The sequence below is a fragment of the Streptomyces sp. NPDC046977 genome (assembly GCF_040644455.1).
In the GTDB taxonomy this organism is placed as follows: Bacteria; Actinomycetota; Actinomycetes; order Streptomycetales; family Streptomycetaceae; genus Actinacidiphila.
Map to the genome: position 1 here is coordinate 111,935 of NZ_JBEYWO010000013.1, position 57,671 is coordinate 169,605.

General features: G+C 71.1%; 40 protein-coding genes and 1 pseudogene (2 of these 41 running past the window's edge). 20 read left to right on the forward strand and 21 right to left on the reverse strand.

Going from position 1 to position 57,671, the window contains the following annotated elements; all coding sequences use genetic code 11:
• Together ABZ883_RS21000 and ABZ883_RS21005 are read right to left on the reverse strand one after the other, a co-directional pair.
• On the reverse strand, positions 1 to 419 hold the 5' portion of the coding sequence (locus ABZ883_RS21000) for a nucleotidyl transferase AbiEii/AbiGii toxin family protein (RefSeq protein ID WP_360908077.1). Its footprint begins 586 nt before the window's first position; 419 of the gene's 1,005 nt are visible here — the first part of the coding sequence; it begins with the start codon at positions 417 to 419; its stop codon lies beyond the left edge, outside the window.
• Positions 416 to 1,075 (reverse strand): hypothetical protein, encoded by a 660-nt coding sequence (locus tag ABZ883_RS21005; RefSeq protein ID WP_360908251.1) that lies wholly within the window; start codon positions 1,073 to 1,075, stop codon positions 416 to 418. Before ABZ883_RS21005 ends, ABZ883_RS21000 begins: the two co-directional genes overlap by 4 nt.
• A gap of 94 nt (positions 1,076 to 1,169) precedes the next feature.
• Between ABZ883_RS21005 and ABZ883_RS21010 the strand changes: the two genes are divergently transcribed.
• Positions 1,170 to 4,028 carry a TIGR03767 family metallophosphoesterase gene (locus ABZ883_RS21010; RefSeq protein ID WP_360908080.1) on the forward strand — a complete coding sequence of 953 codons (2,859 nt, stop codon included), beginning with the start codon at positions 1,170 to 1,172 and terminating at the stop codon, positions 4,026 to 4,028.
• Positions 4,029 to 4,230: 202 nt separating this feature from the next.
• On the opposite strand, the gene ABZ883_RS21015 is transcribed toward ABZ883_RS21010, so the two are convergent.
• From ABZ883_RS21015 to ABZ883_RS21025, 3 genes and pseudogenes are all read right to left on the reverse strand, one after another.
• On the reverse strand, positions 4,231 to 6,480 hold the full coding sequence (locus tag ABZ883_RS21015; RefSeq protein WP_360908082.1) for a hypothetical protein: 2,250 nt from the start codon (positions 6,478 to 6,480) through the stop codon (positions 4,231 to 4,233).
• A 202-nt stretch (positions 6,481 to 6,682) separates the two neighbouring features.
• Positions 6,683 to 6,859: pseudogene (locus ABZ883_RS21020) on the reverse strand (glycerol-3-phosphate acyltransferase); the annotation flags it as partial.
• A 188-nt stretch (positions 6,860 to 7,047) separates the two neighbouring features.
• Positions 7,048 to 9,000, reverse strand: a complete 1,953-nt coding sequence (locus tag ABZ883_RS21025; protein ID WP_360908084.1) for a hypothetical protein — start codon at positions 8,998 to 9,000, stop codon at positions 7,048 to 7,050.
• Positions 9,001 to 9,305: 305 nt separating this feature from the next.
• Between ABZ883_RS21025 and ABZ883_RS21030 the strand changes: the two genes are divergently transcribed.
• The 7 genes from ABZ883_RS21030 (at position 9,306) to ABZ883_RS21060 (ending at position 20,565) form a co-directional block, all read left to right on the forward strand.
• Entirely contained in the window at positions 9,306 to 11,870 is a 2,565-nt protein-coding gene (locus ABZ883_RS21030) for an FG-GAP-like repeat-containing protein (RefSeq protein ID WP_360908086.1), read from the forward strand.
• A gap of 559 nt (positions 11,871 to 12,429) precedes the next feature.
• Complete coding sequence (locus ABZ883_RS21035) at positions 12,430 to 13,959, forward strand: 4-hydroxyphenylacetate 3-hydroxylase N-terminal domain-containing protein (RefSeq protein WP_360908088.1); 1,530 nt, start codon at positions 12,430 to 12,432, stop codon at positions 13,957 to 13,959.
• A 155-nt stretch (positions 13,960 to 14,114) separates the two neighbouring features.
• Positions 14,115 to 14,975, forward strand: a complete 861-nt coding sequence (locus ABZ883_RS21040) for a cupin domain-containing protein (protein ID WP_360908090.1) — start codon at positions 14,115 to 14,117, stop codon at positions 14,973 to 14,975.
• Positions 14,976 to 15,141: 166 nt separating this feature from the next.
• Positions 15,142 to 18,198, forward strand: coding sequence for a BTAD domain-containing putative transcriptional regulator (locus tag ABZ883_RS21045; protein WP_360908092.1), 3,057 nt, complete (start codon positions 15,142 to 15,144; stop codon positions 18,196 to 18,198).
• A gap of 102 nt (positions 18,199 to 18,300) precedes the next feature.
• Positions 18,301 to 18,840 carry a flavin reductase family protein gene (locus tag ABZ883_RS21050; RefSeq protein WP_360908094.1) on the forward strand — a complete coding sequence of 180 codons (540 nt, stop codon included), beginning with the start codon at positions 18,301 to 18,303 and terminating at the stop codon, positions 18,838 to 18,840.
• Between the two features lie 50 nt (positions 18,841 to 18,890).
• Positions 18,891 to 19,778, forward strand: a complete 888-nt coding sequence (locus ABZ883_RS21055) for an NAD(P)-dependent oxidoreductase (protein ID WP_360908096.1) — start codon at positions 18,891 to 18,893, stop codon at positions 19,776 to 19,778.
• A gap of 322 nt (positions 19,779 to 20,100) precedes the next feature.
• Positions 20,101 to 20,565: a hypothetical protein gene (locus tag ABZ883_RS21060; RefSeq protein WP_360908098.1), complete on the forward strand. Its 465-nt coding sequence runs from the start codon at positions 20,101 to 20,103 to the stop codon at positions 20,563 to 20,565.
• A 91-nt stretch (positions 20,566 to 20,656) separates the two neighbouring features.
• Here ABZ883_RS21060 and ABZ883_RS21065 read toward each other — a convergent pair whose 3' ends face one another.
• Positions 20,657 to 21,919 carry an FAD-dependent monooxygenase gene (locus ABZ883_RS21065; protein ID WP_360908100.1) on the reverse strand — a complete coding sequence of 421 codons (1,263 nt, stop codon included), beginning with the start codon at positions 21,917 to 21,919 and terminating at the stop codon, positions 20,657 to 20,659.
• Positions 21,920 to 22,056: 137 nt separating this feature from the next.
• On the opposite strand from ABZ883_RS21065, the gene ABZ883_RS21070 reads away from it, so the two are divergent.
• Entirely contained in the window at positions 22,057 to 22,341 is a 285-nt protein-coding gene (locus tag ABZ883_RS21070; protein WP_360908102.1) for a hypothetical protein, read from the forward strand.
• A 153-nt stretch (positions 22,342 to 22,494) separates the two neighbouring features.
• Here ABZ883_RS21070 and ABZ883_RS21075 read toward each other — a convergent pair whose 3' ends face one another.
• The 4 genes from ABZ883_RS21075 to ABZ883_RS21090 form a co-directional block, all read right to left on the reverse strand.
• On the reverse strand, positions 22,495 to 26,136 hold the full coding sequence (locus tag ABZ883_RS21075) for a S8 family serine peptidase (protein ID WP_360908104.1): 3,642 nt from the start codon (positions 26,134 to 26,136) through the stop codon (positions 22,495 to 22,497).
• 488 nt (positions 26,137 to 26,624) lie between these two features.
• Positions 26,625 to 27,209, reverse strand: a complete 585-nt coding sequence (locus ABZ883_RS21080) for a carboxymuconolactone decarboxylase family protein (RefSeq protein WP_360908106.1) — start codon at positions 27,207 to 27,209, stop codon at positions 26,625 to 26,627.
• 5 nt (positions 27,210 to 27,214) lie between these two features.
• The gene (locus ABZ883_RS21085) at positions 27,215 to 27,562 is read right to left on the reverse strand and encodes a hypothetical protein (RefSeq protein WP_360908108.1); all 348 of its coding nucleotides are present in this window, start codon (positions 27,560 to 27,562) and stop codon (positions 27,215 to 27,217) included.
• A 39-nt stretch (positions 27,563 to 27,601) separates the two neighbouring features.
• Positions 27,602 to 29,002 (reverse strand): Xaa-Pro peptidase family protein, encoded by a 1,401-nt coding sequence (locus tag ABZ883_RS21090; RefSeq protein ID WP_360908110.1) that lies wholly within the window; start codon positions 29,000 to 29,002, stop codon positions 27,602 to 27,604.
• 222 nt (positions 29,003 to 29,224) lie between these two features.
• On the opposite strand from ABZ883_RS21090, the gene ABZ883_RS21095 reads away from it, so the two are divergent.
• From ABZ883_RS21095 to ABZ883_RS21115, 5 genes are all read left to right on the forward strand, one after another.
• The gene (locus ABZ883_RS21095; protein ID WP_360908112.1) at positions 29,225 to 30,034 is read left to right on the forward strand and encodes an SDR family oxidoreductase; all 810 of its coding nucleotides are present in this window, start codon (positions 29,225 to 29,227) and stop codon (positions 30,032 to 30,034) included.
• A 159-nt stretch (positions 30,035 to 30,193) separates the two neighbouring features.
• On the forward strand, positions 30,194 to 31,753 hold the full coding sequence (locus tag ABZ883_RS21100; RefSeq protein WP_360908114.1) for a Re/Si-specific NAD(P)(+) transhydrogenase subunit alpha: 1,560 nt from the start codon (positions 30,194 to 30,196) through the stop codon (positions 31,751 to 31,753).
• A 23-nt stretch (positions 31,754 to 31,776) separates the two neighbouring features.
• A complete protein-coding gene (gene pntB / locus ABZ883_RS21105) occupies positions 31,777 to 33,204 on the forward strand; it encodes a Re/Si-specific NAD(P)(+) transhydrogenase subunit beta (protein WP_360908253.1) in 1,428 nt (475 codons plus the stop codon).
• A gap of 67 nt (positions 33,205 to 33,271) precedes the next feature.
• Positions 33,272 to 33,958, forward strand: coding sequence for an enoyl-CoA hydratase/isomerase family protein (locus tag ABZ883_RS21110; RefSeq protein WP_360908116.1), 687 nt, complete (start codon positions 33,272 to 33,274; stop codon positions 33,956 to 33,958).
• 68 nt (positions 33,959 to 34,026) lie between these two features.
• Positions 34,027 to 35,088, forward strand: a complete 1,062-nt coding sequence (locus tag ABZ883_RS21115; RefSeq protein ID WP_360908118.1) for a hypothetical protein — start codon at positions 34,027 to 34,029, stop codon at positions 35,086 to 35,088.
• A gap of 81 nt (positions 35,089 to 35,169) precedes the next feature.
• On the opposite strand, the gene ABZ883_RS21120 is transcribed toward ABZ883_RS21115, so the two are convergent.
• From ABZ883_RS21120 to ABZ883_RS21130, 3 genes are all read right to left on the reverse strand, one after another.
• Entirely contained in the window at positions 35,170 to 36,546 is a 1,377-nt protein-coding gene (locus ABZ883_RS21120) for an NADP-dependent succinic semialdehyde dehydrogenase (protein ID WP_360908120.1), read from the reverse strand.
• A 215-nt stretch (positions 36,547 to 36,761) separates the two neighbouring features.
• Positions 36,762 to 37,445, reverse strand: a complete 684-nt coding sequence (locus ABZ883_RS21125; RefSeq protein ID WP_360908122.1) for a GntR family transcriptional regulator — start codon at positions 37,443 to 37,445, stop codon at positions 36,762 to 36,764.
• Positions 37,442 to 37,954, reverse strand: a complete 513-nt coding sequence (locus ABZ883_RS21130) for a VOC family protein (RefSeq protein ID WP_360908124.1) — start codon at positions 37,952 to 37,954, stop codon at positions 37,442 to 37,444. Before ABZ883_RS21130 ends, ABZ883_RS21125 begins: the two co-directional genes overlap by 4 nt.
• 141 nt (positions 37,955 to 38,095) lie before the next feature.
• On the opposite strand from ABZ883_RS21130, the gene ABZ883_RS21135 reads away from it, so the two are divergent.
• Genes ABZ883_RS21135 through lpdA form a run of 3 tightly spaced genes read left to right on the forward strand, consistent with a single transcriptional unit; the run spans position 38,096 to position 42,924 of the window.
• On the forward strand, positions 38,096 to 40,285 hold the full coding sequence (locus ABZ883_RS21135) for a thiamine pyrophosphate-dependent enzyme (protein ID WP_360908127.1): 2,190 nt from the start codon (positions 38,096 to 38,098) through the stop codon (positions 40,283 to 40,285).
• Complete coding sequence (locus tag ABZ883_RS21140; protein ID WP_360908129.1) at positions 40,278 to 41,507, forward strand: dihydrolipoamide acetyltransferase family protein; 1,230 nt, start codon at positions 40,278 to 40,280, stop codon at positions 41,505 to 41,507. The genes ABZ883_RS21135 and ABZ883_RS21140 overlap by 8 nt, the downstream gene beginning before the upstream one ends.
• A 37-nt stretch (positions 41,508 to 41,544) precedes the next feature.
• On the forward strand, positions 41,545 to 42,924 hold the full coding sequence (lpdA, locus tag ABZ883_RS21145) for a dihydrolipoyl dehydrogenase (RefSeq protein WP_360908131.1): 1,380 nt from the start codon (positions 41,545 to 41,547) through the stop codon (positions 42,922 to 42,924).
• A 59-nt stretch (positions 42,925 to 42,983) separates the two neighbouring features.
• Here the strand turns inward: lpdA and ABZ883_RS21150 are convergent, their stop codons facing one another.
• Positions 42,984 to 44,162, reverse strand: coding sequence for an alpha/beta fold hydrolase (locus ABZ883_RS21150; RefSeq protein ID WP_360908133.1), 1,179 nt, complete (start codon positions 44,160 to 44,162; stop codon positions 42,984 to 42,986).
• Positions 44,163 to 44,224: 62 nt separating this feature from the next.
• On the reverse strand, positions 44,225 to 44,755 hold the full coding sequence (locus ABZ883_RS21155) for a carbonic anhydrase (protein WP_360908135.1): 531 nt from the start codon (positions 44,753 to 44,755) through the stop codon (positions 44,225 to 44,227).
• A 377-nt stretch (positions 44,756 to 45,132) separates the two neighbouring features.
• Between ABZ883_RS21155 and ABZ883_RS21160 the strand changes: the two genes are divergently transcribed.
• Positions 45,133 to 46,350, forward strand: coding sequence for a serine hydrolase domain-containing protein (locus ABZ883_RS21160; RefSeq protein ID WP_360908138.1), 1,218 nt, complete (start codon positions 45,133 to 45,135; stop codon positions 46,348 to 46,350).
• Between the two features lie 105 nt (positions 46,351 to 46,455).
• On the opposite strand, the gene ABZ883_RS21165 is transcribed toward ABZ883_RS21160, so the two are convergent.
• The 5 genes from ABZ883_RS21165 to ABZ883_RS21185 all read right to left on the reverse strand — a co-directional run bounded on the left by ABZ883_RS21165 (position 46,456) and on the right by ABZ883_RS21185 (position 54,516).
• A complete protein-coding gene (locus tag ABZ883_RS21165; protein WP_360908140.1) occupies positions 46,456 to 49,224 on the reverse strand; it encodes a bifunctional YncE family protein/alkaline phosphatase family protein in 2,769 nt (922 codons plus the stop codon).
• Positions 49,225 to 49,230: 6 nt separating this feature from the next.
• Entirely contained in the window at positions 49,231 to 50,595 is a 1,365-nt protein-coding gene (locus ABZ883_RS21170) for an ABC transporter permease (RefSeq protein WP_360908142.1), read from the reverse strand.
• Positions 50,592 to 51,533: an ABC transporter ATP-binding protein gene (locus ABZ883_RS21175; protein ID WP_360908144.1), complete on the reverse strand. Its 942-nt coding sequence runs from the start codon at positions 51,531 to 51,533 to the stop codon at positions 50,592 to 50,594. The genes ABZ883_RS21170 and ABZ883_RS21175 overlap by 4 nt, the downstream gene beginning before the upstream one ends.
• A gap of 263 nt (positions 51,534 to 51,796) precedes the next feature.
• Entirely contained in the window at positions 51,797 to 53,878 is a 2,082-nt protein-coding gene (locus ABZ883_RS21180; protein ID WP_360908146.1) for an NPCBM/NEW2 domain-containing protein, read from the reverse strand.
• A gap of 437 nt (positions 53,879 to 54,315) precedes the next feature.
• Complete coding sequence (locus tag ABZ883_RS21185; RefSeq protein WP_360908148.1) at positions 54,316 to 54,516, reverse strand: hypothetical protein; 201 nt, start codon at positions 54,514 to 54,516, stop codon at positions 54,316 to 54,318.
• Positions 54,517 to 54,822: 306 nt separating this feature from the next.
• Between ABZ883_RS21185 and ABZ883_RS21190 the strand changes: the two genes are divergently transcribed.
• Together ABZ883_RS21190 and ABZ883_RS21195 are read left to right on the forward strand one after the other, a co-directional pair.
• The gene (locus ABZ883_RS21190; RefSeq protein WP_360908150.1) at positions 54,823 to 55,716 is read left to right on the forward strand and encodes a LysR family transcriptional regulator; all 894 of its coding nucleotides are present in this window, start codon (positions 54,823 to 54,825) and stop codon (positions 55,714 to 55,716) included.
• Positions 55,717 to 55,784: 68 nt separating this feature from the next.
• Positions 55,785 to 56,270 carry a hypothetical protein gene (locus tag ABZ883_RS21195; RefSeq protein WP_360908152.1) on the forward strand — a complete coding sequence of 162 codons (486 nt, stop codon included), beginning with the start codon at positions 55,785 to 55,787 and terminating at the stop codon, positions 56,268 to 56,270.
• Positions 56,271 to 56,348: 78 nt separating this feature from the next.
• On the opposite strand, the gene ABZ883_RS21200 is transcribed toward ABZ883_RS21195, so the two are convergent.
• On the reverse strand, positions 56,349 to 57,671 hold the 3' portion of the coding sequence (locus tag ABZ883_RS21200; protein ID WP_360908154.1) for a methyltransferase. Its footprint extends 381 nt past the window's final position; the window shows 1,323 of its 1,704 coding nt (coding positions 382–1,704); its start codon lies beyond the right edge, outside the window — the gene reads right to left on this strand; the stop codon is at positions 56,349 to 56,351.

Consider the following 57,671-nt stretch of genomic DNA (forward strand, 5'->3'; position numbering starts at 1 on the left):
CGGTCCGTGCGGCCGTCGTCGATCCGCCAGGTGTGGGGGACGACGACGAAGTCCAGGTCACCTGGCTCGCGGGCGGCGTCCGGGAACCACACCGACATCAGCACGCTGCCGCGCAGCACCAGCGCGTCCACCCACGGCGAGTCGGCGATGGCCTCCAGCACCAGGTGCAGGGCCCGTCGTCGGGCTGTCCGCCACGCGTCACCGCGGGCCGGATCACCGAAGCGCGGGTCGGTCGCGCGGTAGGCGTTCCGGTGGTGCTTCAGCGACGGGTCGAAGACCGGCCGCTGCACCACGTCGGCACCCGGTACCCACACAAGCGTTCTCGGCAGGTCCTCGGACCGGCGTGTGGCGTCGTCCAGTGGTTCCCGGGGCGGCTCGGTGCCGTGCCGGCCGAACCTGTCCCACGCCGTCCCGCTCATGTCCGCACCCCCACGGGCTCCTCGATCCAGCCGTCGTCCACGGACACGTCGCTGTCGTGGAGCACGAACTCCCGCTCCACGCCCAGCACCACCGCCCCGTCCAGCTCCGTCAGCAGCCGCTCCAGGGCCTGCTCCGCCCCGTCGGCGCCCACGCCGCGGCACCGCTGTGTCACGAACCGCTCGTGCCGTGCGCCGGCCCGCACCCGCAGGGCGTTCCACGACAGGTGGGCGCCGTGCGGCACCACCCGGGCCGCGAGTGCGGCCAGGTCCGTGTCCGAGTCGAGCAGCAGCTTCACGTGGTGCTCAAAGTACCGTTCGTCGTCCCCGCCGAGCAGCGACGGCACCTCCGCGGCCCATGGCGCGGACTCGGTCTTCACCCGCACCGGCGTGAAGCCGTCCGCCCGAAGCGCCGCCACGACGTCCCGTGCGTGCGCGCCTTGTTCGGCGTACGACGAGGAACCGGACAGGGTGAGCATGGGCTGCTCGCGCATCCGGCCGCGTGCCAGCACGATGTGCGTCAGCTTCAGGCCGCGCGAGGCCGCCCACCACCGAAGCCGCCCCCATTCGTCGGGGCCGGAGCAGCGCACTGTCACATGGGATTCGTACAAGGAGGCGGACACCCGCGGATCATGCCAGACCACCGGCGCCCGCGGCATCCGCGGCACCCGTCTCTCCACCGTGGAACGCGGCGGAACGCAATGGAACGCCGCAGGGGGAGAGACGAGTTCGACCTTTCCTGGGAGACACGGCGTGGGTATCTCGCGAAGAAGGCTACTGACGACGACCGGAGTGGGCGTGGTGGCGGCGGCCATCGACGCCGGCGGCTTCCGTGCCGCCGCCGAGGCCGCCACCTCGGTACGCGGCGGTAAGACGGCGAGGGCCGCCGCCACCGCATCGGACGCGCGGGCGGTCACCACCTGGGACCGGACGGTGCAGCGGGCGAGCTACGCGCCGGGCACGGGCTACCAGCGGCTGGTCGCCGGCCCCGGGGAGCCGCACACCATCCGCACCGACCTCTGGTACCGCTTCGGCCCCCCGACCATGGCACTGGCCGCGTTCGCCCAGCTGACCGACCTGCACATCGTGGACGACCAGTCGCCGGCCCGCCTGGAGTTCATGGACCGCTACGCCGACGCCGGCGCCCCGCACTACGCCTCGTACCCCACCGACTCGGCCTACCGGGGCCACGAGTTCCTGTCGACACAGGTCGTAGACGCGATGTGCCAGGCCGTCGCCGCCGTCGGCAAGGGCCCGCGGAGCGGGAAGTCGCTGCAGTTCACCATCGTCACCGGCGACGCGATCGACAACTGCCAGCACAACGAGAACCGCTGGTACATCGATCTGCTCGACGGCGGCCAGACCATCGTGCCGGACTCCGGCCAGACCGGCCTGGACCAGAGCTTCTCCAGCGGCGCCCTGACCGGCGGCGGCACCGCGGACAACCACTACTACTACCCGTCCGTACCGCCGCAGCAGGTCCCGGGCAACCAGTACACCGGGACCTCCGGCCTCGGATTCCCCTACGTCCCCGGGCTGCTCGACGCGAGCGGGGTGGTCGGCGCGGCCCGCCGGCCGTTCGTCTCCCACGGCCTCGGCATGCCCTGGTACGCGGCATACGGCAACCACGACGGCCTGTGGCAGGGCAACGAGCCCATCGACAACAACCTCGTCGACGTGCGCGGCATGACGGTCGGCTCGTCCAAGACCACCGGCACCTCCGCGGACCTGCCGGACGACTACGACGACCTCGGCACCTTCGGCAAGCTGATGGTCGCCTGGGACCTGGAGGGGACCCGGGTCGTCCCGGACCCCAACCGGCGCCTTCTGAGCCGCAAGGCCTTCATCCAGGACCACTTCAACACCGCCGGCCTGCCCGTCGGCCACGGGTTCCAGGGCGTCGGCATCGACAAGGCCTACTACGCGATCCCGTCCGCCTCCGGCGACCTGATCCGCTACATCACCCTCGACTCCACCAACACCAATACCGACGGCTTCGGCTCCGGCGCCGCGGGCGGCTCGATCGACACCGACCAGCTCAACTGGCTGGAGCAGCAGCTGCGGGCCAACAGCTCGCGGTACATCGACACCAGGAACCGCATCGTCACGCAGAGCGGTGTGCAGGACAAGATGTACGTCCTGTTCTGCCACCACACGCTGAACACCATGGACAACCTCGACGACGGTATCTTCGGCGGCATCTTCGGGGACCGGCACACCGGTGACGAGCTGAAGGCCCTGCTGCTGCGCTACCCGAACGTCATCGCCCTGGTCAACGGGCACACCCACGCGAACAAGATCGTCCCGCATCCCACGCCCGCGGGCAGCCCGATCTCCGGCGGCTTCTGGGAGATCTCCACGGCCTCCCACATCGACTGGCCGATCCAGAGCCGCATCATCGAGATCATGGCCAGCCCCGACGCCCAGAACGCGGGGGAGTTCGGCTCGGCCGCCGGGCCCGCCACCGTCTCGATCTTCACCACCATGGTCGACCCCGCGGCGCCCCTGTCCTTCGGTGGCGACACCAGCACTCCCGCACAACTGGCCTCCCTGGCAAGGGAGCTGGCCACCAACGACCCGCAGGAGGTGAGCCACGGCATCACGCGGCGTATGGGCGTCAACCAGGACCGCAACACGCAACTGCTCCTGCCGGCCCCCTTCCCGCTGCACGCCCCGCACCCGCTGGGCTCCCCGATCGCCGCGGCGCGCAACAAGGACGGGCGCCTGGAACTGTTCGGCACGGACGCCCAGGGCAACCTCTGGAACACGAGCCAGGCGACCGCCGCCGGCGACCTGCAGCCGTGGACGAAGCTCGCGAGCGGACCGGGGTGGCAGTCCGTCACCGCCTCCGGTCACCAGGACGGCCGGGTCGAAGTGTTCGCCATCGACCAGAACGGCTCCGTCAGCCGTCGCGCGCAGACCAGCGCGGGCAGCGGCACCTACACCGCCCCCCAGCAGTTCGACGCCGCGTTCACCTCGGCGACCGCCGTCCAGGACCAGTGGGGCGGCATGCAGGTCTACGCGACCCGCGGCGACAACACCATCCGCCACCGCTGGCAGGACTTCCTCAACGACGACACCCCCTCCAACGGCTGGTTCACCCCGTGGACCCAGCTCGGCGGCACCGCCATCCAGCTCGCCGTCGAGACCGGCGCCGACGGCCGCGCGGTGCTGATCGCCATCAAGGAGGACGGCCTGCTCATCCAGCGCAAGATGAACATCGCCAACGCCCAGACGGAGAGCGAGTGGGGCGGGGTCTTCCCGCTCGACGGCATCCTCGACTCCGTCGACCTGGCCCGCAACCTCGACGGACGCCTGGTGATCGTGGGCACCAACCCCGACGGGCAGCTCTGGCACCGCTTCGAGACGGCGCCCGGCAGCGGGGCGTGGCAGCCCTGGGCCCTGGTCCCGACGCAGCTCGGCACCACCACGCTGCGCATGCGGCACGTCTGCGCCGAACGCAGTGGACCGGGGCGGATCGAGATGTTCGCCGTCGACGACACGGGCATGGTGTACCGCAGCAGGCAGAGCGACCCCAACAGCACGACCTGGGCGCCCTGGGAGTCCTGCCAGTTCACGCTGCGCCCCACCCACACCCTCACCGGCCTGTGACGGGCCCGTCCCGCCCCACCGCCTGAGCCCGGGCGCCGGCCCCCGCCCAGCGGCGGGGGCCGGCGTCAGGACGGTGCGTCACCCGGGGCGGGGCCGGCGATGCGTGCGACGCGCGGCCGGGCGAGCCGGGCCGCGCCCGCCCGGTCGTCGCGAGGCGGGTCCGGACGTCCCCGCCGAACTCCGGCCCGGGCCGCCGCGTCCCTCAGCTCACCGTGGTCGTGCCGGTCAGCGTCAGGTCCGGACCTTGGCCGTCCCGGGGCTTGGCGGTGAGCTTCCAGGTGTACGTGCCGCGGAGCCGGGTGCCGTCGTCCCGGTTGCCGTCCCAGGAGGCGCGGACGGCGGCGGCCGTGGAGGTGCCTGTGAGGGTGCGGACGACGCTGCCGGTCGTGGTGGCCAGTGTCAGGGTCCAGGTCGAGGGTTTGGTGAGCTGCCAGACCGGCTTCCAGGGGTTGGAGATGAACGGACCGCTCACGACCGGGTCGGTCTGGGCCTCCATCTGCGCCAGCGGTGACGTGGGCACGCCCGCCGTGACGATCGCGATCTCGCCCCGGTCGGTCAGGTAGGCGATGTTGCCGCCGAACCGGTCCACGGCCCATCGCCCGTTGCTCCCGCCGGTGTTCTGGTCCGCCGTGGGCAACACAGCAACGGTGCGCGTGCTCGCCGTGCCGGTGTGGACGTCGGTGAGCAGCAGCTCGTGCGTGGTGCGGTTCTCGCGCAGCAGGTAGCCGTCGGCGAGGAGGGCCTGGCCCGCCGGGACGGAGATGGCGCGGCCGGCGGCGTGATCGTAGACACCGGCGGGTCCCGAGGCGCCGCAGGACCAGTAGAGCCAGGTGTTGACCGCCTGGATGTCGCTGGGGGTGCAGGGAGCGCCGGTGTTGACGGTGGCGACGTTCTTCTTGGCCTTGAGGTCGTAGGCCACTATGCTGCCCTGGGCGGTGCCCGAGGTCCACAGGCGCTGGCCCCAGAGCGCCGCCGCGGTTCGGGTTCGGCTCAGCGAGGTGACGCCGGCGGCACCGCGCGGGAAATCCACGACCCGCTGCACGCCGGCCGTGCTGCCGTTGTACAGCACGAAGCGGCCGGTGCCCCCGGCGATGCGGCCGCCGGAGTCGCCGGTGCTCACGGTGCGGATGGTGGTCGTATCCTCACCTACGACGTTGACGTGCTCCGTGTGTGCGGAGTCGGTCCACAGGTAGGCGACCCGTCCGTCGCCGAGCGCCTCCATCTGGGGGCAGGCGGCGTCGCCCGTCAGGCACGGCGAGGCGTCACTCAGCCCGGGGCCGCGGCGGGTCTGGAGACCGGTCGGCCGACCCGTGGCGTCCAGCGGGATGGAGTGGAAGCCGTACGCGCCGCCGGTGTGCGTCGTGTTGCCGTACATGAGCAGTTCGCCGCCGGCCATCGCGATACCGTCCGCACGGGCCTTCCAGGCCGGGATGTCCTGTGCCTTCTTGGCGGCAACCGTGCCGTCCGCGCCGACAGTGACCCGGTAGACGTGCCAGTCGACGCTGGAGGGGCCGGCCGTCGCGAGGAACCCGCCGTCCGGGGTGACTCGGAAGTAGCTCTTGGCGTCAGGCAGGAGCGTGCGTGTGGTGTTCTCGGTGAGCGAAACGGCCCACAGCGCGGGGCTGACCCCACCGGGCAAGAAGACGGGGTCCCCGTCCGCGCCGATACCGGTGAGCAGTTGGTCCCCGACGACGGCCTGCGCAGTGCCGTAGTACGACGCCGTGATGGTGGTGGGCTCGGTGCCGGGGGCGGAGTCCACCCGGATCGCCTTCTTGCCGGTGGTCACCCAGCGGTCGTTGAACAGGACCTTCGGTGTGCCGGCCAGATTGCTCAGGTACGCACGGAAGGAGCCGTCCGCGAGGTCGATGAGTCCTGCGTAGGTGGCCCCGTCCAGGGTGTAGACGACGGCAAGGCGGCGCACCGAGCCACCGGTGACGTAGCCGGTGGGCCGGGCGCCGGCCGGGAGACCGGTGACCGGCAGGTCGGTGGTGGTGCCGTCGGGGGCGGCGCGCAGGACGTGCGGGAGACCGGTGGCGTCCTCGGTGACCACGCTCCAGCCCGAGGCGGCTTTGTAGGACTGCCCGGCGGGCACGGTGACCGTGGCCGTCACACCGGTGGAGCGGTGCTTCTGCGTGACCGTGCTGCCGATCGGGCCGACGATGACATCGTCGCCGGAGGACAGGTTGTCGGGCCCGGCATGCACCGGGGGCGTGTAGTCCGGGTAGTCGACGGACGTGGCCGCGGGCAGGCCGCTCTCGGGCAGCCGGTACTGGAAACCGGACGCCCCGGCCCACGTGTACTGCACCTGGGTCAGCACGGTCATGCTCAACTGCACGGTTGCCACGGGTGTGTCGGCGCTCGGTACGGCCTGCGCCTGCGTGGTGAACACCACGCAGGCCAGGGCGACGCCCCCCACAAGCGCCGCTTCGGCAAGTTTTCGTGAACTGGCCATATTTCCTCCCCCGGTTTCAGCAACAGCCGGCGCCACGCGCGGCGCAGGCAATATTCAACTGCCGTTTAACAAGCAGCAGTTGCTTGGAAGGGTAAACTCCGAGTGGCGAGACGGTGTACGACAGCGGGGCGGTACAAGCACCCGCCAGGTACCACGCACGCCGCGGTGCGGACGTCCTGAACGGCGAAGAACGTGGCCCGCCCGCGGGCAGTTCGATGTCCGGGAAGTAGCCGGGGTTGCGGTGGGTTCCGTTGATCGCGTCGGCGATCTCGTCCCGGCGGGCGTGCACGACGCTGCTGCCGGCGTCGGCCGAAATCTTGGCCACGGCGGTACCCCAGGAGCCGGCCGAGAACACCGCGGCACGGGCGTGCTGGCTCACTGCGGGGTCCTCTCGTCGGTGCAACGGCCAGGCCCGGCCGGCGTATCGGCCGCACCGGACCTGCCCGGGGAGGCCGAGGGTGAGCGCGCCTCATGCCGGTGCTCGTGGACCCCAGCAGATCCGGGCTCCACTCGGGCCGCTGCACCCGGCCAACCGGAACAGCAGGTCTCCCCGCGGCCCGCGGGCCGTCAGTCCGGCCAGTACGAGCAGCGGACGCCGGTGTGGACGGCGTGCCGCAGGTGCTCACCGATCACGGGGTCGGCCGCCGCGATCCTGTCCAGGGCCCGGCGGACGGCCTTGCTCACCGCGACCCGGGAGCGTTCCTTGCCCTCGGGGAAGCGGCGGGCGCGGCCGTTCAGGCCGGTGGCGCCGGCGAGTTGGCCCTTGAGCCAGTCGTGCTCGGCCTGGGCGGCAGCCGCTCGGTCGTCGTCGCCGGCCGTCCTGAATTCGTCCAGCTCCGCGCGCAGCCGGGCCAGGCGGTCCCGGTACTCCTGCGTCGCCACCCGGTCCAGCACCGGCTGCCCGGACAGGGCCGGACGCTCGGGGGCCTCGCTGAGCGCGGTGAGCCCCGCCACCAGGTCGACGGCCCGGATCTCCTGGCGCGGATTGGCGATCAGCACCACCAGGTGCAGCATCCCCACACTGTGCTCCACCAGCACGCTGCGCCCGCCGAGCCCGATCTGCCACTTGCGGCCCAGCCGGGTGCAGGTGCAGACCGCCGTCGGCGACCGGTCGCTTCCGCGGTCGTCCACCGGTGCCGCCGTGGTCTCCTCCGCGACCGCGGTCTCCTCCTGCCGGACGGCGTCGGCCTCCGCAGGCCGCCCGGCCCGTACGAGCGCCGTCGCCAGCCGCTCCCGGGACGCCGTGACCGCGGGCCAGTGCGCGAGGGCGAGGTTCTGCCGTACCGCGTCCCGCAGATGGGCGACGGCACGGTCGACGTCCCCCGTGGTCAGTGCCGCGACCCCCAGGGCGTGCTGGGCCGAACCGAAGCAGGCGACGGCGAGACTGCCCACCATGGGCAAGTGCCCGTACGGGCTCAGCAGTTCGTAGACCCGCGCCGCCGTGGCGGTGTCGTCGAGGAGGTAGGCGGCCTCGGCGACACCGTGCATCGTCACCATCCAGCTGCTCGACCGGGGCAGGTCGCCGAGGTCGCGACCGCACAGGGTGGCCAGTGCGCTGACCGCCTTGCGCCGGTCCCCGGCCGTCACCGCCGCCACGGCGAGCGCGGCCAGGGCGTGGTCGTCCACGGCGCTCAGCGTGGGGGAGTTGACCACTTCGCTGAGCAGCGGCACCAGTTCCACCACCCGGCCCTGGTACCAGCGGATGGTCACCAGCTGAGCGGCCTGCCACACCGTGGCGTTGACGTCCCCCGCGGCGGTACCGCGCTCGGTGCAGGCGCGGGCCAGTTCCTCGGCCTCGTCCAGGCGGCCCGCGCGGACGGCGAGCATGACGCCCATCGCGTTCACGACGAAGCCCACCGCGAGGTGGTCCTGCTCTCTCAGCAGGCCGCGCAGTTCGGCCAGGCAGCGTTCCGCGTGCGGGTCGCCGTCCAGGAACATGTCGACGGTCTGCCACAGCAGCCCCATCAGCAGATCGCTGCGGCGCGAGGTGCGGAAGCTCTCCGCGACGAGTTCGGCGGCCAGTTCGCGGCGCAGCGTGCCGTGCTCCGGGCCGATCAGGCAGTGGTGGGCCAGGCTCAGGGCCTCCGCGCGTGCCATGGGACTGCGCCGGGACCGCGCCTGTTCGAGCAGCGCCAGCACGGCCGTCTGGTCGCTGCGGCGGTAGTCGCCCTCGCCGGCCAGCCGGATCCGCAGTCGCAGGGCCAGCGACGACTCGGGGTCCAGCACGTCCAGTGCCCGGCGTATCCGGGATTCCAAAAGCACCGAGCCCGCCACCGTGCGGTGTTCGTGCACCCACAGGCCGCCGAAGCCGAGGGCCGCCACCGCCATCGCCCGCGCGTCGCCGGCCGACTCGGCCATCCGGTAGGCCCGTTCGAACCGGTCGCGGCCGGCGCGCAGATCGCCGTCGTCGACGACGGCACGGGTGCCCTCGTCGAGCAGCGTCCGGAGTTCGGCGGACCGCTCCGCCGCCGGTCCCTCCGGATCCGTCGCGTCCCGCGCGGGCGCATCGACATCGTTCACGGCAGGTTTCTCTCCTGGGTGCACTTGACAACGCCAGGGGGAGGGCCCGCCGGACCGCCGTGTCGGTCGTGATCGGTGGCCTGCCACAGGCGGAGGACGGCGAGTAAGGCTATCGCAGAGCCCGGAGCCGGGGAACAGCCGCACGTGGTACGGCACGTTGACGAACCGTGAGGGTCGGCTGCCCGCCGCATCCGGAGCCCGGCGGGGGACGGCGACGGCACGGCGCGGCACGCGACGGCACGGCCTGGAACGCCCACCTGGCAGGGGTACATCCATTCGTCCATTCCTTCGAAGGGGACTCAGTCGTGGGCTTTTTCGGGCTTCGGCGCTCCGCCCTGGGCGGCGCCGTGGCGCTCGCGTTCGGGTTGCTGCTCGGTGGAGGTCCGGCGGCGTCCGCCGCCCCCGCCGCGGCGCCGGCTTTCTCCATCACGTCCAACAGCCAGCAGGACCTGTTCGTCCAGGCGATCGCCACACCGGACGCGGTGGTGCGCATCGCCGGGAACGTCGACCTGGACCTGACCGGCCGGGAGTCCCTGCCGGTCGCCCCGGGCGTGCAGATCCTGGGTGACCGTTCGCAGCGCCCGCGGGGGCCGCGGTTGTTCACCACATCCTTCCCGCGCATCCTGTTGATGGTCGGGAACGACGGGGACGGCACCCACAGCGACAACGTGCGGATCAGCGGCATCCGGTTGCAGGGCGGGGAGAGCGACGACCCGTACTCGGCGGTCGACACCAGCGACTCCGACGGAATCCGTGTGAATTCGAGTCTGAACGTGGAGATCGACCACAGCGAGATCGACCACTGGCGCGGAGCGGCGCTGAGCGTCCTGGACGGCCAGAACCGGATCGGCCTGCAGAACGCCCGGACCGTGTGGGTGCACGACAACTACATCCACCACAACCAGCACCCCACCGGCACCTTCTGCTGCGGTCACGGTGCGGGCTACGGCGTGGTGATGAGCCACGGCGCCTACTCCCTGGTCGAGCGGAACGTGTTCGACTACAACCGGCACGCCATCACCGGCGACGGTTCGGCCGGCGACGGCTACCTCGCGTACCGCAACCTGATCTGGGGCGGCGGCGGGGACAACTCCCATGTCTGGCACACCCATGAGATCGACATGCACGGCAACGACTCGTCGTGCAGCTACGAGTGCGGCTCGGCGGGCGAGTACATGGACGTGGAGTACAACACGGTCTGGTACACCAACGGGACGGGCGTCAAACTGCGCGGCACCCCCAGCATCGGCATGACGGTGTCCCACAACGTCTTCCAGCACTCGAACCTGTGGGTGGGCTCGATCCTGCCGATCCACGCGGCGCTGGACCAGACCGAGACCGGACTGCACCAGTCCGCCAACACGCTGGACTCGTACACCGGCGGCCAGCGCAAGTACTGCGACTTCGACGGCGACGGGGTCAGCGACGCCTTCATCGCCACCGGCATCACCTGGTGGTACCAGTCCAGCGCGCTCGGCGGCCGCTGGAGTTACCTCGACCAGTCGACGACGAGGCTCGCGGACGTCTCGCTCGGCGACGTCGACAGCGACGGCCTGTGCGACGTCGGTTATCCCGGCGGGGTGTTCGTCAACCCGGGTCAGGGCGCCTCCTCGACCACCGCGACCGCGGCCGTCTCCAGCGGCGACTTCAACGGCGACGGCCGCACCGACATGGCGCTCAGCGCCTCGGACGCGTGGCAGGGCCTGCCCGTGGCGTCCTCCCAGGGGGACGGCGGCTTCTCCCAGGACATTGCCGCGGCCGGCGACTTCCCCCGCCTCGCGGCCGCACCCGGAGCCCGGACCTTCAGCGGGGACTTCGACGGAGACGGCCGTACCGACCTCGCCGCGCTGGGCGCGGAGGGCTGGAACACCCTGCCGGTGGCTCTCGCCGCCGGCGGCGGGACGTTCCGGGCCACGAGGTCCGGCGTCGGCGACTTCGCCGCGTGGGCGTCCCTGCCGGGCGTGAAGCCGCAGGTGGGCGACTTCGACGGGGACGGCCGCTCGGACATCGCGCTGGTAGGCGGTCCCGGCTGGGGTTCGGTCCCGGTGGCGTTCTCCAACGGGGACGGTTCCTTCCGCATCACCAACGCGTCCGTGAACAGCTTCGCCGGATGGGCTCAGGTGCCGGGTGCGCAGGTCGTCCCCGGCGACTTCAATCACGACGGCCGCACTGATCTCGCGCTGGTCGGGGGGAGCGGCTGGGGTTCGGTGCCGGTGGCGTTCTCGGGCGGAGACGGTACGTTCCGGGTCACGAACGCCTCCTCCGTAGCCTTCGCGGGCTGGGCATCCGTCCCGGGGGCGAGGATCGAGGCGGGCGATGTCGACGGGGACGGCCGCACGGACATCACTCTCGTCCCGGGCCCCGGCACGCCGTGGTGGTACACGCTGCCGGTGGCGTTCTCGGGCGGCGACGGCACCTTCCGGGTCACCAACGCGCCCTCGTCCGACTTCGCGGCGTGGGCTCAGGTGGCGGGGGTGCAGGTCGTCCCCGGCGACTTCAATCACGACGGGCGGGCGGACGTCGCGCTGGTCGGGGGGAGCGGCTGGGGTTCGGTGCCGGTGGCGTTCTCGGGCGGGGACGGTACGTTCCGGGTCACGAACGCCTCCTCGGTCGACTTCGCCGGCTGGGCCTCCGTACCCGGAGTGAGGGGGCAGGCGGGCGACTTCGACGGGGACGGCCGTACGGACATCTCCCTCGTCCGCGGCCCGCACACCCCATGGTGGTACACGCTGCCGGTGGCGTTCTCGGGCGGCGACGGCACGTTCCGCGTCACCAACGCCCCCACCGACCGCTTCGACCGATGGGCGTCGGCCCCGGCGCACACCCCGGACCCGCCGAGCCCGGACGCGCAGGCCGTCGCCGGACTCTGACGACCGGGCACAACCTCCCGCGGCTCGCCGGCACCCACACGTCGCCCTCCCCAGCAGGGGGGCGACGTGTGCGTTCCGGCCACCGGGCGGGCGAGGGGCGCTTCGGCCACTCAAGAAAAACGAACGTTCGTCTAGACGTCGACTGTCCGATGCCTCAGGATGGGCAACGCGAAACGAATGATCGTTCTTGGAAGGGAGGGGGTGTACGTGCGAGCAGGGATCCGCCACGCGACCGGACGGCACGACAACGTTGCTCACGGCGCCCTCACCCGATTAACGGCCGCCTAACATCTCCTGGCTAACCTCTGGGAAATCAACGGTCGGGCGAGATTCCGCCGCACCGGAACGTGCCGTCGACGCCATTGAGCATTTCGGACGGCCGATCCACGCGGCGCTGATTTCCCGTGCCCCGAGCCGTTGAGAACGGGTTCACACAAAGGGCTCCCGAACGGGCTCCCGGAATTCCCACGCGGCGTCCTGCCGCGCGGGAATTCCGGGACGACCCGGCAGGAGCGGTGCATGCACGACGGTACTCGGTGAAGTGGGAAGGTGGCATTCAATGCGAACTGGCGACCAGTACTTGGAGTCCCTCAGGGACGGACGCGTTGTCTGGGTCGGAGGCGATCGGGTCGACGACGTCACGACGCACCCGAAGACCCGTGCAGCGGCCAAGACCTTCGCGAAGTTCTACGACCTGCATCACGAGCCCGAGATGCAGGACGCCATGACCTTCGTCGACGACGACGGGGTGCGTCGTTCGATGATGTGGTTCAAGCACGGGGACGCCGAGGGCCTGCGGCGCAAGCGTGTGTACCTGGAGACCGTGGTCCGCGAGCTCGACGGCGGATCGATCGGGCGCACCCCGTGCGCCAACAACTACGGCTTGGTCACCTACGAGGAGGACCCGCAGCCGTGGAGCGACCAGTCCGTGGGCACCGGCGGGCGTGACCTGACCGCGGGCATCCGGAAGTTCCTGGAAATGGTGAAGGAGGGTGACCTCAACTGCGCCTTCGCCTTCATCGACCCCCAGATCGACCGGTCCAAGCAGCACGCGGCCACGACCGCGCTGCGTGTCGTGGAGACCCGCGACGACGGCATCGTCGTCAACGGTGTCAAAGCTGTGGCCACCGGTGTGCCGTTCGCCGACTACATCCACATCGGCGTCTTCTACCGCCCGGGAATCGAGAGCGAACAGGTCATCTACGGCGCCTGTCCCGCGAACGCGCAGGGCGTCACGATCGTCTCCCGCGAGGCGACGGTCCGTGACGACCCCGACAATCACCCGATCTCCTCGGCCGGCGACGAGCTGGAATGCACCGTCATCTTCGACAACGTGTTCATTCCGTGGGAGCTCGTATTCCACATCGGAAGTCCCGAGCACGCCTCGCTCTACCCGCAGCGCATCTTCGACTGGACGCACTACGAGTCGCTGATCCGGCAGATGGTCCGCGCCGAACTCATGGTCGGACTCGCGATGCTGATCACCGAGCACCTCGGCACGTACCAGATTCCGCCGGTACAGGCGCGCCTGGCGCGTCTCGTCGAGTTCTACCAGACGATGCGCGCCCATGTGATCGCGTCCGAGACGGAAGGTTTCATCTCGCCGTCGGGCCTCTACAAGCCGAACGTCCTGCTCTTCGACTTCGGCCGCTCGTACTACCTGGAGAGGTACGCGGAAATGAGGAACGAGGTGGTCGACCTCGCCGGCCGCGCCTCGCTCCTGTTCCCCACCGAGGAACAGTGGAACAACCCCGAGCTCCACCAGTGGCTGGAGCCGCTGCAGGCAGGCGCGGCCGGCGAGCCCTACGACCGCGTCCGCATCTCGCGCGTCATCCGAGACCTGTTCCTCTCTGACTTCGGCGACCGGGTCAGCACCTTCGAGCAGTTCAACGGAACCCCCCTGCTCGGCACCCGCATGCGCACGATGACCCGCTCGGAGCTGTCGCCCACCGGGCCGCTGACCCAGCTCGCCCGGAAGGTCTGCGGCCTCTCGGAGCCCGCCGCCCCCGAGGCGACGGCCTACACCCAGCAGGCCGAGTACGCCCGGCGCCTCGACGGCGCGCAGCTCGAGGGCTCACGGGTCCGCTGAGCCGCATGACGGTGCGGGGGGCGGTCCGCGACGGCGGCGGCCGTCCGCGGACCGCCTGTCCGCACCGTCGCCCGCGCAGGTCCCGAACAGGATCAGCAGCAACTGGGCGAGGGACGCCGGCACCGGCGCCCTCGCGTGTGAACGGAGAAGTTGACATGGCTTACTACATCTCACGCGCGTCGGAGCGGACGTTCTCCGACGTCGAGGGCGTGCCGGGGCTGCGGCAGGCGCTCCTGGTCGGACACGAGCACGGTGCCGACCACCTGGAGGTGAGTCTGTACGAGCTGGCGCCCGGGGCGACCGCGGGCTGGACCCGCTGCCCCTTCGAGGAGTCGTGGTTCATCACCGGCGGATCCGGCGAGGCCGCCTTCGCCGGGCTGCGCTACGAACTGGGCAGCGGCGACTACGGTGTCGCTCCCGTCGGTGTCGCCCACGCGCTGTCCGCCGGCGACGAGGGACTGACCTGGCTCGGGGTCCGCGCGCCCAAGCCGCCGACCTTCGACGGCGCCCGCAGCCGTATCGCTGCCACGCCCGCGCCGGGGGAGAACCTCGGCCGCCCCTCGGAGACGGACCCCCGGCACCGCTTCGTCGGGCACTTCCAGGACTCGGACATGGCCCCGTACGCGCAGCTGTCGATGCCGGGCTACCACGGTCCCAACGTCAAGAACATCAGCCTGAGGATGATGGTCGACCAGCTCCTGGGAGCGCAGCACCACACCGTCTTCGTGTGCGAGATAGCGCCGAAGTCCGGTCCGGGCCAGGCCGCCAAGGTCCACTACCACCCGTTCGAGGAGATCTACTACTTCACCTCCGGCGGCATGCGGGGGACCCTCGACGGCAAGGACGAGATCGTCGAGACGGGCGATCTGGTGTGGGCCGGGACCAACGGCACCCACGGATTCGTCAACGAGCGTGACGAGCCCGCCCGTTGGATCGAGGTGCAGTCGCCGATCCCTCCGACCTCGGACGGCTTCTTCTTCCCCGACGACTGGCGCAGCCTCCCCGAGGAGCACTAGCGCCTCGAAGGCGCGGGGGGCGTCCAGGATCCGTGCGGGACGGCGGACCCGGACACCCCCGCGCCCGTCGCGGCGCCCCCGCCGGCAGGCCGCTGACCGTCCCGGGCCAGGGGCCACCGGCCGCATCGGAACCACTCGCCCAGGGACAACGGAGGCGCGACCACCGATGGATGACTCCGCAGCAGACCGGCCGAGCGGCCCCACGGCGCCGGGCCGACGCCGTCGCGCGATCATCAGGCGGAAACTGGCGGCGCCGCAGCCGGCGAAGGACGTCGTCGTCCGCGAACGACTCAACCAGCGGTTGCGGGACGTGCTCGACCGCCACACCGTGGTGAACGTCTTCGCGACCGCCGGGGCCGGCAAGACCACGGCGGTGGCCCTGGCCGTCGCGGGCCTGGACAGGCCCGTCGCCTGGCTGTCGCTGGACGGTACCGAGTGCGCCGCCGGACGCCTGCTCGTCTACCTCGAAGCGGCCGTCGAGGGACCCGTCCCCGGCGCCGCCGACGTGGCCTCCGACGCGGTGGGCGGCGGCCTGCACATCGGTGAGGCGGCGGGTCTGCTGGCCGAGAGCCTCCAGGGCAGCGGGCTGATCCTCGTCTGCGACAACGTGGAGCGGATCGCGTCCGACGAGGCCTGCATCGCGGTGCTGTCCTCCTTCGCCCGCTACCTGCCGTCCGACGTGAACCTCGTCCTGGTCTCCCGCGTGGACGTCCGCCTCGACCTGGGCCCGACGAGCGAACGCGACCGGGTGGGCGAACTGGTGGAGGGCGACCTCGCCTTCGACGACCAGGAAGCCGGCGCCGCGCTGCGCACCGTGGGCCACCCCGACGTGCACCCGGCCCAGGCGGTCGCGGCCACGGGAGGCTGGGTCACCGGCGTGCTGTTCGCGGGCTGGCGCCATGCGCAGTCGCACGAGCCGGACCCCGACTCGCTGCGCTCCTACGTCGCGGCGAATGTCTTCAACTCGCTCTCCCCGGAGGAGAGAACGTTCCTCCTGCACACCGGTCCGCTGGGGGAGGTGTCCGTCGAGGGCGCCCGCGCCATGGGCCAGGAGAACGCGGCACAGGTCATGGCGGACCTCCGCGCCCGGCATCTTCCGGTGACGTGGTCCTCCGACGGCGCGCGCATGACGCCGCACCCGGTCTTCCGCGACTTCCTCCAGGCCTCTCTCGGACGGCAGGACGCCGAGACCCTCGCCGGCATCCGCCGGCGGCACGCCGACCTGCTGATCGCCCGCGGCGAGCGTGAGGAGGCCGTCGACGAACTGCTGCGGCTCGGGGACGTGGAGGAGGCCGGGCGGCTCGCCTCCGTCACCCTTCCCGCCCTCGTCGCACGGATGGACTTCGCGCCCGCGGCACGCTGGCTCGACGCACTGGGGGCGTCGGCCCGCACGCCCACCCCGCAGATCGGAGCGGTCATCCTGCGTGTCGCCTTCGCGCTGGAGCAGTGCGACCGGGGCGTGCAGCTCGTCGACCGCCATGGGTACGGCTGGCTTCCGGAGCCGGGATCGCCCGACTTCGAGGAGGCCCTCGTCCTGGCCTGCTGGTGCCTGTGGCACTCCGGCCGCATCGAGGAGGCGCGGTCCATCGCCGATCAGCTGTCGCCCGGCCGGAACTCCTCCATCGCGCACACGCTGATCGCACTGGCCACCGGCGAGGAGCCGCCCCCGTTCCCCGAGTACTCGGCCACGCCGTCCGGCCCGCTGGACGGTCTCCTGATGCGCTTGGCCTTCATGCGGGGCCGCCTCGAAGGACTCGACGAACCGGGGTTGTTCGACCCCTGGCGCACCACCCTCGGCGGCCCCTGGGTCGTCGCCGCGCTGCGCGCCACCGGGCGGCTCGACGCGGCGATGTCGATGTTCGAGCCGCGCAGCGGTTCCTCCCAGCCGGCCTGGCTGCACGCCATCGACGCCGTCGACCTCATGCTCGACCTCGGCCGCGGCGAGGAGGCCCGCGCGTCCGTCGCGCGAGGAAGGGACCTCATCGCGGCGACCGGCTCCAAGGTCTACCGGAACATGGGCCTGCTCGCCGAGGCCAAGCTGTTGCTGCGCTTCGAGCGCGACACACGGCGTGCCGACCGGGTACTGGCGGAGGCCGCCGCAGGCGGGGTCGCGGAGTACGTCCTCACCCGGGAGGCGTGGCTGATGTGGTCGGGCCTGTCGATGCTGCTCCAGGACAGGGATGCCGAAGGGCACGAACTCCTCGCCGAATGCGTCCTGAGCATGCAGAGGGGCGACCGCCGCCTCGATCTGCCGACAGCCGCCGTGTACCTGGCCGAGGCCCAATGGCGGCTGGGCCGCGAGGACGAGTCCGACGCCACGGCCGACCTGGCGATCGCCTCGGCCGCGACACAAGGGTCGCAGCACCTGTTGCTGACGGCCCTGGCGGACGTGCCGTCCGTCGCGGCCAGAGCCGCGGACACCCGGTCCAGCCGCATGTCGCCCTGGCACGAGATCCTCGCCGCGCTCTCCGGCCAGGATCCCGTACGCGTCAACGTGAGCAGGCCCCGCCTCGTACTGGAGGAGTTCGGGGACCCGTCCCTCACCGTCGACGGGACCGCGGCCCAGCCCCGCCTGACCAAGAGCGTCGAGCTCCTCAGCTATCTGCTGGGCACACCCGGCCGCAGCGCCACCCGTGAAGAGCTGCTCGGCGCGCTCTTCGGCGGCCGCAACGACGCCGCCGGCCGCAGCTACCTCCGGCAGGCCCTCTACCGGCTCCGCGAGGTCCTGCCCGACGACCTGGGCCCGACACAGGAGGGCGACGTCTTCCGGCTGGCCGGCCCCGCGCTGGCCATGGGCTCGGCACAACGCGCGGTCGACCTGGTCGCCCAGGCCGGCAGACAGGACGGGGAGACCCGCCTGCAGACGCTGTCGGACGCCCTCACCAGCGCCGACAAGGGGCCCTACCTCGCGACGGTGTCGGGCGTGTGGGTCGCCGAGCGTCGCGCGGCCCTGGCCGAGACCTTCCTGTCGGCGCGGGTCGACGCGGCCAGGCTCGCCTACCGGATGAACCGGTACCGCCAGGCGAAGGGGCTGGTCGACCGGGTGCTGCGCGAGGACCCGTACCGCGAGCAGGCCTGGCGGCTGGCCATCCAACTGGCGCACGCCAGCGGCAGCGACGACGCCGTGCTCGCGCTCTACCAGCGCTACGTCGTACGGATGCGGGAGCTCGGTGTGCCGCCGTCCGACGAGGTCCGCCGGCTCGTCACGCAACTGCGCCTGTAGGCCCGGCCGATTTCGCGTCGATAAACATGTCGCCGGTCACACTCGGGCCACTTGGCTACAGGCGACGCTCAAGCCGTCTCGTCACAGGCAACGGAGGGCCACATGGGTACATCGAGCACGCAGGGCATGGCCGCCACCTACCGCGCGGCGATGGCGCGGTTCACGACCGGGGTCACCATCGTGACCACGACGACGCCGAACGGACCGGCGGGGATGACGGCCAGCGCCGTCGCGTCCGTATCGCTGGACCCGCTCATGCTGCTGGTGTGCGTCGGGAACAACCTGGCGTCGAGGGACGCGATCTCGCGCTCCGGAGTCTTCGCCGTCAGCGTCCTCTCCCGCGGCCAGGAGCACCACGCGCTGCGGTTCGCGAGCCGGTGCGACGACAAGTTCGCCGGCATGGCGCTGCGCCCCGGCCACGACCTCGCCGTCGTCGACGGCGCCGCCGCGTACTTCGTCTGCGACCTCAGCGAGGAAGTCGCCGCGGGCGACCACACGATCTTCATCGGCGAGGTGGCCCACTGCGGCTACGCCGCCGACGCGGACCCCATCGTCTACTTCGGCGGACGATTCGGCAGCCTCTGCGATCCCCAGTCCCACGCGCGGCTCGCCTTCGACTGGCACCTCGCCGCATCGATGTAGCGCGACCCCGCCCTGGCGCCCCGGGTGAGTACAACAACCAGGAGATGAACGTGAACGTATCCGTACTGGGCCTCGGTCAGATGGGATCCGCCATCGCCGAACGGCTCGTCGTGGCAGGCCACAACGTGTCTGTGTGGAACCGGTCGAAGGGCAGGGCGGACGCCCTGGTGGCGAAGGGCGCGGTCGAGCTGGACGCCCCCGCGGAGGCGTGGGACCGGTCGGAGGTCTGCATCACGATGGTCGCGGACTCCCGCGCCCTCGCGGATGTGGCGCTCGCGCCCGACGCGGGGCTCGTCCGGTCCGCCTCCGGCAAGGGACGGACCCTCATCGAGATGAGCACCGTCTCCGCGGAGGTGTCCGGCGAGGTGGCCGCCGCCGCCGAGACGGCCGGGGTGCGTTACCTGCGCGCCCCCGTGAGCGGCAACCCGGGCGTCGTGCGCGCCGGGAACCTCACGATCATCGCCTCGGGCGAGGACGCCGTCTTCGCCGCCGCGGAGGACCTGCTGCGCGACATCGGCCCCCATGTGTTCCACGTGGGCGAGGGCGAGGCCGCCCGCATCATCAAGCTGGCCCTCAACCTCATGGTGGCCGGAACGGCCGAACTCCTCGCCGAATGCGTCGCGTTGGCCGAGGGTCACGGCGTGCGGCGGGACCGGCTCCTGGAGGTCGTCGGCGCGTCGGCCGTGGCGTCGCCCTTGGTGAAGTACAAGATCGGGCCCCTCCTGGCGGACGACTACACGTCCACGTTCAGCTCACGGCTGATGCGCAAGGACCTGGACCTGGCCCTCGACGCGGCCGCGGCCGGTGGGGTCCCGCTGCCGGTCACCGGCGTCGTGCAGCAACTGCTCCAGGCGTGCATCTCGACCGGCCTGGGCGACCTGGACTTCATGGCCCTCCTCGTCCGGCTGCAGCGCGAGTCCGGCCAGACCCCCGCCTGAACGCGAGCCGCGGCGGCGCCCGGTGCTCCGTCCGGGCGCCGCCGTGGCTCCCGGCCTGGGCGTGGCGGCTTCACGGTGGCCGGCCTGGCCGGGATCGTCGGCGGGGCGATCGACGCCCCGCACCCCCGTCGAGTCGCGGTCGGTGCGCAGCGATCCCAGCTTCGTCGGAGCCCCGGACACGTGATGAGCCGCACCCTTCACGCCCGTGACCATGACCGGATTACGCCGTTGTCATTTGTCATGGACACTGCCACTCTGATCGGGTCCGCGAGACCGTAGGCGATGCCCCGACCACGTGGTGTCGCCCTGTCCGGGAGGCTTGATGAGGAAGTCCTTAAGCGCTGGAATCCTGTCCGTGGTGTTCATGGCGGCCGCCAGCCTGTTCGGCGCGGCCCCCACGGCCTCCGCCGCCGAGGTCCCGTGCAACGGCTTCACAAACGTGCTCGCTTGGGGGTCCTGGTACCTCCATGTGCCGTCGACGAGCGGCGGCTCGGGAAACTACAACTGCGTCGTGGTCCGGGGGAACCACAACATCGCGGTGCTGGTCGTGCAGGAGAGCCTGAACGCCTGCTACGCCCAGAGCATTGGGGAGGACTCGGACTTCGGCCCCGCCACCGAGCAGGCGATGAAGAACGCCCAGACGAGGATCAACCAGTACTGGGGCACCAACGTGCTGAGCGTGGACGGCCGTTTCGGTCCCAAGACCAGCTCCTACTTCGAGTTCCAGGCGTACGACTACAGCGGCGGCCAGGACGGCGGCCACACGGGCATCTGCTACCAGCGGTAGCCCACGGCGTGCCCGTACGGCGCTGCGCCGCACGGGCACGTCGCCTGTCGTGCCGCCGGGCCGGACGATCCGCAGCGACCGCGTGTCCTCGTCATCCGGCCGGGGCCGCGGAGTCCGGCACCCCCGCGTAGTCGGGGAGTTCGACGCCGTTGATCGCGCGCCCGATCAGCTCGGTGAACCACTCGCCGGTGAAATCGGGAGCCGGCTCCGCGTCCGGCCCGGGAAGGTCGCGGCTGCGGGCGTTCAACCGGCCCATCTCCTGGTTGGCCTCGACGAACGAGCGCATCCGCGCCTCGTAGCGGGCGAACCCGGTCCCGGGGTCCCACTCGGCGGCGGCCAGCTCTCCGGCCAGCACGTACGCGCCGACCAGTGCCAGCCCGGTGCCCTGCCCGGACATCGGCGACGAGCTGAACGCCGCGTCACCCAGCAGCGCCACCCGTCCGCTCGACCAGCGGTCCATCACCACCTGGGCGACCTGGTCGAGGTAGAAGTCCGGGGTGTCGTCCAGGTGCGCGAGGATGTCGGGGGCGAGCCAGCCCAGGCCCGCCATCCGCTCACGCAGCAGGCGCTTCTGGGCCGCGACGTCACGGTAGTCGACGTCGAAGTCAGCCGAGCCGAAGTAGAACATGGCCATCGCCCGGGTGGCGTCCTGGATCGGGCGCAGGAGGGCCGAGCGCCCGGACTCCTGGTCCTGGTACTCGAGCAGCCAGCGGTCCAGCCCGAACTTGTTGGGCACACTGTAGAAGGCCAGGACGTGCCCGAGGTGGCGGAGGAACCGCTCATGGGGCCCGAAGACCATCGCCCGCAGCGGCGAGTGCAGCCCGTCGGCCCCGACCACCAGCTCGAAGCGCCGCCGGCTGCCGCCCGCGAAGACCACGTCGACCCCGTCCGCGTCCTGGGCGAGCTCGGCGATCCGGTCGCCGAAGACGTACTCGACGCCGTCGCGGGTGTCGTCGTGGAGCACCTGGGACAGGTCCCCGCGCAGGATCTCGACATCCGCGATGAACCCGTCGCCACCGTCGTCGTCCGCGCGGAAGGTCTCCAGCACGCGCCCGTCCGCGTCCACGGTGTGCGCGCCGGCGGTGTCGGTGCACATCGCGCGGACCGCCGCGTCCAGCCCCATGCGCCCGATGACCTCCTTGGCGACCCCCCGCGCGTCCACCGCCTGCCCGCCGGGACGCAGCTCGGGAGCCCGCTCCACCACGGTCGCCTCGGCCCCCCACCGACGCAGCCAGTGGGCCAGCGCGGGTCCCGCGATGCTCGCCCCCGCCACCAGCACCCTGGGACCGCTCACCGGCTTCCCCTGCTCGCCCGTCCGGACCGTGCGCTCCTGCCCGGAGTCGTCGACGCCCATCACTGCCTCCATGTGCTTCGCTGTCGGTGGATCCGGCAGTATCGACTGCGGATCGGCACAAGACTCATCGGTACGGCCGGCACGAACCCGGTAGGCGCGCGGGCCGGGCATGGTGGTGATCGTCCCGACCGCAAGGGGTGTCCCTGACGCCGACGATTGATCGGGCCGGTCAACAGGCTCTCGTGGCGTCAGCCAAGAGCAGGGCTTGTGAGGTCGAGCATCAGCCGGTTTCCCCAGTCGTTGGTGAAGGCGGCGCTCGTAACGCCTTCCCGCTCACCGCCACCTGCCACTGGAACAGCGGACGCATCTACAGCTTCGTTCCGGCATTCGTGAACCCCGTCATCTACGCCTGCATTGCCATCACCCTCGTGTGCGCCGCCATGGTCATCCGCGACCACCGCAGGAATGGACACACAACGTGAACTACACACTCAAGCCACCTCACCCGGCGCAGCGACGGCTTCCTGAACGTCAACGTCGCGACCGAGCACGCGGTCTGTGTCATGCGCGGGGGCAGGGCCGCGTACGGCGACCCTGCCCCCGGTGTTGTCAGCCCGAAGTGGGCTGGTGACCGGTCACTTCAGACCGAAGGCCCGGTTGATGACCTGCTTGATGCTGTTGCCCTGTGTGTCCCGGGCGCTGGTGCGCAGGGTGACGAACCGGGCGTCGGCCGGGGCGTCCAGCCGGGTGCGCCAGCCTTCCGAGGTGTGTCGCAGGTCGGCCGGGTGCCAGGTGGCGCCGTCGTCGTACGACACGTCCACGCTCACCTGCGTGATCGACTCGGAACCCGGCCCTCCGGAGAGATGGGCGGGGGTGACGACGAGATCGGCCCTGCGCCGGGCCACGCCCGTGTCCTCCATGCCGCCGACCGCGTAGTCGAGCTGCACCAGCGGAGGAAGACCCTGGGTGCCCTCGGCGGGGCGGCCGGAGGTGAAGGCCCACTCGGTGCGGGTGGAGGTCGAGTACTGCGTGCCGCGGGAGTTCTCCGACACCAGCCGGTACGGCAGCTTCTGGGGGGACAGCTCCGGGACGAACACGCTGCCCGAGGTGCCGCTCGCGACCAGGGTGTCCCCCTGGTAGAGCTCGGTCTTGGCGTGCACGCCGGCGCCGGAGGCGACTCCGACGTGCCCGGTGCCGGAATCCGTCCAGCCGGGCACCCTCACCTGCATCGTGTCCGCGAAGCGCACCGGCCGGTACGTGTCACCCATGCGCGGGCGCTGGACGGGTCCGAAGTACTCCACGGTGGACCTGGTGGAGGCCGCGTAGTGCTTGCGGTAGTCGGTGATGATCTGGACCTGGCCCGCGATGCCGGCGCCCTCGGACCAGTCCGTGCCGGCGGACACCCAGTCGGTGCGGTCGCCTTGGACGGGAGTGCTCAGCGGGAAGCCTACCGACCGGCCCATCCACACGTCGCCACGGTACTCACGGCCGTTTCCGGGCGCGTTGTTGCGGAAGGAGACGTCGACGCGGGCCAGCTCGCCGGGCTGGGGCCGGTAGACGAGGTCCTGAGGGATCGTCGGGCCGTGGTGGACGATGTCGTACAGGTACTCGGTGGTGGGCTGGGACTGCACCCGGAGCCTGGTGGTGCCCCGCTGGATCCGGCCGATGAGTTCTTCGCCCTCGTCCGCGGTGATGGTCGCCACGGTCACCGCCGGTGGCGGCGGAGCCACCGGGCTGAAGATCTCCTGTGGCCAGGGCTGCAGTCGTCCCGTGCCGTCGTTGACGACGATCAGCAGGTCCGCGCCCGCGGCGGCCGCCGCGTCGGCCTGCTGCTCGATGCCGACGGTGTCACTGCGGCGGACGACGACGGCCTTGCCCTTCGCGCCGAGCCCGGCGTAGGCGTCGCTGCCGCCCTGGCCGGCGTAGACGGTCCGGTAGCTGCGGCCGCCCTTCTTGACGGGGGTGCGTCCGGGCTGGACAAGGAGGTCGTCGAAGGCGCGGGTGTCGGAGGCGACGGTCAGGACCGGTTGCGCCAGACGCCAGCTGGTCCCGAACTCGAAGGTCCCGTTGGCGACAGGCTTCTCGGTGGGGAGGGCCCAGACGCTGTCGTAGGAGTCGGGCGGCAGCCAGGACCCGTTCACGGCGAGCGTGGCATCGAAGGTGCGGGCGACGTCGACGCGGCTGAGCAGCGGCGTCGTCTCCTGCGGGGTGACGACCTTGACCTGCTTGAGCTTGGTGGCGTCCAGGTCCAGCGCGACGTCCTTGTTCAGGACGACCTCGGGCGCCGTGAGGAGGGCGAAGCCCCTGGAGTGCGGCCCGTGGGTACCCTCCACGGTGGCGCCCAGCCAGACTGTGTAGTTGCTGGGCAGTAGGGGCAGTCTGCCCGTGCCGTCCGCGCCGATGGTGATCGTGTTCAGGGACTTGCCGTCCGTCACCAGGACCTCGGCGCCGGCCATCGGCCTGCCGCTGCGGTCCTTGGCCGTGACCTTCAGGTCGTAGTGCTCGTAGTCCTTGTAGGCGCCGACGATGGTGTGGGCCACCGTGGTTCCGGCCTCGTCCGAGGCCAGGATCTGTCCCGAAGCCGTGGTTCCGGTTCGTACGGCTCCGAAGTCGGTGTTCAGACTCACGTCCGCGGTGCCGCCCGCGGGGACGGTGACGTTTGTCGCGGACAGGGAGAACACGTCGGAGGGCGTACCCGCGCTGGGCTGGACGGACAGGTGGAGGGTAACGGGGCTGCCACCGGTGTTGGTGTACGTCACCGTCTTGTCGGACTTCTCACCGGCGGGCGCCGAGAAGCTCTGGTAGGCGTGGACGCTGCCGGTCGCGAACACGGTGTTCCGTATCGTGGCCGCGATGTCCAGTCGGCCGCTGCCGGCCTCGTAGGGGTTGTACTGCGGAGTCAGGGCGGTGGTGCTGATCAGAGCGTCCTTGAGCTGCTGCCCGGTCCAGTCGGGGTGCGCCTGGGCCAGCAGCGCGGCCGCCCCCGCGACATGCGGGGTGGCCATCGAGGTCCCGCTCATCGTCTGGTAGGGGCCGCTGCCTTCCGACGCGTACTGCGAGCGGGCCGCCAGCACATCGACACCGGGAGCGGTCAGTTCCGGCTTGAGCCCGCCGTCACCCATGCGCGGACCGGTGCTGGAGAAGTCGGCGAGGGTGTCGGAGCCGTCCACGGCGCCCACGGACAGCGCGGCGTCGGCGACGCTGGGGGCCGACACCGTGTTGGGGCCGTAGTTGCCCGCGGCGATGGTGAACAGTGCGCCGGTCTCGTGGCTGAGCGCATCGACCGCCAGACTCAGCGGGTCGCTGCCGTCGCTGGCGCCGGAGCCGAGACTCATGCTGATGATCTTGGCGTGCTGGTCGCGGGCGGCCCACTCCATGGCAGCCAGGATCCAGGAGTCCTGACCCTGGCCCGTGTTGTCGAGCACCTTGCCCACGTGCAGGCGCGCCCCAGGAGCGACACCCTTCTCCTTGCCGTCGGAGGCCGCGCCCGTGCCCGCGATGGTGGACGCGACGTGAGTGCCGTGCCCGTGGTGGTCCTCTACGTCCTCACCGGGCACGAAGCTCTCCGCGGCGCTGACCTGGCCGGCCAGGTCGGGGTGCTGGGTGTCGATCCCGGTGTCCAGCACGGCCACGTCCACGCCCTGCCCGGTGTCGCCACCGGCCCAGACCTGCGGAGCGCCGATCTGCGCGGTGCTGTCGGCCAGTTCGGCCTTGGCCTTGCCGTCCAGCCAGATCTTGGCGATGCCGGCGCCCAGCCGCGGCGCGGTCGAGGCGGCCCGTCCGGCGGCGGGCACGTTGCCGGTCGTGAGGGAGGCCCAGAAGCCGGCGGCGGCCGAGCGCGTCTCCGAAACGGCCGCGCCCTGGATGCTGCTCAGGGTGAGGGTCCTGGTCGCGCCCTTCGGCAGCACCGTGGCGGTGCGGGAGCGTGCGGCGGCGTCGGTGTACGAGACGATCAGCGGCAACGTGCCGGTGTGTGCGTCGTCGTAGCCGTCGGCCAGCAGCCGGGTGATGTCGAACAGCCCCCGGTCCAGCTGCCCAGAGGCCACGTACGGCAGGACAGCGGTCGGGTAGACGTATGTGTCCGTGCCGACCGTGCTGGTCACGTATCCGGTCGGCTTGCCCTGCGGGTTCTCCAGGGAGCGGGTGACCGTGCCGTCGGCGGCTGTGGTCTCGGTGACCTTGTCACCGTTGATCAACGTGACGGTTCGCGATATCGGTCGTGCGGCGGAGTCGGCGGCGGCCACGGCGCCGCCGGACTTCGGTGCGGCACTGGCCATCACACCCGGTATTGACAGGAGCATCGCTGACGCCACGACAGGCGCGATGAACATCCTTCTTCGGGTAGGTCTTTGCAGCAAGACGGCCTCTCAGGTAGTCGGCGCGAGAAATTGATCAGACGGTATAGGCCGGTGGGTCGGACCTGAAGAGCCTGGCGCTTTTGCGCCAGGCCGGGGGGTCCGGAGGGAAACCTTCCGGCTACCACGTAGGCCGGCGCGGACGCGAGGGAGCCCACGGGCCACGTGTCTTCGACCGGTCCCGCGTTGAAGTCCGTCCGGGCATCGCGAAGACCGCCGGTATCGGGGCCGGTCGCATTGGCGACGCCGACGGCAACAGCAAGCCCGCATCAGCCACTGGAAACGACGCGGTCACACACCCACCGAAACTGTCCGCCCGTCAAGGCAATTGCCGTGACGAGCGGGCCGGGCGGATGGGTGAGGCCGGTCAGGCGCCTGCCTGACCGGCCTCACTGCGGCGCGCCCTGGTCTCAGAGCTGGTTCTCCACCTCCACGGGCGCCTCCGGCATGTCCAGGTCGAAGGCCATGACACGGTGGAAGCGCGCCAGGGCGTTCCACACGCTGATGCACATCACGAGCTCGACCAGCTCGGCCGCGTCGAACGACCATTGCACGTCCTCGCGGACGCGGGCCGAGACGCCGGTGAGGCCCTTCTCCAGGGGCGTGTTCGGGAGGGAGACGGTCATCTCCTCGGCCAGCTGGAGCGCCAGCCGCTCCTTGTCGGTGAAGCCGCCGAGCTCGCCCCGCGCGACGGCCGCGAGCTCGTCGGCGCCGATGCCCTTGGCCAGCGCGGACGTGCAGCGGTGACTCGCGGTGTACCGGCAGTGGTTGAGCACGGCCACGCGGACCGCGACCAGCTCCTTCACGCGCTGTTCCAGCGCGCCCGGGCCGTTGAGCTGCCCGAGGAAGGGCAGGTAGGTGGCGAGCAGGCCGGGGCTGTTCCCGATGCCCGCCCAGGTGTTCAGGACTCCGCCCCAGGTACTCACCCCCTTCGCGAGAGCGGGTTGGTCGGCCGACGAGAACTGGTCGGATGTGAGAAGCGGTACCAGCGCCATGGGAATCACCTTTCGACGGGGCCTGCGGGGAGACCGCAGGCTTGGGACGGGGGAGGGGCGGGCGCGGGAGGAGCGTCCCCGCTGCGCGACGCGGAGCCCGGCCGGCGCAGGCCCAGCGCGATCCCCGTTGTGGCGTTGAACCACGGAACGAGGAACGTCAGGGCGATGCGCACCGCGAGCGCCCATGTGAACGGGCCCTGCCGGACCTGCGCGTACAGGTTGACCATGAACAGGGTCGACCCGACCGCCAGGGCGGCCGCGGACGTCTGCGCCACCGCCCTTCCGCGTACGGCGCCGCGCAGCGCGACGCTCCAGGCGACCGGGGTTCGGGGGTCTTGCTCGGACAGGGTCATGGCGTCCTCGGCTCCGGCGGGGCGGGGGCGGCCGCGCGGTCAGAGGTCGGCAGCGCTGCCTCGGCGGATGGACCGGGACCCGGTGGGGGTGTTCAGGTGCGACTGCGAGTCGCGCTCGGTCGACAGCGGCCCGGAGACGGTGAAGTACCGCCGGCCGGCGACGAGAAGCTCCTCCGCGGGGAACTTGGTGATGACCTCGCAGCCGTCCGCGGTCACCACGAGCTCCTCCTCGATGCGGGCCGCGCCCCAGCCGTCCTTCGACGGCCAGTAGGTCTCCAGCGCGAACACCATGCCCTCTTCGAGCACTTCGGGGTGGTCCAGGGACACCAGCCGGGAGAAGACGGGCTTCTCCCAGATCGACAGCCCGACACCGTGCCCGTACTGCAGCGCGAAGGCCGCCTCCTCGTCCGCGAACCCGAACTCCTGCGCCGTCGGCCATACGGAGACGATGTCGGCCGTCGTGGCGCCGGGCCGCACGAGGCTGATGGCCTCGTCCATGTACTCGCGGCACCGCGTGTAGGCGTCGCGCTGCGCGGAGGAGGCGCTGCCGACGGCGAACGTGCGGTAGTAGCAGGTGCGGTAGCCGTTGTAGCTGTGCAGGATGTCGAAGAATGCCGGGTCCCCGGGTCGCACGATGCGGTCCGAGAAGACGTGGGGGTGCGGCGCGCACCGCTCACCGGAGATCGCGTTGACCCCCTCGACGAACTCCGAGCCGAGGTCGTAGAGGGTTTTGGCCACCATGCCCACGCACTCGTTCTCGCGCACGCCCGGCCGGAGGAACTCGTAGAGGTTCTCGTAGGCGGCGTCGACCATCGAGCAGGCGTGGGTGAGCAGACGGATCTCGTCGCGGGTCTTGATGCGCCGGGCCTCCAGGAACACCTGCTGTCCGTCGACCACGGTGACGCCCGCGCTCTGCAGGGCCGTCAGGACCGGGAGCTCGATGACGTCGACGCCGACCGGCTCGTCCAGGAGACCGTACAGCTCCAGCTCGTGCTTGATCTTCCGGGCGACCGAGTCGGCCATCCCGACCAGCGGGTTGATGGCGCCGCGCAGCGTGGAGATGCCGGCGCGGGCACCGCTGGGGTTGCGGGGGTCGGCTCCGTGGTGGGCCCCGTGCGGATCGCCGTCGGAGTGGGCCCCCGAGTAGTCCAGCCAGGGGTTGTACAGCTGGTGGTGTTTGGCGGCCGAACCGAAGTCCCAGACGATCGGCTCACCTCCCCGCACCAGCAGGGAGAAGCGGATCATCTTGTCGATCGCCCAGGTGCCGATGTTGGTCGAGGTCATGTAGCGGATGTTGGCGAAGTCGAAGGCGAGGACGGCGCCCAGGTCGGACTCCTCCAACGACGCGCGCAGCCGGGCCAGCCGCTCGTCGCGGAGCCTGCCCATGTCGACGCGGGTTTCCCAGTCGACTGCGTTCGGTCCAAACGTGGGTATCGCCATCACAAGTCCTTTGCCGAGCGGACACTCGCGGGTGGGCAGACGCACGCGCACCACCTGCACTCACTCGGTGAGCGTGCCGCGTGTTCTGTTAACCATGCGAAAGGTGCGAAGCGGTCGCTCCGGCCCTCGTGTGAACCATGTGTTAACCGCGCTTGCCGCCCCCTCGGCGCTTCGGTTCCACTCTCCGCACAAGCACGAAAGCGCTGACTGGAGGACTGAAACATGGCTGCAGGGTGGAACTTGGAGGGCCGCATGGCCTTCGTGACCGGCGGTAGTCGAGGCCTGGGCTTCGCCATCGCGCAGGCACTGCTGGAGCGCGGCGCCAGGGTGGCGATCGCGGCCCGGGACGAAGCGGCCGTCAAGGCTGCCGCGGGCCGCCTCGCCGCCGGTTTTGCCGCCGGGGACGTGCTCTCCGTCGTCGCGGACGTCAGCGACGCGGAGTCCGTCAACAGCGCGCTGGCGGAGGTGCAGGCCTGGCAGGGCGGCCTCGACATCCTCGTCAACAACGCCGGACCGCAGCTCGCCCCCGCGCCCCTCGCACAGGTGGACGAGGAGGTCGTCGCGGCGGCCTTCGACACGAAGCTGCTCGGTTTCCTCCGCGTCTCGCAGGCCGCTCTCCCGTTCCTCAGCCGGTCCGGCAGCGGCAGCATCGTGAACGTCGTCGGCGCGACCGCCCACATGCTGGTCCCCAACGCCGGCGCCACGGGCATCGTGAACGCGGGCGTGGTCGCCCTCACCAGCTACCTGGCGAGCGAGGCGGCCGCCGACAACATCCGGGTCAACGCGATCTCCCCCGGAATGACCAAGACCGAGGGCTGGCTCACCAAGACCGAGGCCATGGCCAAGCAGCAGGGCAAGAGCGCCGAGGAGGTCCGGGCCGGCATGGTGCAGGGACTCGGCATCCGCCTCAACCGCTGGGCCGAGCCCTCCGAGGTCGGTGCCGCGGCGGCGTTCCTGGTGTCCGACGACGCCTCCTACATGACCGGCCAGGTGCTGCGCGTCGACGGCGGTCTGACGAAGCCCGTCGCCTGATCGAGGCCCCCAGGCGGACGCCATCCGAGGCGCCCTCACCTTGGATGGCGTTCCTCGTCATCGTCGTCAGCCTCGTCGTCGTCATCGTTGTCGGCCTCGTCCGCGGGGCGCGGACGTCCGGCGACTGCCCCGCACCATCGACAGCTGGGAGTTACGGGAATGCTGATCGGAATCGTGAGTGAAGCCCGCCGCGGCGAGACGCGCGTTGCCGCGACTCCCGCCACGGTGGTCCAGCTGGTGAAGCTGGGGTACGACGTCGTGGTGCAGCCGGGCTCGGGGACGCTGTCGAGCTTCCCCGACGAGGCCTACGCCGAAGCCGGCGCGAGGATCGGCGACCCGCTCGCCGCGGACGTCGTGCTCGGCGTGAACGCCCTGTCGACCGAGCAGTTGGACGCCCTGAAGCCGGGTGCGACGGTCGTGGGCATCATGGGCCCCGCGTTCGATCCCGCGCTGGTGGCGGACCTCGCGGAGCGCCCGATCACGGCGCTGGCCATGGACGCGGTGCCGCGCATCTCACGGGCGCAGTCGCTCGACGTGCTCTCGTCGATGGCGAACATCGCCGGCTACCGGGCGGTGGTGGAGGCAGCCCACGCCTTCGGGCGGTTCTTCACCGGTCAGGTGACCGCCGCGGGCAAGGTGCCGCCGGCGAAGGTCCTGGTCTGCGGCGCCGGCGTGGCCGGTCTGGCCGCGATCGGCGCCGCGGGAAGCCTGGGCGCCGTCGTGCACGCCACCGACCCGCGGCCGGAGGTCGCCGACCAGGTCAGGTCGTTGGGCGGCGAGTACCTCTCCGTCGAGGCCGGCGACCCCGGCGAGGTGGAGGTCTCGGCGACCGGCTACGCCAAGGAGATGTCGCGGGACTACAACGCCCGCGCCGCCCAGCTGTACGCGGACCGGATCCCGGAGATGGACATCGTCGTCACGACGGCCCTGATCCCGGGCCGTCCGGCACCGACGCTCATCACCGCCGAGATGGTCGCCTCGATGAGGCCGGGCAGCGTGATCGTGGACCTGGCGGCCGCGAACGGCGGCAACGTCGAGGGCACGGTCAGGGACGAGGCGGTGGTCACGGCGAACGGCGTGACCATCATCGGCTGGACCGACCTGCCCGGCCGGCTGCCCGCGCAGGCCTCCCAGCTGTACGGCACCAACCTGGTCAACCTCGTGAAGCTGATGACCCCGGGCAGGGACGGCCGGCTGGTACTGGACTTCGACGACGTGGTGCAGCGGTCCATCACCGTCGTCCGCGACGGCGAGTCGACCTGGCCGCCGCCGCCCGTGGAGGTGTCCGCCGCTCCGGCGGCCGCTCCCTCCGGCGCGGCCCGTGCGCCGGGGCCCGCGGGCTCCCGGGCGAAGGCGCCGGTGCCGGCCCGGAGGCGGTTCGCCGTGGTCGGGGCGGGCGGCGCCGCGCTGTTCCTGCTCGCGGCCATGTCGCCGCCCGCCCTGCTGGGACACCTGACGGTGTTCGCGCTCGCGGTGGTGATCGGCTACTACGTGATCGGGCAGGTCCACCACGCCCTGCACACGCCCCTCATGAGCGTGACCAACGCGATCTCCGGGATCATCGTGGTCGGCGCCCTGATGCAGATCGGCCACGGCGAGAGCCCGAACGGCGCGGCGGTCACCGCGCTGTCGACGATCGCGATCCTGCTGGCCTCCGTCAATGTCTTCGGAGGCTTCGCGGTGACCCGCCGGATGCTCTCCATGTTCTCGAGAAGCTGAAGGGCTGTGCGATGTCCGATCTGATGACTGTCGAGACCGGCGCGGCGGCCGCCTACATCGTCGCGGCCCTGCTCTTCATCCTGGCACTGGCCGGGCTGTCCCACCACGAGTCCGCCAAGGCCGGCAAGACCTTCGGCGTCACCGGCATGGCCGTGGCCCTGGGCGCGACGGTCGTGCTGGCGATCGACCACGACATCTCCGGCGTCGGTCTCGCGCTGCTCATCGGCGCCGTCGCGGCCGGTGCCGCGATCGGGCTGTGGCGGGCCCGGGTGGTGGAGATGACCGGGATGCCCGAACTGATCGCCCTGCTGCACTCCTTCGTGGGCCTGGCGGCGGTGCTGGTCGGCTGGAACGGCTACCTGCACGTGGAGGCCGCTTTGGACGGCCCGGGCAGCGCCGAGGCCGCGGCCCTGCGGGCGCAGGACCTGCTCGGCATCCACTCCGCCGAGGTCTTCATCGGCGTGTTCATCGGCGCGGTCACCTTCACCGGCTCGATCGTGGCCTTCCTCAAGCTCTCGGCGCGGATCAAGTCGTCCCCCCTGATGCTGCCGGGCAAGAACGTCCTCAACCTCGGTGCGCTGGCCGCCTTCGCCGTGCTCACCACATGGTTCGTGCTCGACCCCGCGCTGTGGCTGCTGATCGCCGTCACCGTCGTCGCGCTGGCCCTGGGCTGGCACCTGGTCGCCTCGATCGGCGGCGGCGACATGCCGGTCGTGGTCTCGATGCTGAACTCCTACTCCGGCTGGGCGGCGGCGGCGTCCGGGTTCCTCCTGGAGAACGACCTGCTGATCATCACCGGGGCCCTGGTCGGTTCCTCCGGCGCCTATCTGTCCGCCGTCATGTGCAAGGCGATGAACCGCTCCTTCCTCTCCGTGATCGCCGGCGGGTTCGGCATCGAGGCCGGCCCGGCCGGTGACAAGGACTACGGCGAGCACCGCGAGATCACTGCCGAGGGGGTCGCCGAACTCCTCGGCTCGGCAGACTCGGTGGTCATCACCCCCGGCTACGGCATGGCCGTCGCGCAGGCCCAGTACGGCGTCGCCGAACTGACCCGCAAGCTCAGGGACCGCGACGTCAAGGTGCGCTTCGGGATCCACCCGGTCGCGGGCCGGCTGCCGGGCCACATGAACGTCCTGCTCGCCGAGGCCAAGGTCCCCTACGACATCGTGCTGGAGATGGACGAGATCAACGACGACTTCGACAGCACCACCGTCGTCCTCGTCATCGGCGCCAACGACACCGTCAATCCCGCCGCTGCCGAGGACCCGGGCTCGCCCATCGCCGGCATGCCCGTCCTCCAGGTCTGGAACGCCGAGAACGTCATCGTCTTCAAACGCTCCATGGCCTCCGGGTACGCCGGCGTCCAGAACCCGCTCTTCTACCGCGAGAACTCCGCCATGCTCTTCGGCGACGCCAAGGACCGCGTCGAGGACATCCTCCGCGTCCTGTGACAGACAGACCGCAACAAGGGAGAGGACTGGGATGACGAACAGCGCGGACGGCGCCTGGGGTGGCGTCGTGGAGCAGGAAGTGGTCGGTGCCACGTGCGTGCTGACGATACGCAACGGCGAGCGGAACCTGCTGAACCCAGGCATGCTCGGCGACATCCGTGCCCGGCTGCAGGAGTGCGACGACAACCCTGACATCCGCGCCGTCCTGCTCACCGGCGCGGGTGACACCTTCTGCGGCGGTCTCGACATCGCGGCCGTCAAAGCCGGTGCGGACCCCGCCCTGTTCGGCAAGGCATTGATGGAGACCCTCCGGATTTTCCCGCGTCTGGGTCTGCCTGTCGCGGCTGCCGTCAACGGTGACGCGCTCGCCGGGGGCGCCTCGTTCGTCGCGGCCTGCGATTTCGCCGTCGCAGTGGACAGCGCGCGCATCGGCACGGTGGAGGTCGGCGCCGGGATGTGGCCGATGATCGCGCAAGTGCCCCTCATTCATCGGCTCGGGCCGCGCGTGGCGATGGAGAACGTAGGCTCCGGTGAGCCGTTCACCGCGGACAGGGCCCGCGAGGTCGGTCTCGTGCAGGCCGTGGTCAAGGCCGGCCGGGCAGCCGCGGTCGCGCAGGAATGGCTCGACAAGGCACTGAGGGCGGCCGGCGCGGGCGCGTCCGGCCGCCGCTCCGTCTACGAACTCGCGTCGATGTCGTACGACGAGGCGTTCGTCGCGGCGCTGCCGCGTTTCATCGAGCTCTTCGAGCACTGAACCCCTCGGCGTACCTTTCGACGTTGGGACGCGCAGGCACTGTCGGTGGTGTCCGTTACCTTCGGAGCATGTCGATCACCGCACAACTGCGCGACTCGGTGAGGCTGCCGGGTGGAGGCGTTCTCGTCAACGGCTTCGCACTCGAAAGCCGCGCGAACGGGTCGCACCGCGCCCTTCTCCTCAACGGGCACGAGCTGGAGGTCCACGACCTCGACGAGGTGTTCGCGGGGGAGCACGCGCCGTCCGCGGTCTTCGTCCTGCCCTGGCCGGAGTGGGACCGCGGAGTCCATTCGATGAGTCCCGACGGCAGCTTTGCGGTGTTCTCCGGTCAGCGCGCGGTACGCGCCGTGGGGACGGACGGGCAGACGCTTTGGGAGTACCGCCACGCCTGCTGGGGACCCGAGCTCGACCACCCGCACTCGGGGGACGAGCAGGAGGTCTGCCGCGGCAGCGAGCACGGATCCTGCCGGGTCTCGGACGACGGCCGGCTCGTCTGGGCGCACGTCGTGGCCGAGCCGGCGGAGGGAGAATGGCGGGAACGCTGGGTGGTCCTGGACGCCCGTAACGGACGGGAACTGGCCCGGCTGCCGCTGGACAGCGCCGCAGCAGGCTCGAACCACCTCTCCCACCCCGACGGCGTGCACATGGGCCTCGGCATCGGCATGGGCCAGGACGGCGTCCTGCTGCACTGGGCGCGCCTGGACGGCGGGGAACTCACCGCCTGGGACCTGAACAAGGGCATGGACCGCATCCTGATGGACGTCCATGCGGGGTATCCCGGCTTCCTGACGGTGGAGCACTACGGGTCGGACCTGCGCCTGCACGCTCTGGACGGCACCGTGCTGGCCGAGGCGGAGCCGGAATCGGCCGACGACGAGGAGCGGGATGACGCCTGGGGCTACGACTGCGGCTTCGTCGACGCCGGGACGGTCATCGCGTCGCTGACCGACGCCGACGAAGACCTGGCGCGCCACTGGCTGCTCGACGCCCGCACCCTGGAGATACGCGGGGAGGTCACCTATCCCGCGGGCGTGGTCGACAGCTGGGTCCGCCCGCTCGGCGACGGGACCTGGCTCACCTACGACACCCCGGGTGAAACGCTCAACCGCTGGGCGCAGGCCCCGGATTGAGCACGGCCGGACGGGCCGGAAGCACAGCGCCCGGGGTGCGATTGCGCGGGCGGGCGGAATCGCACCCCGGGCAGTGGCTCGTCAGCTCTTCCAGACCGTCTTGAGGTTGCAGAACTCGCGGATGCCCTCCGCGGCGAGCTCGCGCCCGATGCCGGAGTCCTTCACGCCGCCGAAGGGCAGCTCGGGGAAGGAGACGCTCATGCCGTTGACGAAGACGGCACCGGCCTCGAGCCGGCTGATCAGGTAGCGCTCCTCGTCCGGGTCGGTGGTCCACACCGACGAGCTGAGGCCGAAGGCCGTGTCGTTGGCGAGGGCCGCGGCCTCCTCGATGCCGTCGACCCGGTGGACCGCGGCCAGGGGGCCGAAGGCCTCCTCCCGGTACAGCCGCATCTCGGCGGTGACCTCCTCCAGCACCGTCGGCTCGAAGAACCACCCCTCGGTGCCGACCGCGGACCCGCCGCAGCGCAGGACGGCACCCTTCGCGACGGCGTCGTCGACCAGTTCGGCGAGCTCGCGCCGGCCGGACTCGGTGGCGATCGGCCCGATCTCGGTCTCCTCGTCGAGCGGGTCGCCGACCCTGAGCGCCTTGGTGCCCGCGACGAAGGCCTCGACGAACTCCTCGTACACCTCGGTGTGGACGATGAACCTCTTGGCCGCGATGCAGGACTGGCCGTTGTTCATCGTGCGGGCGGCCACGGCGGTACGGGCGGCGGCCGGGACGTCCGCGGAGGGCAGCACGATGAACGGGTCGGACCCGCCCAGCTCCAGCACCGCCTTCTTCACCTCCGAGCCCGCGACGGCCGCGATCGAGCGCCCGGCCGGCTCGGACCCGGTGAGCGTGACGGCGGCGACGCGCCGGTCCCGGACGACGTCCTCGACGTGGGCCGCTCCAATGAGGAGCGTCTGGAACGACCCCTCGGGGAAGCCCGCTCGCTCGAAGAGCGTGTCGAGGTACAGCGCGGACTGCGGGACGTTCGAGGCGTGCTTGAGCAGGCCGACGTTGCCTGCCATCAGCGCGGGCGCGGCGAAGCGGATCACCTGCCACATCGGGTAGTTCCACGGCATCACGGCGAGCACGATGCCCAGGGGCTCGTACGAGGTGTACGCGGCCGAGGCCCTGACCGCGCCCGGGTCGGCGAGCGGCTGGTCGGCCAGCAGGCTCTCGGCGTTCTCGGCGTAGAACCGCATCGCGTGCGCGCACTTGAGGACCTCCGCGCGGGCCTGCGCGATCGGCTTCCCCATCTCGATCGTGAGCCGGCGTGCCGTCTGGGCCGCCTCGTTCTCGACCAGATCGGCGGCCGCCCGCATCCACCGGGCGCGCGTGTCGAAGCCGGTCGCCCGGAGTGTCGCGGCAGCGACCTCCGCTCGCGCCAGGCGCCGGTTGACCTGATCCTTCGTGAGGGGAGCGAACTCTTCTACGAGTTCACCGGTGGCGGGGTTCACGGTGGCGATCGGCACGGCGTTCTCCTCTGGGAGAGGGAGGGGAGTGAGTCAGGATTGGATCCATGTTAGGGCTCATCGTGGGGTTAAAACAGTGATGATGCGGTTGAATTGCCTGGTGTCACGCAGGGATGGATCCATGTCGCGGTGTGGGATGCCGCGTGAACGCCGACACCCCGGCGCGAGCCGGTTCGCTCAGGGAGCCGGGGGCGTGGCCGGGCTTCCGGCCCGCGTCACTGCTTCTCGGCGAAGAGCTCGGGGTGCGCGGTGAGTTCGACCCGGGTGCGACGGATGTGCCCCGTGAGGTAGCGCTCGCCGTCCTCGGGGTCGCGGCGCCGCACGGCGTCCAGGATCAGCCGGTGTTCGGCGTTGACGATGGTGGCCCGGTCGGGGTCCGCGAGCACCATGAACGCGCGGCGGTAGTGCTGGGTGGAGTTCCACAGCCGCTCGGTGATGGCCAGCAGATGGTCGCTGGGGCAGCCCGCGTAGGTCGTCATGTGGAAGTCGCGGTCCAGGAGCAGGAAGCGGTTGACGTCGCTCTGGCTCTCGATCTCGTCCTGGAGCTGTTCGAGGCGTTGCACGTGCTGGTCGCTGAGATGGGGGAGGCTCATGTTCAGCGTCAGCGGCTCCAGCCGCTCGCGCATGCGGTAGTTGGTGTTCACCTCTTCGAGGCTGAGCATCGGAACCCGCGACCCGCGGTTCGGGAACGACTCGGTGAGGCCGTCGGACTCCAGGATCCGCAACGCCTCGCGCACCGGGATCCGGCTTGTGCCCAGGCGCGCCGCGATCTCGTCCTGGCGCAGCCAGGTGCCGGGCGTCAGTTCGCCGGCGAGGATCTCCTCGCGGAGGATGCCCGCGATGTGCTGACTCCTGACACTCTCCGACCCGCGGGGATCGCGAGCGTGCGCGGGAGTCAAGGGCGGTCACCTCTGAACTGGGACGGGGCGCGGTCGAAGGCCTTGCCGTCAGGATACGACACGAGCTCGAAGTGCATTCCCCACGGCGAGAGGAAGTAGACCCACCGCTGCCCCTCCGACGGTCCGGCGCTCCTGGTGGGGTCGCCGAGCACGGGAACGTTCCTCGCCCGCAGGTACGACACGGCCTCGTCCAGGTCCTCGACGTACAGGGCGACATGGTGCCCGCCGACGTCGCTGTTGCGCGGCACGGTGGTCCGCGGCGACTCCGCCCGGTACTCGAACACCTCGAAGACGGCCTGTGTGCCGCACCGGTAGAAGCGCAGCCGGCGCATGACGGTGCGGGGGTCGACGTTCAGGTGCTCCGACATCCAGTCGTCCGTCGCGCTGAACGGACCGAGTGAGTACAGGTACTCGCAGCCCAGGACGTCCACGAGCCAGGCGTGGGCTTCGTCCAGGTCCGGCACCGTGAATCCGATGTGGTCGAGGCGCATGAGGCCGGGCAGGGCCATGATCTTTCTCCTTTGGATCCGAAATCACCACGATGATGGCCTGTGGGCGGCGAGAAGTCGAGAGAAGTCTTGTTATTGGATCCAACTTTATGGCAGGGTCGTCCGGGCCGGTCCACTCCGGACGATCGAAGGGGGCACCCGATGCCTGCGGAACACAGACTCGAAGCGAAGGTCGCGTGGTCGGAGTTCGTCGCCACCCAGGACGACTGGGACGCGGCGGCTCCTGACCTCCTCACCGGCATGCTCAGCCAGTTGGTGCTGATCAGGACCTTCGAGGAGTACGTCCTGGAACTCGCCGCGGACGGGCTGATCCACGGTCCCGCGCACTCCAGCATCGGCCAGGAGGGCGGCGCGGTCGGCGCGTGCTTCGCGCTGACGACGCAGGACACCGTGAACGGCTCGCACCGCGGCCACCACCAGTTCCTCGCCAAGGTGCTCGCCCATCTGCACCCCACGGGCATCGACCCCGCGAAGCCGTTCCCCGAGGACGTGGAGGCCGTGCTCCTGCGCAGCCTGCGCGAGATATGCGGCCTGGACCGGGGGTTCAGCCACGGCCGGGGCGGCAGCATGCACCTCCAGTGGCACGAGGCCGGCGCCATCGGGACCAACGCGATCGTCGGCGGCGGGGTACCGCTCGCGGCCGGATCCGCGTGGGCGCACAGGAGGTCCGGCACCGACGCGGTCGCCTTCACGTTCTTCGGCGACGGCGCGATCAACATCGGATCCACGCTGGAGACCCTCAACCTCGCGGCGGCCTGGTCGCTGCCCCTGTGCTTCTTCGTCGAGAACAACCAGTACGCCGTCTCCACCCACGTCTCCGAAGTCACCGCCGAGCCGCGGCTGTCCGGCCGCGGCCCGGGCTTCGGCATCCGCAGCTGGAAGGTCGACGGGATGGATCCGCTGGCCGTGCACCTGGTGACGCAGCAGGCTCTCGGGCACATGCGCCGCGGCGACGGACCGACGCTGATCGAGGCCGATGTCTACCGCTACTTCCACCAGAACGGTCCCTTCGCCGGCTCGGCGTTCAGGTACCGCACCAAGGAGGAGGAAGCGCAGTGGCGTGCCCGCGACCCGCTCGACACCGTCGTGCGGCACCTGGTGCGGCGCAGAATCCTCACCAAGAAGGCGGTCGCTGAGACCGTCGCGCGCGCCAAGGCCCTGATGTCCGGACTCGGCGACGTACTGCTGGAGGCACGGCCCGGCGGCAAGCCGGGGGAGCGGCGCATCGTGCCCTCGGAGTGGCCGGACCCGGCCTTCGTCGACGAAGGTGTCCGCGGTGATCTGTCGGAGCTGGACGGTATCGAGTTCACCGACACCGAGGACCACACCGGTGAGCTGACGGACGTGAAGTTCATCGGCGCCGTCGCCGGAGTGATGGGACGCCGGCTGGAGACCGATCCCCGCGTCGTGGTGATGGGGGAGGACGTGCACCGGCTCAACGGCGGCACCAACGGCGCCACCCGCGGACTGAGCGAGGACTTCCCCGACCGCGTCATCGGGACGCCGATCTCGGAGAACGCGTTCACCGGCCTCGGCGGCGGGCTCGCCCTGGACGGCCGCTACCGCCCGGTCGTCGAGTTCATGTACGCCGACTTCATGTGGGTGGCGGCCGACCAGCTGTTCAACCAGATCGGCAAGGCCCGCCACATGTTCGGCGGCGAGGGCAAGGTGCCGTTCGTCCTGCGCAGCAAGGTCGCCACCGGCACGGGCTACGGATCGCAGCACTCGATGGACCCGGCCGGTGTCTTCGCGACGGCGGCCGGCTGGCGCATCGTCGCCCCCTCGACGCCGTTCGACTACGTCGGCCTGATGAACACGGCCCTGGCCTGCGACGACCCGGTCGTGGTCCTGGAGCACGTGGACCTCTACAACTCGACGGGGCCGGGACTGCCGGACAACTACGACCACCACCTGCCGGTCGGCAAGGCCGCCGTACGCCGCGAGGGCGCGGCACTGACCGTCCTCACCTACCTGGCGATGACGCCCGCCGTGCTCGACGCCGTCGAACAGACGGGCGTGGACGCGGAGGTCGTCGACCTGCGCTGGCTGGACCGCGCCAGCCTGGACTGGGACACGATCTCCCGTTCGGTGATGAAGACCAACCATGTGCTCATCGCCGAGCAGGGCGCCCTCGGCACCTCCTACGGCGGCTGGCTCGCGGACGAGATCCAGCGACGGCTCTTCGACTGGCTCGACGCGCCGGTCGAACGCCTGACGGGCGGCGAGGCGTCGCCGAGCATCAGCAAGGTGCTGGAGCGGGCCGCGTTCGCTTCCACGGACGAAGTCGTCGCCAAGCTCCGCGAGTTCGCACGGGAGCAGAACCATGGCTGAGCTGCTGCGCATGCCCGAGATCGCGGCCAACACCGCCGAGGCGGTCCTGGAGTCCTGGAACGTCGCGGTGAACACCCCCTACGCGGCGGGCGATCCGATCGTCACGGTGGAGACCGAGAAGGCCGTGGTCGACGTCGAGGCCGAGCACGACGGCGTACTCCTGCGCCTCCTGGTGGACGCGGGCGCGACGGTCGCGGTCGGCACCCCGATCGCGGTCTGGGGCGCGCCGGGCGAGCCGGCCGCCGACGTGGACGCGCTGGTGGCCGCCCTGGGCGGCAGCGGCGGGACGCCCGCCGACCCGCCACCGGCGGCGCCGGTCGCCGATCGGACCGAGCGGGAGACGACGTCCGCGCGCCTCTTCGCGAGCCCGCTGGCCCGACGCCTCGCACGCGAGCTCTCGGTCGATCTGGGCACCGTGGCGGGGAGCGGTCCGCGCGGCCGGATCCGGCGGCCCGACGTCGAGGCGGCCGCGGCCGCCGGGAAGGCGGAGCCGAAGGCCCCGCGGCCGGACGGCGGGGAACCCCGGCCCCCGGTGACCGAGGCGCGCTTCGTGGACGTGCCCCACACGCGCATGCGGGCGGCCATCGCCCGCCGGCTGACGGAGAGCAAGCAGCACACGCCGCACTTCTACCTGCGCGCCGGCGTACGCGTCGACGCACTCCTCGACCTGCGGCGGCAGATCAACGACGGCCAGGGCGTCAAGGTGTCGATCAACGACATGCTCGTCAAGGCGGTCGCCTTCGCGCACGCGAGCGTCCCCGCGATGAACGTGCGGTGGAACGACGACTCGATCCGGCACTTCTCGGACGTCGACATCGCCGTGGCGGTCGCCACCGACGGCGGTCTGGTCACCCCCGTGGTCCGCGCCGTCGACTCCCTGTCGCTAGGCGGCGTCGCCAAGGTGACGAAGGATCTGATCGCCCGCGCCAAGGACCGCCGGCTCCGGCAGGACGAGCTGGAGGGCGGCACGATCTCGATCACGAACCTCGGCATGTACGGGACCGAGGACTTCGCGGCGATCATCAACCCGCCGCAGGCCGCGATCCTGGCCGTCGGCGCCGTCCGGCAGGAAGCTGTCGTCGAGGAGGGAGCGGTCGTCGTCGCCTCCGTACTGCGGCTGACCCTCGCCGTCGACCACCGGTCGGTGGACGGCGCCACCGCGGCAGAGTGGATGAAGGCGCTCGTGGACGTGCTCGGACACCCGCTCAGGATCCTGCTGTGAGCACCGGCGAACACGAGGACAAGGAGAGGACCGCGCCATGACCGAGAGCACGTTCGACCTGGTGATCCTCGGCGGCGGATCCGGCGGATACGCGGCCGCCCTGCGCGCCGCGGATCTGGGACTCGGCGTTGCCCTGGTGGAGGAGGACAAGCTCGGCGGAACCTGCCTGCACAGCGGCTGCATCCCCACCAAGGCCCTGCTCCACGCCGCCGAGGTGGCCGAGGTGTCGCGACACGCCGCGTCGGTGGGCGTCCGCGCCTCCTTCGACGGGATCGACCTGCCCGGCGTCCACGCCTATCGCGACACCGTCGTCGACCGCCTCTACAAGGGCCTGCGGGGACTGGTCGCCTCCCGCGAGGTGACGCTCGTCCACGGCCGCGGACACCTGGTGTCGCCCACGGCCGTGCGGGTCGGCGAGGCGACCTTCTCCGCGACGAAAGCCGTCGTCCTGGCCACCGGGTCCGTCGCCCGCAGCCTGCCCGGACTCGACTTCGGCGGACGGGTCCTGTCGTCCACGGAGGCGCTTTCCCTGCCCGAACTGCCGCGCAGCGCGATCGTCCTCGGCGGTGGCGTCATCGGGGTGGAGTTCGCGAGCCTGTGGCGGTCGTTCGGCGTCGACGTCACCGTGGTCGAGGCGTTGCCGGGCCTCGTCCCCAGCGAGGACCCGTCCTGCGGCAAGGCCCTGGAACGTGCCTTCCGGCGCCGTGGGATCGCGGTGCGCACCGGCGTCCGGGTCGAGGCCGTCGAGCAGGACGAGAGGCGGGTCTCGGTGAGACTCGCGACAGGCGCGCCCCTGGAGGCCGACGTCCTGCTCGTCGCCGTCGGACGGGGACCCCGTACGGCCGGCATGGGCTTCGAGGAGGCCGGGGTGACACTGGACCGGGGATTCGTCCGGGTCGACGAGAGCTTGCGCACCCAGGCAGCTGGGGTCTACGCCGTGGGGGACATCGTCGAAGGTCTCCAGCTCGCGCACCGCGGTTTCCAGCACGGCATGTTCGTGGCGGAGGAGATCGCGGGCCTCGGTCCCACCCCGGTCGCCGACGACTGCGTTCCCCGCGTGACCTATTGCGACCCGGAGATCGCCTCCGTCGGCCTCACCGAAGCGCGGGCCAAGGAGAAGTTCGGTGCCGACCGGGTGGAATGCGTCGAGTACAACCTCGCCGGCAATGGCAAGAGCCAGATCATCGGCACCTCGGGCTTTGTGAAACTCGTCCGTGAGAAGGACGGCCCCGTGGTCGGCGTCCACATGGTCGGCGCGAGGGTCGGCGAGCTCATCGCCGAAGCGCAGCTCGCGGTCGCCTGGGAGGCCCATCCCGACGACGTCGCCCCCCTCGCGCACGCCCACCCGACCCAGAACGAGGCACTGGGGGAGGCGTTCCTCGCCCTCGCGGGCAAGCCCTTGCACACGCACGGCTGAGGGCGCTCCGGGGGGACCCCTCCTGGGCCGTTCGGCACGGGAGGGGCCACGGGATGCGTTCAGGGTTCGAGCAGGCGCCCGAGGACCTGGGCGAACGCTGCCGGCTCGGTGCTCGCGCCTAGGTGGTTGCCGGGCATGTCGGTCAGGGGGAGCTCCAGAAGGTCGGCGAGTGCCTGGGTCGCCCGGCGCGCCATCTGGTGATGGCTCAGCGAGCCGGCGCACAGCGTCACCGGAACGCGACGGACGGCCTCGATGTCGGGGGCGTAGAAGACCGCCGGGCCTGCCATCCGACCCAGGAAGTAGCGGTTCTTGTCGAGTTCCTCGACCGGCAGCCCGGGCAGCGCCATGTGGGCGGGAGGCGTCTGATCCGGTCCTGTGCGGTGGCCGGCGCCGCTGAGGTCGAAGAACTCCTGTACGGCACGTTGAGGGTCGGCCTCCGCGGCCTTGAACGCTGCCGCGGCCCGTGCCGACAGGTCCGCGTCGTCCAAGAGGGACACAAGGGGCGGCTCGTGCAGGACGGCCCGGCCGACCACGTCAGGATGTTGCGTGGCCAACTCCAGCAGCGTGACGGCACCACCACTGGTCCCGGCGAACAGGGCGGGCCCTCCGGTGAACCTGTCGACCAGCGCGGCAAGGTCCTCGGCGAGAACCTCGGGCGTGGGCGCGGCCATCCCGGGGACCGCGCGGCTGGCACCAATACCACGCGGATCATGGGTGACGACGGTGAACCGGCCTGCCAGCTCGTGCGCCAGCGCCGCGAAACCGGCCCGCCCGACCGGCGCGCCGACAAGGAACAGCAGTGGCCCCTCGCCCTGGACCTCGTAGGCGATCGTGCAGTCCGGTCGTTCGAGAAGGTCCACCGGACGCGGGATCCGATCCGTGAAGTCGGCGATCTTCCGAGTGATCACATCGAGCGCACGGTCCAGCTCCTCGCGCCTCTCGTGGACGCGGCGGCGATGGGCCGTCAGCAACTCGACGCGGAGCCCGGCCGGATCGGCCGCCTTGTCGTCCGCGCCTGTGAACTGCGCGATGTCGGCCAGAGGCATCCCCGTCTCACGGAGATGAACCAGCATGCGGATCAGCTCGACGTCTGCCGTCGTGTACTGGCGACGTCCCGCACTGTCGCGCCGCGGGGACGGTACAACCCCCTGCCGTTCGAAGTACCGCAACGTGTCGGGCGCCAGACCGATCAACGCCGAGACCTCCGCGATACCGAACACCTCATCTGCCTCACTCATGCCTCAAGCCTTGCCCCTGGACCTCGGTCCAGGTCAAGCGACCGTCCGGCTCGGCCGAGGTGTCAGGCTGCCACGCGTGCGGGCGGGACGACGACGTCGACGAGACCGGTGGCCACGTCGTACACCAGCCCCGAGACGAAGACCCCGGCCCGGAGGTGCCGCTTGAGGAGCTCGACGTCGAGGCGGACGGCGGCGAAGGGGTCGGTGACCGCCTTGGCGGCCAGGTCTTCGGCCGGGACCTCGAAGTACTCGGCCAGGAGTTCGGGGAACGGCGGCAGGTCCGTGATCCCGCAGTCGGTGTGCTGCAGGACCACGTAGTGGTTGTCAGCCGGGCCCGGGCCGCCCGTGCGGGCCTGCACGACCTTGGCGAGCATTCCGAGCGTCCGGAGCGTCGCGGGCGTGACCCGGCCTCCGACATTGCGGATCACCCCTGCCTCGCCGAGCTCGAGGCCGAGCACCGCGCTCGGGTCCACGCGGGGGTCGACGCAGCCGATGACCGTCAGGCTGCCACTGGGCGCGAGCCTGAGGCCGGCGAACGACCCGCCCTCGGCGAAGCCGGCGTTCCGCCTGATCAGCTCGTTGGTGTCGATCACGGTGTCGGCATCCCCTTCTCGCTCCGCCCCGGGGACCCGGCCACGCCGGTGACCCGGAGGCGATCTCCGGTCGCGCCCATCCTGGACCGCCGCTGCCACCGCTGCCACTCGAGGTCCTGGTACATGGCTCAATCACGCTGCCCGGCAGCGCGACCGCGCTATGGTCGCCCGGCCAAGCCGACGCGCGACGCGCTGGTGTGACGGAGGGGGGCACGTCGGTGGCCTTCCTTTGGCATGCCCTCGCATGCCGTGTCCTGCCCGCGAGTCACCACCGGTGCGTGGGCCTGGTCCAACGACGTGCGGCGGCGAGCGGCGCGGGCCTGCGGGCCCGGCGTCGTTCGTCCGCCCGTACTCCGACCGACGACAGAGAGAACCGGATGCGTTTCACCATCGCGAGCACGATGCTCGCCGGCACCGCCGTGATCACGACTCTGGCCGCCTCGCCGGCCGTCGCGGCGACGCCGTCCCTGCCCGCCCCCGACATCAGGGGCATCCTGGCCGTGCAGAAGCAGGCCATGGCCGACGGTGCCCCGGGCGCCCTGACCCGGATCGACTCGGGCACGACGAGCTACCGCATCTCCATGGGGCAGGCGGACACCGCGGCCCGCACGGCGATGGACGCGAACCGTCGCTTCCGGGTCGGCAGTGTCACGAAGTCCTTCACCACCGTGGTGCTGATGCAGCTGGTCGCCGAGGGGCGCATCGACCTCGACGCCCCGGCCAACACCTACCTGCCGCAGCCGCTGCCGGACGACCGCATCACCGTCCGGCACCTGCTCAGCCACCGCAGCGGCCTGTGGGACTACACCAACGACATGTTCTACTACACCGTCCCGGGCTTCGAGGCGGTCCGGAACAAGGTGTTCTCCTGCCAGGAGCTGATCGACCTTTCGACGGCTCACGAGCCCACCAACGAGCCGGGCGCGGCCTACAGCTACTCCAACACCAACTTCGTGGTGCTGGGCGAGATGATCGAGCACCTCACCGGCGTGCCGATGGCCACCCAGTACCAGGAGCGGATCTTCAAGCCGCTGGGGCTGCGGAACACCTCGTACGTCCACCCGGACACCGCCATCTCCGGCTCTGCCGCGCGTGGTTACCTGACGCCCGACGACACCGCGCTGCCGCTGGTCGACTCGACCGAGCAGACCGTCTCCTGGGCGCAGTCGGCCGGTGCGGTCATCTCCAACGCCGCGGACCTGAACCGCTTCTTCTCCGCGCTGATCTCCGGAAAGCTCGTCCCCGAAGCGCAGTTGCGGCAGATGATGGCCATGGTCCCGGTCAACGCGGACGGCACCCAGTTCTACGGGCTGGGCCTGCGGGCCCGGAAGCTCTCGTGCGGTGTGACGGTGTACGGGCACACGGGCACGGTCCAGGGCTTCTACACCTACGCGTTCACCACGGCCGACGGCAAGCGCAGCATGACGTCGATGGCGAACACCTCCAACAACGGAACGGTCAACACCGTCCTCGGAGGCACGCTGGAGGCCGCGTTCTGCGGCGCCACGGAGGCCAAGGCGGCCTTCGCCAAGTCCTCCGAGGGCGAGACGTTCACCGAGGACATCGCCCCGCAGGTCGCCCGCCACAACCGCTAGTCACCCGCGTCGCGGCACACGCAGTGGACCGCGGAGCGGAGCGGAGCCCCCTGCCCCGGTGGAGTGCACCGGGGCAGGGGGCTCCGTCGGGTGACGGGGCCCGTGTCAGTCGTCGGCCTCGGCCGACGGGATGTACGCGCCCGGCACGTCCTGGGGTGCGAAGATCCGGCTCTCGCCGGGGTACGGCTTCGACCACGCGTGCGTCTGATACCACGTGAGGTGGTTCATCTGCGCGGGGTTGGCGAAGTCGGGTTTGGCGTTCGGACCGGTGAGGCGCTGCTTGGACTTCCACGTGTCCCACTGCGCCGCGAGCGCCTGCTTGTCCGCGGGGACCTTCGTCGACGGCACGGGTGCCGCGGCGGGGTTCTGCGTCGCCGGGGTGTCCAGACCGCAGGTGGGCGCGGTCTTGAGGCCGTCGGTGAGCGAGGTGCGGTTGGGCAGCGCCGTGAACGGCGTGTTGTCGGCCTTCTTGGCGAACGCGTCCGACATCGGGGTGGCGGCGCTGTCCTTCTGGTTCATCGGGTGGATCCCGAGGATCTGCTCGATGGTGCGGATCATCGTGATCTGCGAGTAGTAGTGGCTGTCGACCGTGCCGTGCTTTGCCCAGGGGCTGATGATCTGGATCGGGGCACGGTGACCGTCGACGTGGTCGAGCCCGGCCTGGGAGTCGTCCTCGACCACGAAGATCGCGGAGTCCTTCCAGTACGCGCTGTGCGAGATCTCGTCGACGATCCGGCCGACCGCGAGGTCGTTGTCCGCGACCTGGGCCGCCGGACCCGCCGGGCCGCCGGTGTGGTCGCTGGACAGCCAGAACATATTGAGGTTCGCCGGACCGTTCTGCTCGAAGTCCCGCTTCCAGATCTCGGCGCGGTAGACGTCCGGGACGCTGGTGTCGAACTTCGGGAAGCCGGGCACCGAGACGCTGTTGAGCGACGGGATGGGCGAGGACGACGTCAGCCTGTACGCGGTGTCCTGGCCGGTGGCCTGCATGTTCTTGGTGTCGCAGTACAGGTTCTGCCAGGTGGCGGCCGCCGGCTTGGTCAGGAACTGGTGGAACTCGCCGAAGTCCCGCACCGACTTGCCGACCGCCTGCGCACCGCTCCACAGGAATCCGGTCCGCTGGTGGCCGAGCGCGTCGTCCTCGGTGTCGTAGCTGCGCAGGTACTCACCGGCCGAGGACTCGGTGTACTCCGGGTTGTCCGCCTGCATCAGCCAGTTGTGGCCCTCGGCGGAGTTGGTGCCGATGTCGTACGTGTTGTCGTACAGACCGAACTGCTTGGCCAGGGCGTGCTGGTTCGGCGTCACGTTCTCGCCGAACTGGGTCAGCGACGGGTCGCCGTTGCCCTGCGGCATGTCGCCGAAGACCTGGTCGTAGGTCCGGTTCTCCTTGACGATCAGGAAGACGTGCTTGATCGTCGAGGGGTCGCCGAGCCGCTTCGGGACGGCCACCGGCTTCGGGCCCTTGCCCTTGCCCTTGGCGAGCTCGACCGAATGCTTCGTCCAGCCGTTCTGCCGGAAGACCTTGTCCGTCTCGGCCTTGACAACCTTGTCGCTGGGCAGCGTGAAGCGCTGCAGGCTGGACGTCGTGTCGTGGGTGCCGTGGCCGGCGGCGGCGGGGCGGCGGGCGTCGATGCCGCGGGTGTTGGAGACGACCACCTGGTTGCCGACGGTGGCGATCTCGGAGGGGAAGTAGTCGGTCGGGAGCAGGCCGACGTAGCTGACCGGCTCCTGCGCGGACTTGAAGCGGTAGACGGCGACCGCGTTGGCCCGGCCCAGCGTCACCAGCAGGCGGCCGTCGTCGGTGAGCGTCACCGCGTTGGGCTCGTAGCCCACCGACGCCTCCGGCCACGGCTGGGTGGCGATGGTCTGCACGACCTTGTTCTTGCGGGTGTCGATGACCGACACGTCGTTGGTGGCGGTGTCCGTGACGAACAGCGTCCCGTTCTTGGCGTACACCGCGGTCGGGTGCAGACCGACGTCGATGCTGCCGACCGCGGCGGCCGGGTCCGCCAGGTCGATGACGCTGACGGTGCCGGTGGTGGTGGCGCCCGTCCTGGGGTCGGCCGGCACCTGGGTGCCGTACGAGTTGATCGTGGTGTCGCCGGCCTTCGCCGGACGGCCGCCCTCGTTGCTGACGTAGAGCTTGCCGCCGACCTGGACCATGCCGCGCGGGGCGTTGCCCACGGCCCAGCTCTGCTGGAGGGTGCCGGTCGCGGTGTCGATGGCGACCACGCGGTTCTGGCCGTTGACCGCCGCGTACACGGTGGAGCCGTCGGCCGAGAACACCGGCTGGGCCACGAGGGCGTGCTTGGAGCCGTCCGCGGGGATCTTGACGGCGACCGGGTTGGCCAGGCTGCCGTCCGCGTTGACCGTGAACTTGGTGTAGCCGTCGGTCTGGCCGAGCCACAGCTGCGTGCCGTCGGGCGAGTACGTGGGGCCCTCCTGGCCCACGTCGTTGCCCGCGATGCGCAGGTCCGCCGTGGCGGAGTTGCCGACGAGCTGCTGGACCTTCCAGTTCTTCAGGTCCACGATCGCCAGCGCCATACCGCCGTCGGTGACGGAGGCCGCGACGTGGGTGCCGTCCGGGCTGACCGTGGACGACATGATCTTGCCCTGGTTGATGACCAGGCGCTCGCCGTAGGGGTCGATGTACTGGTTCGCGGAGACGACCTGGCCCTGGTGGGTGGTCTCGCCGACCTGGTCGTGGCCGAACTGGGTGGTCTGGGCGAACCCGATGCCGGTTCCGGTGGCGAGGACGACGGCGGTGGCGGCCGCCAGCGTCAGGCTTCTCCGGCTGCCGGATCCGTGGCCGAGGAGACCCAGAAGGCCGTGGGCGTCCCTCTCGGCGCGTACACGACGGCGGGTGACCTGCATGTGGAGTTATCCCTTCGAGGTGGGAAGCAGCTCGGCGTTGCCGTCGAACTGCCAGAGCGGGTTCGGCGCGTCCCCGTCGGGGGTGCGCACCAGGAAGTAGCCGTTCACTTCCTTCGGGCCGTCGCCGTCGGCGACGAACCGCCCGTCCGGTGTGATGTCGAGCTGGTAGATGGCCGAGCCGGTGGCCGCCACGCCGGGGAGATGCCAGGAGACGACGCAGCGCCAGTCGTTGCCGGCCCCCTCGGCGCCGGACGCGACCCCGGCCTTGGTGCACGCCGCCGAGGTCTTCAACTGCGCCTCGGTGACCGCCGGCCGGTTGAGCTGGTCGGTCTGCATGCGGTAGAGGTGCGCGAACGCCGTGGCGACCGAGCGCTCCACCTTGTCCTGCTCGATCCCGGAGCCCGTGGCCGAGGTCGTCGTCGCCATCACGACCACGATCGTCGCGGCCGTCAGCCCGGTCAGCGGCAGGACACCGGCGAGGACGGCGCGGCGCCCCGAGCCGTCGTCGGAGAGGTTGGTGAAGTCCCGTCGCAGGAAGAGCGCGTACGCCAGCGCCGTCGCGGTCACCGCCCACACCAGGCTGACCACGACACCGATCAGCAGCGGGGCGAGCTGCTGCGGGCTGGTGAACAGGCCGTTCCAGGAGATGAAGGCGTAGCCGGGCAGCGCGACGCGCACGGCGACGGGGAGCGGCATCATCTGGGCCACCTGCATCGCGAGCGCGACGACCGCGGGCAGCAGCAGACCCATCGGGGACCGCCCGAGCGCGACCGAGCCGAGCAGACCGATCCCGGCCAGAGCGAGGGTCGGGGCGAGCGCACAGGTCCAGGCGAGCAGGACCTGTACCGCGGCGTCCGACGGGGCCAGCAGGTGGCCGTCGAGACCGACCAGCGGCCGGTTGCCGACCGCCAGGAGCCCGCCGACCGTGCTGGAGCAGGCCAGCCCGGCCACGAGCAGCACGAGGACGGTGAGGCTGGCCAGCACCTTCGCCACGAAGATCCGGCGGGGCGAGCGCACCGCCACGAGCAGATGCCGCCAGGTGCCCAGCCGGTCCTCGGAGGCGAACACGTCGCCGGCCACCACCGAGGTCAGCAGCGGCAGCGCCCAGGTGCCGGCGAAACCGAGCATGACCAGCGGCCCGGCCCACCCTGTCGCGAGCATCCACCGGCCGAAGAGGGTGTCGACCGGGAGCGTGCTCTGCTGGCTCACCGCGGCGACGAACAGCGCCGGGGCGATCCAGCAGGCGAGCACCAGCAGACGGATCCGCCACTGGGAGACCAGCTTGACCAGTTCGAAACGGTAGCCGCGCGCGACCGACACGCGCGGAGCGCCGGCGAGGGCGTCGTCGGCGACGATGACGGCCGCGGTCATCGGCCTGCCTCCTGCTGTTCGGTGAGGGCGAGGAACGCCGCCTCCAGGGGCGACACCACGGGGGCGAGCTCGCGCACCGCGATGCCCGCGTGGACGAGTGCCGCCACCAGCGCGTCGAGGGCGGGTACCAGTCCGCGCACGACCAGCAGCTCGGCGTCCTGCCGGGCACCGGTGCCGTCGGCGAGGCGGATCCCGTCCGTCCCGGCCGCGATCTCGCGGGCGGCCTGCGGGTCGGAGGTGCGCAGCCGGTAGTCGAGTTCGCGGTTCTCGGCGGCGAGCTTGCCGAGGGGGCCCGAGAAGACGACCCGTCCGGTGGCGAGGATGGTGACCTCGGAGCAGAGCGCCTCGAGATCGTCCATGTGGTGGCTGGAGATCACCACGCTGGTGCCGTCGTTCGCGAGCCGGTTCAGGACGCCGTGCACGTGTCTCTTCCCGGCCGGGTCGAGGCCGTTGGACGGCTCGTCGAGCACGAGCAACCGCGGCTTGGTGAGCAGGGCGGCGGCGAGCCCGAGCCGCTGGCGCATGCCCAGGGAGAAGCCGCGGGCCCGGTCGTCGGCCACATCGGTGAGCCCGACCTGGTCCAGCGCCTCGTCGATCCCGGGACCGCGGGTGTCCTGCCCGCGCAGTGCGGCCAGTGCGGCGAGGTTCTGGCGGGCGGTGAGCGACGGGTAGAGGCCGGGCCCGTCCACGAAGCCGGCCACCCCGCCGGGGGCGGAGAGCGCCCGCCCGATCGGCGTGCCCAGGATCTCCAGGGTGCCGCCGTCGGCGACCGCCAGTCCCAGCAGCAGCCCCAGCAATGTCGTCTTGCCCGCGCCGTTCGGTCCTACGAGGCCGTGGATCTGGCCCTGCGTCACATCCAGGTCCACGCCGTCGAGTGCGACGACGTCCCCGAAGCGCTTGGCGATCCCGCGAGCGCGGACTGCGAGGAGTGTGTCCATGAGTCCCTTCTTTCGCAACGCCAAAGGACCCTAGGAGGGCACCCGCCCCCGGCAGAGGCCGCGGGTTGAACGTCCATGGAACGGATCGTCAAGGCCTTGGCAAGTCGCCACGCACGAAGGGGACTTCATCGGCCCAGGCACGGACAGAGCCGGGCAGAACCGGGACAGCACGACGCCGTGGCGCAATCGCGCCACGGCGTCGCAAAGCATCGGCGGAGCGGCCGCACCCAGGTGGGGTGCCACGCGGGTGCGGCCGGACCGGATCAGCAGGTGGCGTTCAGACCTGCCCAGTTCGCGCGGTCGTTGTAGCCGCCGTCGCCGGCGTCGCCGACCACGAGGTCGAGGACCCGGACGCCGGTCAGGTCGACGTCGGCCTGGCGGACGTCGTCGCGGCTCAGCACACCGCTGTCGAACAGCACCTTGCCGTCACCGATGATCTGGAAGGTGGACGTGCCTCCCTCCGGGCCGACGTTGCGCACCGCGTCGTCGATGCCGGCGGTCGCGGTCAGCCGGCTGCACTGGTCGCCGAGGTAGTAGCGGATGGTGGAGGGCGAGGCGACCCCGATACCGGTCGGGTAGACCTGGCCGAGCATGCTGATCGGGGACCAGCCGCCGACACTCAGGTCGACCGTCGGGCTCATCCAGCCGCTGGTGGCGCTGATCCACTGGTGGTGCGAGAGGGCGACGTCACCGTGCGGAGCCGCCGGCGCGACCACCAGCCCGGTGGACGTGTCCTGCCGCTGCCGTCCCTTGCCGATCACCTCGTACGACGTCGCGGCGGTCAGCGTCGCGCTGCCCGGCGCTGCCGTCCCGGGCAGGGTGACCGTGAAGGCGAGGGTCGCGGAGTGGTTGGTCGTCAGCAGCAGCGGCGCCTTGCCGACCGGACGGGCCGTCCAGCCGGCGGGCACGGTCAGCTCCACACGCGGAGTCAGGACCGGCTGCGTGCCGTCGTTGCGGACGTTCACCTCGACCCGGACCTGGTCGCCACCGGCGGCCAGGGGAGCGCTTCCGGCCGGGACCGCGTCGGAACCGACCTGCGTCACCTGCGGCAGACCGGCGACGACGTGCGGGAGACCGAGCTTGCCCGTGGCCCGGCCGACCCGGATCAGGGCCGCACCGTGGGCCGGGACGGCGGCACTGATGGTGCCGGCGCTCTCGGTGACCTGGTTGGTCCAGGCGTTCTTCAGGGTGAACCGGTTGCCGGACAGCCCGACCGACGACGCCTTCGTGGTGAGGGTCGCCGGGATGTCGCCGCGGTTCAGCAGCACCACGGCGCGGTCACCGTTGGCCAGCCGCTTCACCCAGGTCTCCGTCGTACCGGCCGGGCCGACACGCACGGCCTGGACACCCGCGGGGTCCTGGTTGATCGCGATGACGTCGGGGTCGGAGAGCGTCGCCAGCGAGGTCTTGCTGAGCTTGCGGATGTCGCTGCCGATCATCAGCGGCGCGGCCGCCGCCGACCACAGCGTCATCTGGGTACGGAACTCCTCGTCGGTCATGCCCAGTTCGGGACCGAGGTAGTCCGGGTCGTTGAAGTGCCCGGGACCCGCGGCCTCGGGGTGCCGCGCGTTCGCGTCGTAGTTGCGCAGCACGTCCTTGTACTTGATCTCACCGACGAAGCCCACGTCGGTGTAGGTCCGCCAGGACTGCGCGATCGCCGGCGCGTAGGACCAGGAGTACGTCGACTGCTGCTCCTCCGGGTAGTTGCCCCAGTCGGGGGAGGTCACCGGGTTGCAGAGGTTGAAGATCATGGGGCGCTTGCTGGCGTTGTTCCGCAGCGCCTGCGCGAACTGGGTGTAGACGGTCTTCGGATCGAGGTTCGCGGCGATGCCGCAGAGGTAGTCCGCCTTGACCGCGTCGAACTCCCAGGCCGCGAACTGGTCGGCGTCACGCTGGTAGTAGCCGTTGCTGCCCAGTCCGCACTTGCCGGGGATGTAGGGGCCGGCGTCGGTGTAGATGCCGGCCTTGAGGCCCTTGGAGTGGATGTAGTCGACGACCGGCTTCAGGCCGTCCGGGAACTGGTCCGGGTTGGGCACCAGGTCGCCGGCCTCGCTGCGCGGTGTCGGGGCCGCCCAGTTGCCGTCGATCCAGACGTACTTGTAGCCGGCGTCGCGCAGGCCACTGCTGACCAGGAAGTCGGCCGTCGACCTGATCTCGGCGTCGGTCGGGTCGCCGCCCAGCGCGTAGTAGGTGTTCCAGCCCATGTACGGCGTCGGGCTCAGCACCTGCTGATTCGCCTGCGTCGTGACGGCGGGCGTGGCGGCCGCCGGGGTCGCGTGGGCGGGCGCCGACACGGCCAGCATGCCGGTCACGAGGGCCAGCACGGCGGTGAGATGTCGTTTCACGTCGGATCCTTCGCTGTCCGAGCGATCAGGCGTGCCGACCCGTCCCTGGTCGTGAGTCCGAGGTACCGCACCCTCGCGAAAGGTGCGGCGGTCGTCCTCGAAGCAGTCAATGCCCGCACGCCTGCGGTCTTGTTGCGAGGATCTTCCAGCCGTCACCGGGTGCGCGTCAATAATAATTCCTAAATTACGAGTTACCAGTTGAGCCTGCCGGGGTACCGGACCGTCCCCCGCGGGACATGCGTGATTCAGGGTCCGCTGAGGGGTGTGCGACGGTTTGCGCGGCGTGTTCTCGTGGGACCGCCGCGCATGGGTGAGGGGTGCGCGACACCGCCGCGCACCCCTCGTGTGCCGTCACGCCGAGTCGGGCCCCGGGTACCGGACGGCCGACTCGCGCGGGAGCGCCCCGCGGCGCGTGGCGGCGGGGCGCTCTGCACGGGTCAGTCGATCTTCTGCCCGTCGTACGTGCCGCCCCTGCAGGTCCAGGTCCCAAAGTCGACTGTTCCGCCGCCCTTCTCGCACTCACCCACGGTGGGGGCGGCGTCGCGGTGGGCGGCGGTGGCGGTGGCGGCGCTTGTCAGGCCGAGTCCGGCGAGGGCTGCCGTGGTGACGACGGCGGCGATGATTCGTCGAATGCGCATGTGGTTCCCCTTTCACGCATTGCCTCGGTTGGGGCACTAGCCAGCTTGATCTTCACCCATGTGGGTGGCACGTCGTGGTGCGCCATTCGGGTGATGGTGATGACCGGTGTACAGGCCCTGACGTGGTGGTTTCCTCAGGTGTTCCGGACGCGGCAGGTTTCGAAACCGGACGTATGCCAGGAGGCGGACCGACCTTGCGCACACGTGCCCGTGCCCCGGGTTCCGTACCACCGGGAACGGGCGTCCTCGCGGGAAGCCGCCCGGAGTCCCGGAGCCCCGGAGGGACGTGCGAGGGACAATGAGCAGGTGGAACTGCGCCAGCTGGAGCACTTCGTCGCCGTCGCCGAGGAAGCGAACTTCACCCGCGCCGCTGCACGGCTGCATGTCGTGCAGTCCGCGGTCTCCGCCACCATCAAGAACCTCGAGCGCGAACTCGGCACGCCACTGCTGGAGCGCACCCCCAAGCGGGTACTGCTCACCGATGCCGGCGCCGCCCTGCTCCCGCGCGCGCACGCCGCTCTCGACGCCGCGCGGGACGCCGCGGAAGCGGTGGCGGAGGTCCGCGGCGGACTGAGCGGCACACTCCGGCTCGGCACAACGACCACGGTGGGGATCATCGACCTCCCCGCGCTCCTCGGCGCATTCCACCGGCGTCACCCCGGCGTGCTCCTGCAGACCGACGCCGCCGCCTCCGGCTCCCAGGGACTGGTCGAGGCCCTCCTCGAACGGCGGCTCGACCTCGTCCTCGTCTCCCTGCCCGGACCGCTGCCCACGGGCATCACGCTGACCCACCTCGTCACCTCGGTGCTCGACCTCGTCGTGCCGGCCCACCATCCGCTCGCGAGCCGCCGCAGCGTGCCGATCAGCGAACTCGCCGGGCTGGACTTCGTCGACTTCGCGGCGGGCTACGGCATCCGGACCATCTCCGACCTGGCCTTCGAGGCCGCCGCCGTGACCCGTCGCGTCGCACTGGAGATCACCGACCTCCCCACCGGAGTGGCCTATGTCCGCAACGGCCTGGGCGTGGCGCTGCTGCCACGGCCCGCACTCGGCACCACCGAGGGTGTCGCCACGCTGACCGTCGACGACGCCGATCTGGACTGGCCCTTCTCCCTGGCGACCGTGTCCGGGCGCAAGCCCACCGCCGCGGCATGCGCCCTGATCGCCCTCGCGCACGAATTCCTCATCTGGCGAGGGTGAGTTGCCGCCCCGGCGACGGGGGAGCCCGGACGCTGTTGCCCCGCTCCGGTCGAAGCTACGATGCGCTCATGCCTGAGCAGTCGCACGACCGCACGAGCCGCACGTGCGCGGTCGAGGACCTGGACTCCCGGTTGCGCACGGCGATCGCGACCCTGACCGGGACCGAACTGCTGGGTGATGCCGCCGCGACCGCGGTCGCCTGCGTGGAGACCCGCAGTGTGCCCCGGCGCCGTTCGGGTGTCTTCGCGCGCCTGCTCGGGGGCGGACCGTCGCACGAGACGCTGACCGCCGCCGTGTTGCTGCCGGGGCACCTGCTTGTGTCGGTCGCCGACCTGGGCACCGGGCGGACCACGGCACTTTCCGGGCGGCTGGCCGACATGACCGTCACCGAGGTCGATCAGCGACTGGCCGTCGACAGCGGGGTGTCGGTGCTGACCCGCTGGTCGAACCGGCCCGAGGCCGAGTCGATGCACGTCGCCCTCGGTGCCGACCCTGCCGGCGTCGCGTTCAAGGACATGCTGCGCCACGCCGTCCGGTCGGCCAAGGCCGGCTGACCGCAGGGGAGTCGCCGGAAGGTCGCACCCCGGCGAACGGGGCGCGGCGGTCGGCCGCGCCCCGCACGCCGGTGGCCCTCACACCGAGGACGTCGGTGTCCCCGCCTTCCTGGCGTGCAGCACATGGCCGTCCAGGGGCAGCGGTGTCCGGTCCACCAGCGCGAGACCGGCGTCGGCGAACAGCCGGGCGTAGTGGGCGGCGCGCCGCTCGCGACCGCCGACGTTGCACATCATGTGGAGATCCCAGGCGGTCGCCAGTGAGGCCGAGCCGTCGGCCGGCAGTACGCGCTCGATCACGAGCAGGTCGGCGTGGTCCGGCATCGCGCGGGCGCAGTGGCGCAGGATGTCGCGGCAGCGCTCGTCGTCCCAGTCGTGCAGGACCCGCGAAAGCAGGTAGACGTTGCCGCCCGCGGGCACGTCCGCGAAGTCACCGGCCCGGAAGGCGCACCGCATGCCGTAGCCGGCTTCGTCGAGCCTGCGGCGCGCTGCCTCGACGGCGTGCGGGCGCTCCAGCAGCACCCCGCTCAGACGCGGGTGCGCGGCGAGGACGCGGCCGAGCAGTTCCCCGTTGCCACCCGCGATGTCGACCACCGTGGCCCCGGCGGGCGCCTCGGCCGCGGCGGCGAGGGCCGGGTGGGCGGGGACCGGGTCGAACATCGCGGATCCGGCGGCCATGGACTGGTCGAAGAGTGCGGCGAGCTCGGGGTCGCGGGCGAAATGGTCGAAGTGGTTCTCCCCGAAGAGGTGCTCGAAGGCGACCTGCCCGGTGCGCACGGTGTGCGCGAGCCCGGCGAAGGACTGGTAGAACGGGCCGCCGTACATCAGGGCCAGCGGTCGCATCGATCCCGCGGCACCCGCACGCAGCAGCGCGCCCAGTTCGGTGAGCCGGAAGCCGTCGCGGCCCTCCTCCACCGCGCCCAGCATCGCGAGATAGCGCAGCAGCGTCGCCAGGTTCCGCGGTCGCGCGCCGATGTCATGGGCCAGCACGTCGACGTCGACGCCTCGCTCGATGTCCATGGCGTCGGGGACCCGGAGCTGGGCGAACACGGCCAGCGCCTGGGTCGTCCACGCCCCGGTCATCAGGCGCAGGAGCGTTTCGGCGGGTTGCCGGACACGGTGTTCCTCGAGGTGGGCGGCGAGCACGTCACGGTAGTCGCCGGGGACGTACAGCTCCACACGCCGGTATCCGGCCTTGGTCTCGTCGGGCGCCGCGAAGTAGAAGACCGTGCCGTTCTCGTGCGGGTTGTAGCCGCCCCCGTCGGGAGTGGCCCCGAACCGGGCGAAGACCGCGCACAGGCCGCGCAGCACCAGCGGATCAGGGGCGGTGACCTGGAAGGCGACATGTGCCTCGTGCTGCCGCTCCCGCTCGTGCGCGGCGATCGTGTCGAGTCCGGAACCCTC

Bases quoted from the DNA above. Each gene is read 5' to 3' on its own strand.
- ABZ883_RS21195 (WP_360908152.1), top strand. From the start codon at position 55,785: ATGCCTGAGCAGTCGCACGACCGCACGAGCCGCACGTGCGCGGTCGAG.
- ABZ883_RS21035 (WP_360908088.1), top strand. From the start codon at position 12,430: ATGCGAACTGGCGACCAGTACTTGGAGTCCCTCAGGGACGGACGCGTT.
- ABZ883_RS21090 (WP_360908110.1), bottom strand. From the start codon at position 29,002: ATGGCGATACCCACGTTTGGACCGAACGCAGTCGACTGGGAAACCCGC.
- ABZ883_RS21175 (WP_360908144.1), bottom strand. From the start codon at position 51,533: ATGGACACACTCCTCGCAGTCCGCGCTCGCGGGATCGCCAAGCGCTTC.
- ABZ883_RS21130 (WP_360908124.1), bottom strand. From the start codon at position 37,954: ATGGCCCTGCCCGGCCTCATGCGCCTCGACCACATCGGATTCACGGTG.
- ABZ883_RS21160 (WP_360908138.1), top strand. From the start codon at position 45,133: ATGCGTTTCACCATCGCGAGCACGATGCTCGCCGGCACCGCCGTGATC.
- ABZ883_RS21080 (WP_360908106.1), bottom strand. From the start codon at position 27,209: ATGGCGCTGGTACCGCTTCTCACATCCGACCAGTTCTCGTCGGCCGAC.
- ABZ883_RS21050 (WP_360908094.1), top strand. From the start codon at position 18,301: ATGGGTACATCGAGCACGCAGGGCATGGCCGCCACCTACCGCGCGGCG.
- ABZ883_RS21085 (WP_360908108.1), bottom strand. From the start codon at position 27,562: ATGACCCTGTCCGAGCAAGACCCCCGAACCCCGGTCGCCTGGAGCGTC.
- ABZ883_RS21065 (WP_360908100.1), bottom strand. From the start codon at position 21,919: ATGGGCGTCGACGACTCCGGGCAGGAGCGCACGGTCCGGACGGGCGAG.
- ABZ883_RS21100 (WP_360908114.1), top strand. From the start codon at position 30,194: ATGCTGATCGGAATCGTGAGTGAAGCCCGCCGCGGCGAGACGCGCGTT.
- ABZ883_RS21150 (WP_360908133.1), bottom strand. From the start codon at position 44,162: ATGAGTGAGGCAGATGAGGTGTTCGGTATCGCGGAGGTCTCGGCGTTG.
- ABZ883_RS21165 (WP_360908140.1), bottom strand. From the start codon at position 49,224: ATGCAGGTCACCCGCCGTCGTGTACGCGCCGAGAGGGACGCCCACGGC.
- ABZ883_RS21040 (WP_360908090.1), top strand. From the start codon at position 14,115: ATGGCTTACTACATCTCACGCGCGTCGGAGCGGACGTTCTCCGACGTC.
- ABZ883_RS21170 (WP_360908142.1), bottom strand. From the start codon at position 50,595: ATGACCGCGGCCGTCATCGTCGCCGACGACGCCCTCGCCGGCGCTCCG.
- ABZ883_RS21005 (WP_360908251.1), bottom strand. From the start codon at position 1,075: ATGCCGCGGGCGCCGGTGGTCTGGCATGATCCGCGGGTGTCCGCCTCC.
- ABZ883_RS21140 (WP_360908129.1), top strand. From the start codon at position 40,278: ATGGCTGAGCTGCTGCGCATGCCCGAGATCGCGGCCAACACCGCCGAG.
- ABZ883_RS21015 (WP_360908082.1), bottom strand. From the start codon at position 6,480: ATGGCCAGTTCACGAAAACTTGCCGAAGCGGCGCTTGTGGGGGGCGTC.
- ABZ883_RS21060 (WP_360908098.1), top strand. From the start codon at position 20,101: ATGAGGAAGTCCTTAAGCGCTGGAATCCTGTCCGTGGTGTTCATGGCG.
- ABZ883_RS21075 (WP_360908104.1), bottom strand. From the start codon at position 26,136: ATGGCCAGTGCCGCACCGAAGTCCGGCGGCGCCGTGGCCGCCGCCGAC.
- pntB (WP_360908253.1), top strand. From the start codon at position 31,777: ATGACTGTCGAGACCGGCGCGGCGGCCGCCTACATCGTCGCGGCCCTG.
- ABZ883_RS21185 (WP_360908148.1), bottom strand. From the start codon at position 54,516: ATGCGCATTCGACGAATCATCGCCGCCGTCGTCACCACGGCAGCCCTC.
- lpdA (WP_360908131.1), top strand. From the start codon at position 41,545: ATGACCGAGAGCACGTTCGACCTGGTGATCCTCGGCGGCGGATCCGGC.
- ABZ883_RS21135 (WP_360908127.1), top strand. From the start codon at position 38,096: ATGCCTGCGGAACACAGACTCGAAGCGAAGGTCGCGTGGTCGGAGTTC.
- ABZ883_RS21095 (WP_360908112.1), top strand. From the start codon at position 29,225: ATGGCTGCAGGGTGGAACTTGGAGGGCCGCATGGCCTTCGTGACCGGC.
- ABZ883_RS21045 (WP_360908092.1), top strand. From the start codon at position 15,142: ATGGATGACTCCGCAGCAGACCGGCCGAGCGGCCCCACGGCGCCGGGC.
- ABZ883_RS21115 (WP_360908118.1), top strand. From the start codon at position 34,027: ATGTCGATCACCGCACAACTGCGCGACTCGGTGAGGCTGCCGGGTGGA.